The organism is Rhodococcus phenolicus (genome assembly GCF_001646785.1).
GTDB classification, from domain to species: domain Bacteria; phylum Actinomycetota; class Actinomycetes; order Mycobacteriales; family Mycobacteriaceae; genus Rhodococcus; species Rhodococcus phenolicus.
Map to the genome: position 1 here is coordinate 113,504 of NZ_LRRH01000005.1, position 57,671 is coordinate 171,174.

At 69.1% G+C, this 57,671-nt stretch carries 50 protein-coding genes, 2 pseudogenes and 1 riboswitch (2 of these 53 running past the window's edge); of the genes and pseudogenes, 14 read left to right on the forward strand and 38 right to left on the reverse strand.

The window, feature by feature from the left end; all coding sequences use genetic code 11:
* The 16 genes and pseudogenes from A8G15_RS02180 to A8G15_RS02250 form a co-directional block, all read right to left on the reverse strand.
* Nucleotides 1-860, reverse strand: the 5' portion of a protein-coding gene (locus A8G15_RS02180) for an acetate kinase (RefSeq protein ID WP_068154903.1). The gene continues 355 nt to the left of window position 1, outside the view; the window shows 860 of its 1,215 coding nt (coding positions 1-860); its start codon is at nucleotides 858-860; its stop codon lies beyond the left edge, outside the window.
* Nucleotides 857-2,941 (reverse strand): phosphate acetyltransferase, encoded by a 2,085-nt coding sequence (gene pta, locus A8G15_RS02185; RefSeq protein WP_068154905.1) that lies wholly within the window; start codon nucleotides 2,939-2,941, stop codon nucleotides 857-859. Before pta ends, A8G15_RS02180 begins: the two co-directional genes overlap by 4 nt.
* A 96-nt stretch (nucleotides 2,942-3,037) precedes the next feature.
* The gene (fgd, locus tag A8G15_RS02190) at nucleotides 3,038-4,051 is read right to left on the reverse strand and encodes a glucose-6-phosphate dehydrogenase (coenzyme-F420) (protein WP_068154906.1); all 1,014 of its coding nucleotides are present in this window, start codon (nucleotides 4,049-4,051) and stop codon (nucleotides 3,038-3,040) included.
* Nucleotides 4,052-4,119: 68 nt separating this feature from the next.
* On the reverse strand, nucleotides 4,120-4,578 hold the full coding sequence (locus tag A8G15_RS02195) for an RDD family protein (protein WP_068154907.1): 459 nt from the start codon (nucleotides 4,576-4,578) through the stop codon (nucleotides 4,120-4,122).
* Nucleotides 4,575-5,294, reverse strand: coding sequence for a hypothetical protein (locus tag A8G15_RS02200; RefSeq protein WP_068154908.1), 720 nt, complete (start codon nucleotides 5,292-5,294; stop codon nucleotides 4,575-4,577). Before A8G15_RS02200 ends, A8G15_RS02195 begins: the two co-directional genes overlap by 4 nt.
* 44 nt (nucleotides 5,295-5,338) lie before the next feature.
* A complete protein-coding gene (locus A8G15_RS02205; protein WP_068154910.1) occupies nucleotides 5,339-5,803 on the reverse strand; it encodes a cupin domain-containing protein in 465 nt (154 codons plus the stop codon).
* A gap of 47 nt (nucleotides 5,804-5,850) precedes the next feature.
* Nucleotides 5,851-7,020 carry an LLM class flavin-dependent oxidoreductase gene (locus tag A8G15_RS02210; protein WP_156665230.1) on the reverse strand — a complete coding sequence of 390 codons (1,170 nt, stop codon included), beginning with the start codon at nucleotides 7,018-7,020 and terminating at the stop codon, nucleotides 5,851-5,853.
* 2 nt (nucleotides 7,021-7,022) lie between these two features.
* Nucleotides 7,023-7,793 (reverse strand): DUF1684 domain-containing protein, encoded by a 771-nt coding sequence (locus tag A8G15_RS02215; protein ID WP_068154912.1) that lies wholly within the window; start codon nucleotides 7,791-7,793, stop codon nucleotides 7,023-7,025.
* The gene (locus A8G15_RS02220; RefSeq protein ID WP_068154914.1) at nucleotides 7,790-9,160 is read right to left on the reverse strand and encodes an NtaA/DmoA family FMN-dependent monooxygenase; all 1,371 of its coding nucleotides are present in this window, start codon (nucleotides 9,158-9,160) and stop codon (nucleotides 7,790-7,792) included. Before A8G15_RS02220 ends, A8G15_RS02215 begins: the two co-directional genes overlap by 4 nt.
* A gap of 13 nt (nucleotides 9,161-9,173) precedes the next feature.
* Nucleotides 9,174-10,280: an LLM class flavin-dependent oxidoreductase gene (locus tag A8G15_RS02225; RefSeq protein WP_068154915.1), complete on the reverse strand. Its 1,107-nt coding sequence runs from the start codon at nucleotides 10,278-10,280 to the stop codon at nucleotides 9,174-9,176.
* Nucleotides 10,270-11,865: a dipeptide ABC transporter ATP-binding protein gene (locus tag A8G15_RS02230; RefSeq protein WP_068154917.1), complete on the reverse strand. Its 1,596-nt coding sequence runs from the start codon at nucleotides 11,863-11,865 to the stop codon at nucleotides 10,270-10,272. The genes A8G15_RS02225 and A8G15_RS02230 overlap by 11 nt, the downstream gene beginning before the upstream one ends.
* Nucleotides 11,862-12,758 carry an ABC transporter permease gene (locus A8G15_RS02235; RefSeq protein ID WP_068154919.1) on the reverse strand — a complete coding sequence of 299 codons (897 nt, stop codon included), beginning with the start codon at nucleotides 12,756-12,758 and terminating at the stop codon, nucleotides 11,862-11,864. The genes A8G15_RS02230 and A8G15_RS02235 overlap by 4 nt, the downstream gene beginning before the upstream one ends.
* Complete coding sequence (locus A8G15_RS02240; protein ID WP_068154921.1) at nucleotides 12,751-13,761, reverse strand: ABC transporter permease; 1,011 nt, start codon at nucleotides 13,759-13,761, stop codon at nucleotides 12,751-12,753. Before A8G15_RS02240 ends, A8G15_RS02235 begins: the two co-directional genes overlap by 8 nt.
* Nucleotides 13,762-13,764: 3 nt before the next feature.
* On the reverse strand, nucleotides 13,765-15,393 hold the full coding sequence (locus A8G15_RS02245; protein ID WP_068154922.1) for an ABC transporter substrate-binding protein: 1,629 nt from the start codon (nucleotides 15,391-15,393) through the stop codon (nucleotides 13,765-13,767).
* Between the two features lie 179 nt (nucleotides 15,394-15,572).
* A riboswitch (SAM riboswitch) is annotated at nucleotides 15,573-15,667 on the reverse strand.
* A 295-nt stretch (nucleotides 15,668-15,962) separates the two neighbouring features.
* Nucleotides 15,963-16,227, reverse strand: a pseudogene (locus tag A8G15_RS31640) (hypothetical protein); the annotation flags it as partial.
* Nucleotides 16,228-16,265: 38 nt separating this feature from the next.
* Nucleotides 16,266-16,631, reverse strand: coding sequence for a SpoIIAA family protein (locus A8G15_RS02250; protein ID WP_068154924.1), 366 nt, complete (start codon nucleotides 16,629-16,631; stop codon nucleotides 16,266-16,268).
* A 323-nt stretch (nucleotides 16,632-16,954) separates the two neighbouring features.
* Between A8G15_RS02250 and A8G15_RS02255 the strand changes: the two genes are divergently transcribed.
* Both A8G15_RS02255 and A8G15_RS02260 read left to right on the forward strand, forming a co-directional pair.
* Nucleotides 16,955-17,728 (forward strand): sulfite exporter TauE/SafE family protein, encoded by a 774-nt coding sequence (locus A8G15_RS02255; protein ID WP_068155093.1) that lies wholly within the window; start codon nucleotides 16,955-16,957, stop codon nucleotides 17,726-17,728.
* 65 nt (nucleotides 17,729-17,793) lie between these two features.
* Nucleotides 17,794-18,552, forward strand: a complete 759-nt coding sequence (locus tag A8G15_RS02260; protein ID WP_068155095.1) for an HAD-IIA family hydrolase — start codon at nucleotides 17,794-17,796, stop codon at nucleotides 18,550-18,552.
* Between the two features lie 101 nt (nucleotides 18,553-18,653).
* Here A8G15_RS02260 and A8G15_RS02265 read toward each other — a convergent pair whose 3' ends face one another.
* The 9 genes from A8G15_RS02265 to A8G15_RS02305 form a co-directional block, all read right to left on the reverse strand.
* Complete coding sequence (locus A8G15_RS02265) at nucleotides 18,654-19,406, reverse strand: MspA family porin (protein ID WP_068154926.1); 753 nt, start codon at nucleotides 19,404-19,406, stop codon at nucleotides 18,654-18,656.
* Between the two features lie 62 nt (nucleotides 19,407-19,468).
* Nucleotides 19,469-20,233, reverse strand: a complete 765-nt coding sequence (locus A8G15_RS02270) for an MspA family porin (RefSeq protein ID WP_068154928.1) — start codon at nucleotides 20,231-20,233, stop codon at nucleotides 19,469-19,471.
* Nucleotides 20,234-20,706: 473 nt separating this feature from the next.
* The gene (gene cobU / locus A8G15_RS02275) at nucleotides 20,707-22,050 is read right to left on the reverse strand and encodes a bifunctional adenosylcobinamide kinase/adenosylcobinamide-phosphate guanylyltransferase (RefSeq protein ID WP_068154930.1); all 1,344 of its coding nucleotides are present in this window, start codon (nucleotides 22,048-22,050) and stop codon (nucleotides 20,707-20,709) included.
* On the reverse strand, nucleotides 22,050-22,832 hold the full coding sequence (locus tag A8G15_RS02280) for an ABC transporter ATP-binding protein (RefSeq protein WP_068154931.1): 783 nt from the start codon (nucleotides 22,830-22,832) through the stop codon (nucleotides 22,050-22,052). Before A8G15_RS02280 ends, cobU begins: the two co-directional genes overlap by 1 nt.
* Complete coding sequence (locus A8G15_RS02285; RefSeq protein WP_068154934.1) at nucleotides 22,829-23,857, reverse strand: FecCD family ABC transporter permease; 1,029 nt, start codon at nucleotides 23,855-23,857, stop codon at nucleotides 22,829-22,831. The genes A8G15_RS02280 and A8G15_RS02285 overlap by 4 nt, the downstream gene beginning before the upstream one ends.
* Nucleotides 23,854-24,783 (reverse strand): ABC transporter substrate-binding protein, encoded by a 930-nt coding sequence (locus A8G15_RS02290; protein WP_425415058.1) that lies wholly within the window; start codon nucleotides 24,781-24,783, stop codon nucleotides 23,854-23,856. The genes A8G15_RS02285 and A8G15_RS02290 overlap by 4 nt, the downstream gene beginning before the upstream one ends.
* Before the next feature lie 318 nt (nucleotides 24,784-25,101).
* On the reverse strand, nucleotides 25,102-26,325 hold the full coding sequence (locus tag A8G15_RS02295) for an O-succinylhomoserine sulfhydrylase (protein ID WP_068155099.1): 1,224 nt from the start codon (nucleotides 26,323-26,325) through the stop codon (nucleotides 25,102-25,104).
* Nucleotides 26,322-26,732, reverse strand: a complete 411-nt coding sequence (locus tag A8G15_RS02300; protein ID WP_068155097.1) for a rhodanese-like domain-containing protein — start codon at nucleotides 26,730-26,732, stop codon at nucleotides 26,322-26,324. The genes A8G15_RS02295 and A8G15_RS02300 overlap by 4 nt, the downstream gene beginning before the upstream one ends.
* Nucleotides 26,733-26,778: 46 nt before the next feature.
* Nucleotides 26,779-27,210, reverse strand: a complete 432-nt coding sequence (locus tag A8G15_RS02305) for an Rv0361 family membrane protein (RefSeq protein WP_068154938.1) — start codon at nucleotides 27,208-27,210, stop codon at nucleotides 26,779-26,781.
* A 292-nt stretch (nucleotides 27,211-27,502) separates the two neighbouring features.
* Between A8G15_RS02305 and A8G15_RS02310 the strand changes: the two genes are divergently transcribed.
* Nucleotides 27,503-28,900 carry an FAD-dependent oxidoreductase gene (locus A8G15_RS02310; protein ID WP_068154940.1) on the forward strand — a complete coding sequence of 466 codons (1,398 nt, stop codon included), beginning with the start codon at nucleotides 27,503-27,505 and terminating at the stop codon, nucleotides 28,898-28,900.
* Between the two features lie 107 nt (nucleotides 28,901-29,007).
* On the opposite strand, the gene A8G15_RS02315 is transcribed toward A8G15_RS02310, so the two are convergent.
* Nucleotides 29,008-29,493: a DUF456 domain-containing protein gene (locus A8G15_RS02315; protein ID WP_068154942.1), complete on the reverse strand. Its 486-nt coding sequence runs from the start codon at nucleotides 29,491-29,493 to the stop codon at nucleotides 29,008-29,010.
* A complete protein-coding gene (gene purT / locus A8G15_RS02320; protein WP_068154944.1) occupies nucleotides 29,490-30,695 on the reverse strand; it encodes a formate-dependent phosphoribosylglycinamide formyltransferase in 1,206 nt (401 codons plus the stop codon). Before purT ends, A8G15_RS02315 begins: the two co-directional genes overlap by 4 nt.
* A 44-nt stretch (nucleotides 30,696-30,739) precedes the next feature.
* On the opposite strand from purT, the gene A8G15_RS02325 reads away from it, so the two are divergent.
* Both A8G15_RS02325 and A8G15_RS02330 read left to right on the forward strand, forming a co-directional pair.
* Complete coding sequence (locus tag A8G15_RS02325; protein ID WP_068155101.1) at nucleotides 30,740-33,457, forward strand: vitamin B12-dependent ribonucleotide reductase; 2,718 nt, start codon at nucleotides 30,740-30,742, stop codon at nucleotides 33,455-33,457.
* Nucleotides 33,441-33,659 (forward strand): annotated as a pseudogene (locus A8G15_RS02330) (hypothetical protein); the annotation flags it as partial. The gene A8G15_RS02325 and the pseudogene A8G15_RS02330, both read left to right, overlap by 17 nt.
* Before the next feature lie 21 nt (nucleotides 33,660-33,680).
* Here A8G15_RS02330 and A8G15_RS02335 read toward each other — a convergent pair.
* Nucleotides 33,681-34,061 carry a VOC family protein gene (locus tag A8G15_RS02335; RefSeq protein WP_068155103.1) on the reverse strand — a complete coding sequence of 127 codons (381 nt, stop codon included), beginning with the start codon at nucleotides 34,059-34,061 and terminating at the stop codon, nucleotides 33,681-33,683.
* 89 nt (nucleotides 34,062-34,150) lie between these two features.
* Here A8G15_RS02335 and A8G15_RS02340 point away from each other — a divergent pair, with 89 nt between their 5' ends.
* The gene (locus A8G15_RS02340; protein ID WP_068154945.1) at nucleotides 34,151-34,531 is read left to right on the forward strand and encodes a nuclear transport factor 2 family protein; all 381 of its coding nucleotides are present in this window, start codon (nucleotides 34,151-34,153) and stop codon (nucleotides 34,529-34,531) included.
* Between the two features lie 75 nt (nucleotides 34,532-34,606).
* Nucleotides 34,607-35,704 (forward strand): CaiB/BaiF CoA transferase family protein, encoded by a 1,098-nt coding sequence (locus tag A8G15_RS02345; RefSeq protein ID WP_068154947.1) that lies wholly within the window; start codon nucleotides 34,607-34,609, stop codon nucleotides 35,702-35,704.
* A 6-nt stretch (nucleotides 35,705-35,710) separates the two neighbouring features.
* Here A8G15_RS02345 and A8G15_RS02350 read toward each other — a convergent pair whose 3' ends face one another.
* Together A8G15_RS02350 and yczR are read right to left on the reverse strand one after the other, a co-directional pair.
* On the reverse strand, nucleotides 35,711-39,166 hold the full coding sequence (locus tag A8G15_RS02350; RefSeq protein ID WP_068154950.1) for a serine/threonine-protein kinase: 3,456 nt from the start codon (nucleotides 39,164-39,166) through the stop codon (nucleotides 35,711-35,713).
* A 112-nt stretch (nucleotides 39,167-39,278) separates the two neighbouring features.
* The gene (gene yczR / locus A8G15_RS02355; protein ID WP_068154951.1) at nucleotides 39,279-40,751 is read right to left on the reverse strand and encodes a MocR-like transcription factor YczR; all 1,473 of its coding nucleotides are present in this window, start codon (nucleotides 40,749-40,751) and stop codon (nucleotides 39,279-39,281) included.
* 133 nt (nucleotides 40,752-40,884) lie between these two features.
* On the opposite strand from yczR, the gene A8G15_RS02360 reads away from it, so the two are divergent.
* The gene (locus tag A8G15_RS02360; RefSeq protein WP_068155105.1) at nucleotides 40,885-41,421 is read left to right on the forward strand and encodes a methylated-DNA--[protein]-cysteine S-methyltransferase; all 537 of its coding nucleotides are present in this window, start codon (nucleotides 40,885-40,887) and stop codon (nucleotides 41,419-41,421) included.
* 48 nt (nucleotides 41,422-41,469) lie between these two features.
* Here A8G15_RS02360 and A8G15_RS02365 read toward each other — a convergent pair whose 3' ends face one another.
* On the reverse strand, nucleotides 41,470-44,088 hold the full coding sequence (locus tag A8G15_RS02365) for a helix-turn-helix transcriptional regulator (RefSeq protein ID WP_068154953.1): 2,619 nt from the start codon (nucleotides 44,086-44,088) through the stop codon (nucleotides 41,470-41,472).
* Nucleotides 44,089-44,163: 75 nt separating this feature from the next.
* Nucleotides 44,164-45,453, reverse strand: coding sequence for an adenylosuccinate synthase (locus A8G15_RS02370; RefSeq protein ID WP_068154955.1), 1,290 nt, complete (start codon nucleotides 45,451-45,453; stop codon nucleotides 44,164-44,166).
* A 227-nt stretch (nucleotides 45,454-45,680) separates the two neighbouring features.
* On the opposite strand from A8G15_RS02370, the gene A8G15_RS02375 reads away from it, so the two are divergent.
* Together A8G15_RS02375 and A8G15_RS31385 are read left to right on the forward strand one after the other, a co-directional pair.
* Nucleotides 45,681-46,331, forward strand: a complete 651-nt coding sequence (locus tag A8G15_RS02375) for a hypothetical protein (protein WP_068154957.1) — start codon at nucleotides 45,681-45,683, stop codon at nucleotides 46,329-46,331.
* A gap of 20 nt (nucleotides 46,332-46,351) precedes the next feature.
* Nucleotides 46,352-46,630 (forward strand): hypothetical protein, encoded by a 279-nt coding sequence (locus tag A8G15_RS31385; RefSeq protein WP_068154958.1) that lies wholly within the window; start codon nucleotides 46,352-46,354, stop codon nucleotides 46,628-46,630.
* 209 nt (nucleotides 46,631-46,839) lie between these two features.
* On the opposite strand, the gene A8G15_RS02385 is transcribed toward A8G15_RS31385, so the two are convergent.
* From A8G15_RS02385 to A8G15_RS02395, 3 genes are all read right to left on the reverse strand, one after another.
* Nucleotides 46,840-47,793, reverse strand: a complete 954-nt coding sequence (locus A8G15_RS02385) for a helix-turn-helix transcriptional regulator (RefSeq protein ID WP_068154960.1) — start codon at nucleotides 47,791-47,793, stop codon at nucleotides 46,840-46,842.
* 50 nt (nucleotides 47,794-47,843) lie between these two features.
* Nucleotides 47,844-49,355 (reverse strand): HNH endonuclease signature motif containing protein, encoded by a 1,512-nt coding sequence (locus A8G15_RS02390; RefSeq protein WP_068154962.1) that lies wholly within the window; start codon nucleotides 49,353-49,355, stop codon nucleotides 47,844-47,846.
* Nucleotides 49,356-49,471: 116 nt separating this feature from the next.
* Nucleotides 49,472-50,713, reverse strand: a complete 1,242-nt coding sequence (locus tag A8G15_RS02395) for a UPF0158 family protein (RefSeq protein ID WP_068154963.1) — start codon at nucleotides 50,711-50,713, stop codon at nucleotides 49,472-49,474.
* Nucleotides 50,714-50,906: 193 nt separating this feature from the next.
* Here A8G15_RS02395 and A8G15_RS02400 point away from each other — a divergent pair, with 193 nt between their 5' ends.
* The 4 genes from A8G15_RS02400 to A8G15_RS02415 all read left to right on the forward strand — a co-directional run bounded on the left by A8G15_RS02400 (nucleotide 50,907) and on the right by A8G15_RS02415 (nucleotide 55,263).
* Nucleotides 50,907-51,371, forward strand: coding sequence for a pyridoxamine 5'-phosphate oxidase family protein (locus tag A8G15_RS02400; protein ID WP_068154964.1), 465 nt, complete (start codon nucleotides 50,907-50,909; stop codon nucleotides 51,369-51,371).
* A gap of 136 nt (nucleotides 51,372-51,507) precedes the next feature.
* Nucleotides 51,508-52,569, forward strand: coding sequence for an iron ABC transporter substrate-binding protein (locus tag A8G15_RS02405; protein ID WP_068154965.1), 1,062 nt, complete (start codon nucleotides 51,508-51,510; stop codon nucleotides 52,567-52,569).
* 10 nt (nucleotides 52,570-52,579) lie between these two features.
* Nucleotides 52,580-54,148 (forward strand): ABC transporter permease, encoded by a 1,569-nt coding sequence (locus A8G15_RS02410; RefSeq protein ID WP_068154966.1) that lies wholly within the window; start codon nucleotides 52,580-52,582, stop codon nucleotides 54,146-54,148.
* Nucleotides 54,145-55,263 carry an ABC transporter ATP-binding protein gene (locus A8G15_RS02415; protein ID WP_068154967.1) on the forward strand — a complete coding sequence of 373 codons (1,119 nt, stop codon included), beginning with the start codon at nucleotides 54,145-54,147 and terminating at the stop codon, nucleotides 55,261-55,263. Before A8G15_RS02410 ends, A8G15_RS02415 begins: the two co-directional genes overlap by 4 nt.
* On the opposite strand, the gene A8G15_RS02420 is transcribed toward A8G15_RS02415, so the two are convergent.
* The 3 genes in view from A8G15_RS02420 to A8G15_RS02430 are tightly spaced (at most 28 nt apart) and all read right to left on the reverse strand, a layout consistent with a single transcriptional unit that may run on beyond the window.
* Nucleotides 55,227-56,036: an ABC transporter ATP-binding protein gene (locus A8G15_RS02420; RefSeq protein WP_068154968.1), complete on the reverse strand. Its 810-nt coding sequence runs from the start codon at nucleotides 56,034-56,036 to the stop codon at nucleotides 55,227-55,229. The two genes, A8G15_RS02415 and A8G15_RS02420, sit on opposite strands and share 37 nt — an antisense overlap.
* 28 nt (nucleotides 56,037-56,064) lie before the next feature.
* Nucleotides 56,065-57,135, reverse strand: coding sequence for a FecCD family ABC transporter permease (locus A8G15_RS02425; RefSeq protein ID WP_425415057.1), 1,071 nt, complete (start codon nucleotides 57,133-57,135; stop codon nucleotides 56,065-56,067).
* A protein-coding gene (locus A8G15_RS02430) for an ABC transporter substrate-binding protein (protein ID WP_068155108.1) crosses the window boundary here: on the reverse strand, nucleotides 57,117-57,671 show its 3' portion. The gene runs 528 nt beyond the window's last position; 555 of the gene's 1,083 nt are visible here — the last part of the coding sequence; its start codon lies beyond the right edge, outside the window — the gene reads right to left on this strand; it ends in the stop codon at nucleotides 57,117-57,119. Before A8G15_RS02430 ends, A8G15_RS02425 begins: the two co-directional genes overlap by 19 nt.

Here is a 57,671-nt window from a genome sequence, read left to right on the forward strand (position 1 = left end):
CGGAAGTCGTTGACCCCCGACATCCCCTTCAGTCCCGAACGGCGGTTGAGCAGGTCGTCGATCGCGTCGACGCGCAGACCCGCGCTGCGATTGAGGTGCATCACCACACCCGGATCGATGTCGCCGCAGCGGGTTCCCATCACCAGTCCCTCGAGCGGCGTCAGCCCCATCGACGTGTCGATGGGCCGTCCCCCGGCGATCGCGGAGGCCGATGCACCGTTGCCCAGGTGGAACACGATGATGTTCAGGTCGGCGCGGTCGCGTCCGAGGAACGCCGCGGCCCGCTGCGACACGTAGTCGTGCGAGGTGCCGTGGAAACCGTAACGCCGGATACCGTGCTCGCGGGCGATGTCCCGGTCGATCGCGTAGGTGGTCGCGGCGGCGGGCATGTCGTGGAAGAACGCGGTGTCGAACACCCCGACGTGCGGAATGTCGGGTAGCTCCTCGCGCGCGACCTCCATGCCGATGACATTGGCCGGATTGTGCAGGGGCGCAAGGACCGACAGATCCGCGACCGCCTGCACGACGGCGTCGTCGATCAACGTGGGCTCGTGGAACACCTCGCCACCGTGCACCAGACGGTGGCCGACCGCGACGATCCCCGCCTCGCGCAGCGGACGGCCGAGCCCTTCGATCATGTCGAGCACCATCCGCAGACCGGAGCGGTGATCGGTGATCGCCCCGAGGTGCTCCTCGAACCCGGTGGTGTGATGGAAGACGATGCGCCCCTCCGGTTCCCCGATCCGCTCGATGAGCCCGTGCGCCACCGATTCCGCCGTTTCGGGATGGACCAGCTGGAACTTGATCGACGACGAACCCGAGTTCAGAACCAGGACGGTACCGGCGATCGCTGCGGTCACGGTCGGGCCTCCTGCGCCTGGATCGCGGTGATCGCCACCGTGTTGACGATGTCCTGCACCAGGGCGCCGCGGGAGAGGTCGTTGACCGGCTTGTTCAGGCCCTGCAGCACCGGCCCGACGGCGACGGCCCCGGCGCTGCGCTGCACCGCCTTGTAGGTGTTGTTCCCGGTGTTCAGATCGGGGAAGACGAACACCGTTGCGCGACCGGCCACTTCGGAATCGGGCAGTTTCGCGCTCGCCACGGTCGGTTCGACCGCGGCGTCGTACTGGATCGGCCCCTCGACGGGGAGGTCGGGTCGCCGCTGCCGCACCAGCGTGGTCGCGGCGCGCACCTTGTCGACATCGGCGCCGGCACCGGAATTTCCCGTCGAATAGGACAGCATCGCGATCCGCGGTTCGATACCGAAACGGGCCGCGGTCGCGGCGGACGAGATCGCGATGTCGGCGAGCTGCTCGGCGGTCGGGTCCGGTACGACCGCGCAGTCTCCGTAGGCGAGAACACGGTCGGCCAGGCACATCAGGAAGATGCTCGACACGGTGGAGACCCCGGGTTCGGTCTTGATGATCTCCAACGACGGACGGATGGTGTGCGCGGTCGTGTGCGCGGCGCCCGACACCATGCCGTCGGCGATCCCCAGATGCACCATCATGGTGCCGAAATACGAGATGTCGCCCATGATCTCACGGGCCCGATCGATGTTCATGCCCTTGTGGGCACGCAACTGCGTGTACTCGACGGCGAACCGCTCCAGAAGACTCGAGGTGAGCGGGTCGAGGAGCTGCGCACCGGCCAGGTCGATACCGAGTTCGGCGGCGCGGCGGCGGATCTGCGCCGCGTCGCCGAGAATCGTCAGATCCGCGACCTGCCGCTGCAGCACCCGGCCGGCCGCGCGGAGGATGCGGTCGTCCTCGCCCTCGGGCAGCACGATGTGCCGTCGCTGTTCCCGCGCCCGGTCGATGAGCTGATATTCGAACATCTGGGGCGTCGTCACGGACGGTCGCGGCAGCTGCATCCTGCCCAGCAGCACCGCCCCGTCGACGTGCTGCTCCATCAACGCGACCGCGGTGTCGATCTTGCTGTGCGCCCCGAGCACCATGCGTCCGCGGGTGCGGTCCGCGGCGGACGCCGTGTCGAACGTCCCCAGCTTCGTGGTGAGGATCGGCAGGCTCGGTCTGAGGCCGGCGACGAGTTGGGCGATCGCCGGGTGCGGCAGCAGACCACCGTTCATGATGATGCCCGCCAGCGACGGAAACCCTTCCGCGGCATTGGCGTTGACGAGGGCGAGCAGGACGTCGGAACGGTCCGCCGGGACGATCACCACCATCGCCTCGGTGAGCCGTTCGAGGATGTGCTCGGCGGTCATCCCCCCGACCATGACGCGCAGCGCCTCGCGTTGCAGCAGTTCTTCGTCGCCGCTGTAGAGTTCGCCCTCGATCGCGGTCTGCAGCTCCCCCATCGTCGGCGCGACGAGGACCGGGACCTCCGGCAGCGTCCACACCGGGTACGGGCGGTCGGCGAACCGGGCCGCGATCGCGTCGAGTTCTCCCGGGGCACAGCGGTTGACGACGATTCCCGTCAGGTGAGCGTGATGGGCGGCCAGCTCGGCCGCCGACAGAGCGGCGAGCTGCGCGATCTCCTCGGGGGTGCGCCGCGAGCCCCGCAGCGCGAGCAGCACCGGCGCATCGAGATTGGCGGCGATCCGCGCGTTGAAGGACAGTTCGCTCGGGTTGGCGATCTCGGTGTGGTCACTGCCCACGACGACGACGGCGTCGCAGCGGTCGGCGACGGCGTGGTACTTGGCGACGATGTCGCTGAGTGCGGTGTCGGGATCGGCGTGCACCTCGTCGTAGGTGACACCGATGCAGTCGGTGTAGTCGAGGTCGACGGTGATCCTCTCGAGCAGCAGCTCGAGGATGTAGTCCCGATCGGAATCGGAGCGGGCGATGGGGCGGAACACCCCGACCCGCGCGGTCGAGGCGCACAGCATCCGCAACACGCCCAGTGCGACCGTCGATTTGCCGGTGTCGCCTTCCGGTGAAGCGATGTAGATGCTCGACACGGTTCCGGAAGCGGCGCTCATGAGAGCAACCATAGTGCGGCACGGCGCGGTGCGCCCCGGGTGTCACGGCGCGGGGCGCCTCGAGTGTGAGGCGCCCCGCACCGAACGATCGCCGGCTCAGGCCAGCGCGCGAAGGCGCGGTGCCAGATCGCGTTCGAACAGCTCGAGGAATCGCTTCTGGTCGTGTCCGGGAGCGTGGAACACCAGATGGTTCAGACCCGCGTCGATGTACGCCTTGACCTGCTCGACCGCCGCATCGGGATCCGATGCCACGATCCACCGCTTGGCGACCTGCTCGATGGGCAGGGCGTCGGCGGCCGCTTCCATCTCGATCGGGTCCTCGATCGAGTGCTTCTGCTCCGGGGTCAGCGACAGCGGCGCCCAGAACCGGGTGTTCTCGAGGGCGAGCTCCGGATCGGTGTCGTAGGAGATCTTGATCTCGATCATCTTGTCGATCCCCGCGACGTCCCGCTCGGCCTTCTCGGCGCCCTCCGCGACGGCAGGCAGCAACTTCTCGGTGTACAGCTCCATGCCTTTGCCGGAAGTGCAGATGAATCCGTCACCGGCACGGCCCGCGTACCGGGCGACGACGGGTCCGCCCGCGGCGATGTACACCGGGATCCCACCTTCGGGCACGTCGTAGATCGAGGCGCCCTTCGTCGTGTAGTACTCCCCCTCGAAGTCGACGCGGTCGCCGGTCCACAGCGCGCGCATCAGGCGCACCGACTCGCGCAGCCGCGCGAACCGTTCCTTGAACTCCGGCCACTCGCCCTGGTACCCCGTGGCGATCTCGTTGAGTGCCTCACCGGTGCCGACGCCGAGCATGACGCGCCCCGGGTACAGGCAGCCCATCGTCGCGAATGCCTGCGCGATCACCGCCGGGTTGTACCGGAAGGTGGGGGTCAGAACCGAGGTGCCGAGCTGCAGGCGCTGCGTACGCTCCCCGACCGCCGTCATCCACGACAGTGAGAACGGCGCGTGCCCGCCGTTGTGCCGCCACGGCTGGAAATGATCCGACACCGTCGCCGAATCCATGCCGTGTTCCTCGGCCAGCACCGCCAGCTCCACCAGTTCCCGCGGCCCGAACTGCTCCGCGGACGCCTTGTATCCCAACTTCAAGCCCTGTGCCACCGCGTTCTCCTAAATATTCGAACTCAATCCGCTTCGAGTATGACCGGAAAGGTGTGCCGGCGGAGAGTTCACCTGCCGGCGTGCGGTTCGGCCAGATGCGGATCGGGCTGCCAGTCGTAGACGACCACCGTCCGCAGCACGATGTCCTGCAGCGACCGTCGGCGCGGGCCGGCGACGACGATCAGCCCGACCGGGAACACCACACAGAACCCGGCCCGCACCACCGCCCGGATCCAGCCCATCAGCCGCCCGTCGCGGCCCACCACACGCAGACCCATCACGACCGCGCCGATCGTGCGGCCGGTCGTGGCCCAGCACGCCGCCAGGTACAGCACCGACAGCGCGCTGCAGGTCGTCACCGACATGACGACCTCCACGTCGGGAAACGAGAACTGCTGCGGCGAGAACAGCAACCGCATCAACGCCCACGACAGGTACAGGCCGCCCATGCCCGCCAGGACGACGCCGAGATCCAGCAGCGCCGCCAGACCACGAGTGACGATGCCGGCGGGCCGGTGCTCGCTCACGCCTGCCCCTCCGGCTCACGGTTCTCGGGCTGCCGGCCGAACATCCGGCCGACGAACCCGGACACCGCGTCGTCGGCGCGCATGCCCTGGCTGCGCACCCCCTGCACGGCTTCGGTCGACATCGTCCCGGTCGACTCCCGGATGATCGCGGGCAGGTCGACGCCCTCGATCACGGTGCCGGCCAGGCCGATCAGGTCGACGCGGCCGATCACCGCGTCGACATCGACGCGTGCCGCGACCGCGTCGACGTCCACGCGGTCCAGGATCGGTGCCAGGTCCAGGCGTGCGGCGATCCCGTCGATGTCGACGCGGTCCAGAATCCGGTCGATGTCGACCCGCTCGGCGATCCGGTCGACATCCACGCGCCCGGCTATGCCGTCGATGTCGACACGGTCGACGATCCTGCCCACGTCGATGCCATCGGCGACCGCGTCGAGATCGACGTGGTCACGGACCACGGCCGTGAGGTCCACCTCCAGCAGGGCCGCCTGCACGACCTTCCGCACGATCACGCGCAGGAGACCGTCGACGGCGGCGTCAGCGGCGCGCAGGGCATCGTCGCCGCGCGCCTCGAGCCCGTCCAGGACCGGCGCGATCCCCGGCAGGCGCCGGGCCAGGCCCACGCCCAGACCCACCGCACTCCCGACCGCGCCGGCCAGTACCGCCGCGGCGCCCGCGGCCAGGCGTACCGGATCCGCACTCCTGTCGACACTCATAACTCACATCAAAGACCCGAATCCGGCGAAATGCACGTGTCTGTTCAACGGTCCGCGAGAGCGAAGTCGTCGAAGTCGAATCCGGGCACGACGACGCATCCGACCAGGCTCGGTTCGTCCCCGGCAGGCCGGGCCCGCTGCCAGTGGCCCGGCGGCACCACGACCTGCGGCCGGTCGCCGCCGCCGAAGTCCGGTCCGACGCGGTGCACCGTGGCGTCGCCGGGTGCCGGTCCGGGTTCCGCCGTCTCGAGCAGCACCGGGCTTCCCCGGTGGTACAGCCACAGTTCGGCGCCGCGCACCGTGTGCCAGGCGGACTGCTGCCCCGGCATGAGCAGGAACAGGATCGCTGTGCCGGCGCTGCGCGACCCGGGATATCCGGGCAGCGCCGCGGCGGGCAGGGTGAGGTCGCTGCGCCAGGTCTCCCGATACCAGCCGCCTTCGGGGTGCGGTGCGAGCCCGAGACTGCGCGCCCACTCCGGGAGGTCCCGGTCGTCTTCGCCGAATGTCACAGCGATTCAGCCTATCCGACCCGCCGCGACCTGCGGCCCGACCGCGGTCAGGCGGCGCGCAGCCCCGCAAGCCCCCATTCCCGCGCGAGCAGTTCGTACGACCGCAACCGGTCCTCGTGCCGGTGCGTCACCGACGTGACGACCAGTTCATCGGCGCCGGTGACGCGTCGCAACGTGTCGAGCCGATCCGCGACCGTACTCGGCGCCCCCACGAACTGGGTGACGAGCCGGTCGTCGACGAGGGCACGCTCGTCGTCGGTGAGCGGCGGCGTCGTCGCGGGGTCCGGGTAGGGTGCGGCGCCGCGACCGGACCGGATGCTGTGTGCCCAGTGCCCGAACGTCGACGCCAGGTCGCGGGCGGATGCGTCGTCGTCGGCGACCACCGCATCCGCCGACACCACCACGTACGGTGCGTCGAGGAACCGGGACGGCGTGAACGCCGCACGGTACGCCTCGACGGCATCGACGGTGCTGGACGGGCTGACGTGGTAGTTCGCCCCGAACGGCAGACCGAGCCGTCCGGCGAGCGACGCGGACGGTCCGGCGCTCGACCCGAACACCCACACCTCGACGTCCGCGTTCTCGCCGGGATGGGCGTGCAGTTCGATGCCGTCGCCGTCGCGGTAGGTGCCGTCCAGGTACGCGAGGATGTCGCCGACCTGCCGATCGAAGTCCGGGGACTGCGCGCCCGGTTGCTGCAACGCCGCGAACGCCGCTCCGAGGCGTGGTGAGGCGAGCAGTTTCGACGTGGGGAACGGCGCCGGAATCACCAGTCCGTCACGGATCTCGGTCGCACGCGGCGCGGGGTCCTCGGCGCCGAAGGCGGGGTCTTGGACGCCGGAGGCGGTGGCCTGCAACGCTTCGGCGCGACGTTGCCCGGACCGGCCCAGCCCCAGATCGATCCGCCCTGGGTGGAGCGCGTCGAGGGTGCCGAACGCCTCGACGACCCCGGCGGCGGTGTTGTGTCCGAGTTGGACGGCCGCGGCCCCGACCCGGATGGTCGTGGTGGCCGCCGCGATGGCACCGATGAGCACCGCCGGGGACGACGACGCGACCGCGACGAAGTGGTGTTCGGCCACCCAGTAGCGCCGGTAACCCCATTCCTCCGCGCGCCGGGCCAGATCGACGGTGTTGCGCAGGGCCTGCGCCGCGGTGGACCCTTCGCTCACCGGCGACAGGTCCAGGACGGACAGCGGGACCGGATTCGTCACTGCCACGGTCACTGTTGATTTCGCGGGTTGCGTTCGCCGGCCTCGACGGCGAACGGGAGACGGTTCTCGGCCGGCGCGACCGGGCAGGTCGCGGCATCGGTGAACGCGCACGGCAGGTTCTCCGATCGCGTGAAATCGAGTGTGACGGAACCGTTCTCGCCGGGCACGCCGATGTCGAGTCTCCGGGCCGCCCGATAGGTGGTGACCCCGCTGGTGGCGTCGGTGAACAGCACCCGCAGCGGCCCGCCTGTCTCGCCGAACGCGACGAGCGTGTGCTCACGGCCGTCGTGATCGAACCGGATGAGCCCGGCCGCGCGGTGATGATGTTCGAGACCGTCGACGACGGCACCGGTCGTGACGGTCCGGGCTTCGCCGAACGCCTCGAAGCGACCCGCCAGAAGCCACTTCGCGTCCGGTTCGTACACCGGCACTCCCGCGAACGCGGCGAGCGCGGGTGCGTTCCGGTCGTGGATGCGGATCGCGAAACGACCGGTGCGGCGGATGATCTCGACGTAGCCGGCCTCGAACTCCACCTCGACTCCAGGGGCGCCCTCGACCGGGGTGTGGATCTCCGGCGCTTCGCCCCGGACGTGCACGACGGTGTCGCCGTCGGTGTTCCAAGTGCCCGGCGCCCCGTCGTATTCGGCGGGGGTCTCGTCGAGCCAGTGCAGGGCGGTGAGGCTGAGCCAGCCCAGCGGCTGCCGCAACGCGTCGTTGCGCGCCGCGTGCCACCGTCGCCAGTCGTCGACGAATCGGGTGCGGTCGAGTGTTGCGGTCACGATGCTCGGACTCCTTCGGTCGTGGCGTGCGGGTGGCGCAGCCCGAGGTGGCTGCGGAGGGTGGTGCCGTCGTACTCGGTGCGGAAGCTGCCGCGTTCCTGCAGCAGCGGGACGACGGTGTCGACGAACTCGTCGAGGCCACCGGGGGTCAGGTGCGGAACCAGGATGAAACCGTCGCTCGCGTCGGTCTGCACGTAGTGGTCGATCTCCGCGGCGACCTGCTCGGGGGTGCCGACGAACTGCTGCCGGGCCGTCACTTCGATGATGAGTTCGCGGATGCTGAGGTTCTCGGCCTCGGCCTTCTCACGCCATGCGTGCGCGACCGCCCGCGGGTTCTTCGCGTGCCGTACCCGTCCGCGCGTGATGTTCACGTCGTCCTCGGGGTCGACGTCCGGCAGCGGCCCGTCCGGGTCGTAGCCGGACAGGTCCCGGCCCCAGACCTGTTCGAGGAACGCGATCGCGGTCTGCGGTCCGACCTGCTGCAGCCGGATGTGCCGGGCGCGTTCCTCCGCGTCGTCGGCACTGTCGCCGAGGACGAACGCCGCGGCAGGCAGGATCTTCAGGTCGTCGTGACTGCGCCCGTATTTCGCGAGCCGGCTCTTGACGTCGGTGTAGAACGCCCGGCCTTCCTCGAGGGTGCCGTGGCGGCTGAAGATCGCGTCGGCCTCGGCGGCACCGAACTCGCGGCCCTCGTCGGAGTCACCGGCCTGCAGCAGTACCGGGTGCCCCTGCGGACTGCGCGGCACTTCGAACCGCCCGGTGATGTCGAACTGGGTGGTGTGCAGGTCGAACGAGGCGAGGTCGGTGTCGGCCGCGAAGATCCCGGTCGCGCGGTCGACGACTGGAGCACCGGGCCGCCAGCCGTCCCACAGGGTCCGCACGACGTCGACGACCTCCCCGGCGCGCACGTACCGCTGCGAATGGTCGAGGTACCCGCCGCGGCGGAAGTTCTCGCCGGTGAATGCATCCGACGACGTGACCAGGTTCCACGCGGCGCGGCCGTCGGACAGGTGGTCGAGGGTCGCGAACTGTTTCGCCAGCTCGTACGGCTCGTTGAACGTGGTGTTGATGGTGCCGGCCAGCCCGAGGCGGGTGGTCGTTCCCGCGAGCGCCTCGAGCACGGTGAGCGTGTCGGGGCGGCCGACGACGTCGAGGTCGTGGATGCGGCCGCGGTGTTCGCGCAGCCGCAGTCCCTCGGCGAGGAAGAAGAAGTCGAACAGACCGCGTTCGGCGGTGCGCGCCAGATGCACGAACGACTCGAAGTCGATCTGGCTCTTCGCATCCGGATCGGCCCACACGGTGGTGTTGTTGACCCCGGGAAAGTGCGCGGCGAGATGAACCTGCTTACGAACAGTGTTGCGTGACAAGGTGATCGATCCTTCAGTGAGCGGAAGCGAAGCGATTGGCGGGGCGGGGCAGGCCGAGCCGGTCGCGGAGGGTTCCGGTTGCGGACACGACCGCGGGACGGACGACGGGCAGGACGTTCTCGACGAGGCGGGGCAGGGTGGACGGAAGAGCGAGGGGTCGCAGTGTCACTCCGTCGACGCCTCGTATGTCCTGCAGGAGTTCGACGGTTCCGGCGGCAGTGCCGACGTGGACGATCGTGTCGGAGACGTACTGCGTTCCGGTCCACGCGTCGAGTTGCGCGAGGGCGGCGACCGCGTCGGTATCGGTGGCGCCGAGCAGCAGGTCGACGTCGAGCAGAACGAAGACCGGGCGATCCCCTGCGGCGGTCCGGATGCGGGTGGCGAGATCGGCTGCCACCTCGGCATCGGTTGCCCGAATGCGCACGAGGTCTGCTCGTCGTGCGGCGAAGTCGAAGGATTCTTCGCCGGTGACCGTCACCGCGACCAGCGGTTGCCCCTGCGGGGACCTCGGCACGATGGACGACCCCTTGACGGAGAAGTACTCGCCGGTGAAATCGATGTAGTGGACCTTGTCCCGATCGATGAAGCGGCCGGTGGCGACGTCGCGGATCTCGGCGTCGTCCTCCCAGCTGTCCCACAATCGCGCCGCGACCTCGGCGGCTTCGCCGGCTTCGGCCCACAGTGAGACGACGTCCTGCTCGCCCTTGCGGCCGAACAACGCGACCGGCCCGGCGCCCGGCGTCACCGCGACCTCCCAGCCCGCGCGGCCGAGGGTGGTGTGGTCGAGGGTCTGGATCGCCTTGGCGACGTGGAACGGTTCGGTGTGGGTGACGGTCGCAGTGGGCACGAGTCCGATGCGGGTGGTGGCCGCGGTGAGACGGGCGGCGAGCCCCACGGCTTCGAGGCGGCCGCGCACGGTGGACGTCTCCGAGGCGATACCGAAGGTGTCCGGGAAGAACGCGAAGTCCACGCCGGCGCGGTCGGCGGAACCGACGAGGCCGGTCCAGTAGCGGGACGTGAACAACTCCTCGGCGCGCGAATCGTCGCGACGCCACGACGCGGGGTGGACGCCGGTCCCGGCGAATTCGACGGCGAGCAACAACTCTGAACTAACCGACATGATGGACCTTCCCTGGGATGGCCTCGAGCAACGTCTGGGTGTACTCGTGTTGGGGGTTGTCGAAAATCTCTGCGGTGGAGCCATATTCGACGACCCGGCCGGCGCGCATCACGGCGACGGTGTCGCTGATCTGCCGGACGACGGCGAGGTCGTGTGAGATGAACACGTAGCTGAGCCCGAGTTCGGTCTGCAGCGCGGCGAGCAGGTCGAGGATCTGGGCCTGGACCGACACGTCGAGCGCCGAGACCGGTTCGTCGAGCACGAGCAGATCGGGTCGCAGTGCGAGCGCCCGGGCGATGGCGACTCGCTGCCGTTGCCCACCCGACAGTTCCGCGGGCTTGCGGTCCAGGTGCGCCGTCGACAGCGCCACCTGATCGAGGAGGCGTCCGACGTGTTCGGTGCGCTCGGCTCGTGTGCCGATGCCGAAGGCATCGAGCGGTTCGGCGACGATGTCGCGGATCCGCAGTTTCGGATCGAGCGACGCGTACGGGTTCTGATGCACGATCTGCACCCGGCGGCGCAACGCCCGCAGTGCGCGTCCGCGGAGGCCGGTGATGTCGTCACCGTCGAACCGCACCTCTCCCGTGGTGGGACGCTCGAGCCGGATCGCGATCCGCGAGACGGTGGACTTGCCGGATCCGGACTCTCCGACCAGCGACAGGGTGCCGCCGCGCGGAACCTCGAACGAGACGTCGCGCACGGCATGCAGCGACGACCCCCGGGCGATGCGGAACGTCTTCGACACGTTCGAGACCGTGAGGATCGGGGCCGCCTTGCGCAGGGCGGGGCGTTCCGGTGCCTCCGCAAGACTCGGTGCCGCCGCGACGAGCGAGCGCGTGTACTCGTGTTGCGGGTCGGCGAGTACCCGCGCGGCCGTTCCTGTTTCGACGACCCGTCCGGCCTTCATCACCACGATGCGGTCGGCGCGGTCCGCAGCGACCCCCAGGTCGTGGGTGATGAGCAGCACTGCCGCGCCGGTCTCGGCGATTCGCGCGTCGAGGTGGTCGAGGATGCGGCGCTGCACCGTCACGTCGAGCGCGCTGGTCGGTTCGTCCGCGATGACGAGGTCCGGGCGGCACGCGAGGGCGATACCGATGAGCACGCGCTGACGCTGCCCGCCCGACAGTTCCTGCGGGTACTGCCCGGCGCGCAGTTCCGGATCGTCGAGGCCGGCGTCCTCGAGGATGCGCAGTGTTTCGATCCTGGCCGTGCGCCGGTCGGCGAGACCGTGGATCCGGAGCACCTCGGCGACCTGATCTCCCACGCGGAGGACGGGATTGAGCGAGGTCGTCGGATCCTGGGGAACGAACCCGATGCGTGCGCCGCGGAGGCGCTCGAAGGCACGCTCGGGCAGGTCGTTCAGCCGGGTGCCTTCGAAGGTCACCGATCCCGCGGTGACCCGTCCGGTGCCGGCGAGCAGACCGATGATCGCCTGGGCGGTCGTGGACTTGCCCGACCCCGATTCGCCGACCAGCGCCAGCACCTCGCCACGTGCCACGGTGAGATCGACGCCGTCCACCGCGACCACCGGTTCGCGTGCCGATCCGTAGGCGACCTGCAGGTCGCGGATCTCGAGCAGTGTCATCGCGCGCTCCTGTCCTCGACGGCGTGACCGACGCGGTGGGCGGAGAGCACGACGGCCACGATGACCAGGCCCGGCAGCGTCGTCATCCACCACGCCGTGGCCAGGTAGTTGCGTCCCTCCGAGATGAGCGACCCCCACTCGGGAGTGGGCGGGACGGCTCCGAAACCGAGGAAGCTCAGCGACGACACGGCGAGCACTGCCATCCCGAATTCCACGGCTGCAAGGGCCGTGACGGGTGCGTACGAGTTGCGCAACACGTGACGGCGGAGCACGGTGTGCCACCGGACGCCGCATGCGAATGCCGCTTCGACGTACAGGGCCCTGCGTACTCGCAGTACTTCCGAGCGCATGACGCGCGCGAAGTTCGCCACGAGGCTCACACCGACCGCGATCGCGACGTTCATCGTGCCGAAGCCGAGTGCGGTGACCAGCGCGAGCGAGAGCAGCAGCGAGGGGATGGACAGCAGAACGTCGACGATGCGCATGAGTGCCGCGTCGAGGGCACCTCCGACCGCACCGGACAGGAGCCCGAAGAGCGAACCGACGAGCAGTGCGATCCCGACAGCGACGAGTGTCGCCGTGAGTGAGAGCCCGGCGCCGTGCACGACGCGCGTGTAGACGTCGCGGCCGAGATTGTCGGTGCCGAACCAGTGTGCGGTGCTCGGTCCCTGCAGTTTCTCGGCGGGCACGCCCTGCAGCGGGTCACCGGAGGCGAACACCGACGGAAACAACGCGAATCCCACTGCGAGAAGCAGGACGACCGAGGAGACCGAGAGCACGGTATTCCGTCGCAGCGCCGCCGCGACGGACGCGACACGGAACGTTCTGTGCGAGGCCGGTTCCGGCGGCGGCGAGGCCGCCGGTGCCGTCACGCGGATCAAGGTGTCAGACACGTGCTTCGACCTCCGGGAGAGTGTCGTCGTGAGCCGGGCGCTCCTCGGCCGATGCCGCGGCGTTGCGTTCGATGCCGTGCGTGATCCGCGGGTCGAGGAGGGGATAGAGCAGGTCGACGGCGAGGTTGACGAGCACGAAGACGGTGGCCGAGGACACGACTATTCCCTGCACCACGGGAATGTCCTGCGCCATCACCGACATCTGGGCGAGCCGTCCGATACCGGTGCGGGAGAACACGGTTTCGACGACCACGGATCCCGCGAGCAGGTTGCCGACGATGACGCCGGCGATCGTGAACGCCGGGATGCTCGACAGCTTCAGGGCGTGTCGCGCCTGGATGCGCAGCCGTGATGCGCCTTTCGCGCGCGCGGCCTCGATGAACGGCTGCCGCCAGGTCGTCTGCAGGCTCGTCGCGAGCACCTGCGCGATCACCGCGCCGGTGGGCAGTGCGAGCGTGATCGCCGGAAGGATCACGGTTTCGATGCCCTGATCTCCGAAGGCAGGGAACAGTTTCAGTCGGAACGAGAAGAGTTGCAACAGGATCAGGCCCACCCAGAAGGTCGGCACGGCCACCCCGAGAGGGGGAAGCGAGAACAGCAGGTTCCGCAACCATCCGGCACGTGTGTAGGTCGCGAGGAATGCGACCGCCGTGCCGAACACCAGGGCGAGCACCAGTGCTGTGCCCGCCAGTACGAGAGTGCTCGGCAGGGCAGCCGCGATCGCGTCGGTCACCTGCTGACCGGTGGAGATGGAGATGCCGAAGTCACCCTGGACCGCGTGGCTCAGCGCATTCCAGTACTGCACCGGGACCGGCTGATCCAGGCCGTAGCGCGCCTGGAGCTGTTCGATCGCAGCGGCATCGACGGGGGTGCCGGCGTCGGCACCGGCCGCGATGCTCACCGGATCGGACGGCAGCAGATAGAGCACCGCGAACGACACCGTGAATGCCGCCCACAGCACACCGACGGCCTGGAACAGGCGGAACCCGAGGTAGCGCACCATGTTCTACTCGCTCAGCCAGGTGTCGAAGAACTGCAGCCGAGCCGACGCCTCGAACTTCAGGTCCGCCACGTTCGGTCCGGCACCGATCGCCTGCGACAGTTCGACGGTGGGGATCCACAGGCCGTTGTCGAGAACGAGCTGCTGTGCCTGCTCGATGAGGGCGGCACGAGCATCCGGATCCGTCGTGGACAGTTGGCGGTTCAGCACGTTGTCGAGCTCGGGGATCGGGCCACGCCGGTTGAGGTTGCGACCGTCCAGGCCGAACGCGGTGCGCAGGATGTCACCGTCGGCGCGGGTGCTGTTGTAGTAGGTCGACTCGTAGTCACCGGCATTCTGCCGGGCGGTGCTCTCGGGAGTGGAGACGAGGTCGAGCTGCAGGTCGATGCCGACCGCACGCAACTGCTGCTGCACCAGTTCGAGAATCGCCTGGTTGCCGGCGAACACGGAGCTGAAGAGCACCGGGAAGCTCAGGCGCTGCCCGTCCTTGACGCGGATTCCGTCGGGGCCGGGCACCCAGCCCGCGTCGCCGAGGATCTTCTCCGCTTTCTGTGGGTCGTGGGTGACGTCGGCGAGTTCGAGATATCCGGGAGTCGCGGACGCGAGGGTGCCGGCGGCGGGGCGGAAGTCGGGACCGAGGACGGTGTCGACGAGTTCCTGCCGGTCGATCGCCGGAATCAGTGCGCTCCGGACGGCCGGATCGGCGAGTACGCCGCGGCTGACGTTGGGCTGGAATCCGAACGGAATGCCCGGGTTCGGCGTGGTGAGGATGCGGCCGCCGGCACCTTCGATCTGCGGGGCGTCCTGCGGTAGCGCATCCGAGATCCCGTCGAGCTGCCCGGACGCGAGCGAGCCGGTGCGGACTCCGGATTCGGGAACGATGGTGAATTCGATCCGGTCGAGGTACGCCTCACCGTCGTGTCCGAACGCCTCGGACCCCCACGCATATCCAGCACGCTTGACGAGCGTCGCGGACCTGTCCTGCTGGTAATCCTCGTAGACGAACGGCCCGGTGCCGGAAAGCTCTCCCGCGCAGCGCTCCTCGGCACTCTTCGCGGTGTCCGCAGCCGAGAGCAGACCGAGTTGGTGGCTGGCGGTGGCCTGCAGGAAAGGCGCGTTCGGAGCCGAGAAGTTCACCTGAGCGGTGCGGTCGTCGACGACAGTGGTTCCGGTGTACCCCGCGAGGAAACCGACGGCCTGGGGTGCCTTCACTCCGCCGAGGGTGTTCACGATCGCGTCGAAGTTCTTCTTCACGGAGTCCGCGGTGAACGGGGTGCCGTCGCTGAAGGTCACCCCGTCCTTCAGGCGGAAGGTGAACTGCGTGCCCTCGGCGTTCGATTCCCAGCTCTCCGCCAGCCACGGCACGATCGCACCGGTCTCGGGATCCTGGTCGGTGAGCGAGTCGACGACCTGCCGGGCAACGTAGATGGTCTGGTTGCTGCCGGCCTGAGCCGGATCCGCGCAGGTCGGTGCCTGCGACAGCCCGTACCGCAGAGTGCCGCCGGGCTGTGGATCCCCGCTGGGCTCCGAGGTCGCCGCAGTGCCGGACCCGCACGCGGTCAGTGCTGCGCCCAGCACAGCCGCTGCAGCCGCCGTGACGACGAGCCGGGACACAGAAGAGGACAAGATGGACAACGACGGGCTCCATGATCTGGACAGTGCACCGGCGGCGTGACGCGAGCGGCGCCGGCGGGCGGAAGGAAGGTGGATTCGACGCGGATCTCAGCGACCGCGACACCTGGCCCCGCAGTGGCGGCACAGGTCGACGTGGATGCGTTCCCACGCATCCACCAGGCCGTCGCTCGTCATCTTCTCCTCCATCGTTCCCGGCGGTAGCACCCTCACCTGCCGGAGCAGGGGGTTGCTGCGACGTCGTCGAGCCAGGTCTCTCGGTCGCTCTGGATGGTCGTTGCAGACGGTAGCGACCTCCCGGTCCACGGAATACCTTTTCCGTCATCGCGATCGAAACCTGTCCGGCGATACCGGCGGTCACCGGCGGCAGCGCGAATGTGGTCATTCGCCTCGCAAGGGCACCGACGACACCGCGTGTTCGCGATGCCACGGGGAAAAACGGGCGGGGAGAAAACGTATGTGTGGGGGTCTCCAGGTCGCTCCGGTTGGTTCGTTCCGAATCCAGGCGTCCGGGCGCAACCGGATCACCTTTCCCTCGACGCGATTCGAATTCTGCCTCGGCCGGGGATATTCGCCGAATCGATCTGAGCCGACATGTTGAGCAGGCCGTGGACCTGGGTGGCGGCGTTACCCGGTATCCGGTTGTTCAGTCCCTTCGGTGCCTGCGTGGTGAAGACGAGACCCAGACCGGTAATTGCGGGCCTGGGAGGCGAGGGCCAGCGTGCTCAGCGTGCACGCGCTGGTCTGGCCGGACGGCGCGAACGTCTGCGCTTCGTCCATCACGAACAGACCTCCCAGCGGTCGTTCACCGGCAGGGTTCTTCTCGATCCAGGCGAACGGTTGACGAACCCTACAGCCGGCAGGGCCCGCGGAGTTCAGCCGGTTTCGGCCGCCCACGCGATCGCGGCGGTGCGCTCGGCCAGCGGGAAGCGCTTGAATTCCCCGGGCGTCATCCACCCGAACAGGGAAGTCACGGTGACCATCCAGTCCAGGTCGGTGACGAGCGCGATCCGCTCCCAGCGGGTGAGGTGCTCGACGCCGAGTTTCATGTCGTCCCATGCCGCGCCCGCGGAGACCCCGTCGAACCGCTCGAACACCAGCACTATCCGGATTCCGCCGCCTCGATCGCAGATTTCGCGCACGGCGGGCATCAGCACGTTCTCGTAGTCGGAGGCTTCGAGCCGGCCCACCGCCTCGAAGCCGAGGACACCGTCGGGTAGGTCTCGGATCGGTTCGAGCATGGCGACAACGGTACCGCGGCGGGCTGCCGGACAGAGCCGATTGCGGCAATCGGGCCGGGTACTTCTCGAACGGGTGCGGCCCGATCGCCTCGGCGGGGCGCCCGGATTGGACAGGGCGGAGTCCCGGCCGCGAGATACAACGCGACCGCTTCGGGCTGCCGCCAGCCGGTGGTCAGGTAGATTCGAACGTTCTTCTCGCGCACCCCTCCCGCGCGCGGGTGATGGGAACCGATATTCGGTCTGTCCGGGTGAAGGTTCCCCCCACCGGGCAGCGCGAGGTGGACGGTGAGGGACGACGGCGGCCGGTCCGTAGACTCCTCGCGGTGACTGCGTTCGAACTGTTTCTCGTCGCCCTCGCCGGCCTGGGTGCCGGCGCGATCAACGCCCTCGTCGGCTCCGGCACCCTCATCACGTTCCCGACTCTCGTGGCGTTCGGTTTGCCGCCGGTGACTGCGACGATGTCGAATGCGGTGGGGCTCGTCGCCGGTGGCGTGTCGAGCACGTGGGGATACCGGCGCGAACTGCGCGGTCAGTGGCCGCGTCTGCGCTGGCAGATTCCGGCATCGCTGACCGGCGCGGTCCTCGGGTCGTGGCTGCTGTTGCACCTGCCGGAGTCGGCGTTCGAGACGATCGTGCCGGTCCTCATGGTGCTCGCACTGATTCTCGTTGTGCTGCAACCCAAACTGCAGAAGTGGGTGCTGGCGCGGGCCGGCGGGAACCGTGACGACCACATCGGACCGGTGCGCATGACGATTCTCGTCGCCGGCACCTTCGCCATCGGTGTGTACGGGGGCTATTTCACCGCAGCGCAAGGAATTCTGCTGATGGGCCTGTTCGGTGCGCTGCTGCACGACAACATCCAGCGGCAGAACGCGGCGAAGAACCTGCTCTCGCTCCTGGTGAACATCGTCGCGGCCACCGCGTACACCCTCGTTGCGTTCGACCGGATCGACTGGACGGTCGCCGGGCTCATCGCGGTCGGTTCGCTGATCGGCGGCGCGCTGGGTTCGCGCTACGGCCGGCGGCTGTCGCCCGCGGCGCTGCGCGGCGTCATCGTCGTCGTCGGCCTGATCGGCCTCTACCGCCTGCTGGCGTGAGCGGATGAGAAAATGAAGCGGTGAGTACACCCGAGGACAACACCGCCACCGCCTGGACCTATCTGATGGACATGGACGGCGTGCTCGTCCACGAGGACGCACTGATCCCCGGCGCGGACGCCTTCCTCGGCGAACTGCGTTCCAACGGAACACCGTTCATGGTCCTGACCAACAACTCGATTCGCACTCCGCGTGATCTGCGCGCCCGGCTGCTGCGCACCGGCCTCGACATCCCGGAGGAATCGATCTGGACGTCGGCGCTCGCGACCGCGACATTCCTCGCGAACCAGCGACCGGAAGGGACCGCCTACGTCGTCGGCGAATCGGGGCTGACGACAGCACTGCACGACATCGGATACGTGCTCACCGACCGCGACCCCGACTACGTGGTGCTCGGCGAGACCCGAACCTACTCGTTCGAGGCGATCACCACGGCTATCCGGCTCGTGGAGCGCGGCGCCCGGTTCATCGCGACGAATCCCGACCCGACGGGCCCGTCACTCGAGGGGTCGCTGCCGGCGACCGGTGCCGTCGCCGCGTTGATCACGCGAGCGACCGGCCGCGAACCGTACTTCGTGGGCAAACCGAACGCGCTCATGATGCGGTCCGCCCTGCGCGCGATCGGTGCGCATTCGGCGTCGACGGTGATGATCGGCGACCGCATGGACACCGACATCGTCGCCGGTCTCGAAGCGGGACTTCAGACGCTGCTGGTCCTCACCGGCATCTCGACGCGCACCTCGGTGGAGCTGTATCCCTACCGGCCGACGCGGATCGTCGAGTCGGTCGCGGATCTGGTCGGCCGCACCACGAATCCGTTTTGACGTCGCCTCCCGGCCCCCACCGGGCCGGAAGGCGACGACGCCCCGCCGCCGAGAGGATGAGGCTCTCGGTGGCGGGGCCGGCTACCTGTCGGAGTTGCCTGTCAGCCGATGCTGAAGGGCTGTCCCCACAGGGTGACCTGCTGGGTCGCCGTCGCGGTGTCGACGGTGACCTTCACGAAGCTGCGGGCCTGGGCGTAGCCGGCGCAGCCGGAGATACCCACGGTCGAATCGGCCCACGTGACGCTACCTTCGGTGGCCTTCGTGACCATCGAGAAGGGGCGGAACACCCGCTCGCCGAAGGAGTTCTCCTGCTCCACGGAGAGCACGTAGAACTGGCTGGTCTTACCCGGGGACAGCGTGATTCCCACGTTGGCGCTCAGCCCGCCGGAGCCGTTGGAGGTGTTGGAACCGGCAGCCACCACTGCCTCGCCCTCGGGCGTGTCCACGATCGTGGTCGTCGAGGATGCGCCCGCAGACCCATTCGCGCCGCCACCTGCACTACCGGTGATGTCCACCTGGCAGCCCACAACGTAGCCCGGCATGATGCGGAAGTAGTTGACGTTCTTGGCGCCGGCGCCCGACAGCTTGACCTGAGCCGAACCGGACACCCACACGTTGCGGTGGACCGGGGTCGAGCCCATCGACGGGTTGATGTTGGCAGACTCGCCCGTGGTCGAGACCGTGACAACAACGTCGCCCGGGAGGGTCTGGGTGATCGAACCGTCCTGCAGGGGAACGAAGGTGTCGGCGTTGGCCGCACCGACGGAGGTGAAGCCGATGGCGACGGCGACAGCGGCGCCGATACCGGCGGCGCGGAAACCGCGGCGCAGGCCCTTGGTGATGCTGGTCTTCATGTCATCTCTCTCGAGTTCGTGGCTCGCGTGAGCGAGAAATCAGTCAGGGACTGGTGCGGCGGTCAGCCGATGCTGAACGGCTGGCCGTACAGAGTGGTCTTGACGTAGTCCTTACCCACGACCTCGAGGACGGTGTAGGAACGAGCCTGTGCGTAGCCGCCGCAGCCCATGGTGCTGAGCTCGGAATCCTGGTACTGGACCGTGTAATCCGTGTCCTTCTTCGTGATGTCCTTACCCTCCAGGTGCACGAAGACCACCTGGCCCGGCTGCAGCGGGACGTTGAGGGACGCCGAAGGGCTGATTCCGCCGGACGAGGTCCCTGTGCTGATCGCGGTCCCGGCCGGGCCTGCAGTCGTACCGACCAGAAGGTCCGTCAGGGAAGAGACCACGTTGGTGTTGAAGTTGATACCGAGGTTGCCCTTCAGGCCCGAGATGTCGACCTGGCAGCCCACGATGTAGCCGGTGTTGATACGCGAGACGCCGTGCGTCGAGGAGTTGTTGGTCCCGTTCAAGGGCGAGGTGCTGCCGTCGGTCTTACCCGGGGTGGACGGGATGTCGACGTTGACTCGTGCAGTCACCGTGCCGGACACCCAGGCGACGCGGTTGGCCGGGTTCGCGGCCATGGAGGGCGAGACGAGCGCGCTCTCCGCGGTCCGGGTCACCGTCGCCTTGTCACCCGGAGCAGTGATTTGCCCGTCGGGCAGGGGAACGAAGGTGTCGGCGTTCGCTGCGCCGGCGGACAGGAATCCCAAGGCGATGGCCGCGGCGGCGGCCACGCTTCCGATCCGGGCGCCACGGCGCAGACCGGACGTGTGCTTCTTGCTCAATTGGTACCCCTACTCAGGTGTGTGCGGTGCCCGTCCTCGGGGGAGGGGCACGGTCGAGCGCGCCGATCTCCGGGCAGCGAAGATCGACTGTGGTGTGTGACAGTGTTGGGCGTCGCTCGAAAGTCCTCTTGCGCAAAGGACCTCGACGCGCGTTCGACTGTTCGCCCTAAGGGCACTGTGGCCGTCCCGCAACCCTCCGGCCTCAGTTCGTGACGAACGATAACACGCTCTGTGAGTAGTACCACTAACGATTTCACAGCTATGATTCAGATCACTTTTTCGACTCGAATTCCTAAAGAAAACCCAAAGAGGCACCGATCGCCGGAACGCGACAGGCCAGGGTAATTGGACCGAATATTACTGTCCAGTAGTCACTTTCGACATCGATGAGAGCGCTCGCTATCGGAGAGCCCTACATCGTGACACATCACAAGGCGATAAACCAGGACGAGTCCCAGTGGACCCTCGATCCGTCAGCGGAGGCGCATCGGGATGCCCGCGACGACGAGGGACACCGAGTCCGAGATCTCCGCGACCCTCGCGTTCAGCCGGCCGAGCTGGTCCCGGAACAGCCGGCCCGACGCACTCGCCGGAACCACCCCGCTGCCGACCTCGTTGCTCACCGCGACCACCGGCACGGCACAGGCCGCCCACGCGGCCAGCAATTCCTCGACGTCTCGTTCGACGGCGGCGATATCCCCGCCCGTCCACACCTCGTGCACGTCCAGCCTCGCGGTGAGCCAGGTACCGAGACAGTCGACGAGCAGCGGTCGGGTCGCCGCCCGCAACACCTCTGCGACATCCGATGTCTCCACGGTGCACCAGGATTCGGGCCGGCGTTCGCGATGCAACGCGACCCGGGCCGCCCACTCCGCATCCCCCTCGCGGGTCCCGCCGGTCGCCACGTACGTCACCGCCGGATGGGCCTCGAGCAACTGCTCGGCGTATCGGGACTTCCCGGATCGGACGCCGCCGAGAATCAGTGTCCGCTGCACTGCACCGTCTTCGAACACGGAAGGACCCACCCGAACCACTTCCCCGTCGTTGCCGACCCTCGCACCGCACCGGTTCAATCGGCTGCGAACCTGCGCGATCGGCGGATTGTGATGCCCGAGGTGCACCGCCACCACATCGGTGGCGTCGACGACCGCGTCGCACATTCGCAACGTCGCCACGGTCTCCTCGAATGCCGCCAGCGTGTGGTGACCCGCGCCGAGATCCGCACGGTCACCGAATGTTTCCTCGAGGAACACGGCGTCGAACTCCGCACCGCGCACGCCCTCGAACCACTCTCCGGGCAACGGTCCGGTGTCGCACGCCCAGAGAATACGGGCGTCGGGGCCGGCGACGTCGTAGAGCACGGCGTCACCGTCCTCGAACACCTGGTGCGTGGCGGCGAGCACCCGGACCCGGTAATCGCCGACGGTCACCACATCCCCCGCCGTCACCGGCACGAAACGCACCGGATCGTCCGGCCCCGTCCAATCCCGGCACGCATCGACCGCGGCGGCCGGCCCGATCACGTCGACGGTGAACCCGGCCTCGGCCCACGACCGGAACAGCAGTGCCTGCGGTCCGAGATGATCGGTGTGTGCGTGGGTGAGCAGAATGTGCCGGACCCGCGCCAGACTCCTACCGTGACGCAGCGCCGCGCGCGGAACTTCCGGCCCGCAGTCGAGCATCAGCACATCGTCGATCAGTGCCGCGGTCTGCCCCCGGATCTCACCGTGTCGTGCCGCGTCGTGGCACGAGGCGCACGTGCAGAACGGGTTGGGCCATCCGTCCGCGGCTCCGGTGCCGAGCAGCACGATATCCATCATGTCTCCTTCGGAGGGTGACGCAGGGGAAGGACCGCGAATCCACCTGGGCGATCGAGAATTTCGACCCTCGCCCCGTAGACCTCGCCGATCCGCTCCGGGGTGAGAACTTGCTCGGGCGGTCCGTCCGCGACCACGCGGCCGGAGTCGAGCAGCACCAGCCGTTCGCCGTACTGCGCGGCGGAAGTGAGATCGTGCATGGCGGCGAGCACCGTGAGATCGCCGTCGCGGCGCAGCGAATCGATCAGGTCGAGAACCTGCTGCTGGTGACCGATGTCGAGGGCGCTGGTCGGTTCGTCGAGCAGCAGGACCCGGGGCTGCTGGGCGAGGGCACGCCCCAGCACCACCCGTTGCAACTCACCGCCGGACAGTTCGGTCGCCGGCCGTGACGCGAGCGCGTTCAGATCGAGCCGGTCGATCACCGAGTCGACGACACCGCGATCGTCCGGGCCGCCGGTCGCGAATCTCGGGACGTGCGGGGTGCGGCCGAGCCGGATCAGCTCGCGGACCGTGACCCCTTCGGGGACCACGGGCCGCTGCGGCATCAACGCGACCACCCGGGCGATCGCGCGGCGGCCCGCGCCGGGCGTCAGTCCCGCGATGCGCACGTCACCGGAGGACGGCACCAGTCCGGCCAGGGCATGCAGCAAGGTCGTCTTCCCCGCGCCGTTCGGCCCGAGGATCGACACCCACTCCCCCTGGCGAACAACGAGATCCACCGAGTCGACGACGGTGACTCCGGCGCGTTCGACGGTGACGGACCGGCACTGGACAGCGGTCACGAGACCCCCCTGCTGCGGCGGAGGACGAGCAGGAAGAACGGTGCTCCGATCGCCGCGGTCACGACACCGATGGGCAGTTCCGCCGGAGACATCACGGTGCGGGCCGCGACGTCGGCGAGCACCAGGAACGCCGCGCCGGTCATCAGCGACAGCGGCAGCAGCAACCGGTGCCCGGGTCCGACGAGCAGCCGGACCGCGTGCGGCACCACGATCCCGACGAACCCGATGAGTCCGCTGACACTGACGACCGCAGCGGTGCCGAGCGTCGCCACACACACCAGCACCAGGCGGACCCGCGCCGGGTGCACACCGAGGCTGGCCGCTTCGACGTCGCCGACGGCCATCACGTCGAGGGTGCGGCGGTACAGCAGGATCGCGGCGGTCGCGACCACGACGTACGGCAGCACGACCACCACATCGGACCAGCCGTCCGTGCCGAGCCGGCCCAGCAGCCACGTGTAGACCTGGCGGAGGCTGTCGTCGGACAGTTGCTGCGCGAACGTCTGCGCCGCGTTGGTGAACGCCGCGACCGCGACGCCGGCGAGGATGATCACCACCTCGGACCGGGCGCCGCCGACGGTGCTTCCCAGCAGATAGGTGGCGGCGACGGCGAGCAGTCCGCCGACGAACGCCGCGACGGGAACACCCACCATGCCCAGGACCCCGCCGAATGCGATCGCGAGGGTCGCGCCGAGTCCCGCGCCGCTCGAGACACCGAGCAGATAGGGGTCGGCGAGCGGATTGCGGAACACCCCCTGGTACGCGGCGCCGGCGACGGCGAGCATCGCACCGACGAGCGCCCCCAGCACGACCCGCGGCATGCGGATGTTCCACAGGATGGCCTGCTGCCTCGCCGACAGACCACTGTCGATGTCGACGAAGGGCAGGGCGTCGAGCAGTTCGAGCAGGACGCCGCGCACGGTCAGGCCCGCGGGACCGACGAGGATGCCGACGAGCAGCGCCGCGACCAGCACCAGCGCCGCCCCGGTCAGCACCAGCGCCCGGCGCCGCGGCGCCACGGTCACGACGTGGGCTGCGCGGCCGGCACCGCAGCGGCTGTCGCGGCGAGATCGCGGAGCAGATCCACCACTCGCGGTCCCCAGCGGCTCGCGATGTCCTCGTCCAGCACGTGGATGCGGCCTTCACGGACGGCGGTCAGCTCACCCCAGCCGGCGCGCGCGGCGACCGTCTCCGGGGTGACCCCGCAGCACTGGCCGTCCGCCAGGAAGATGGCGTCGGGATCGGATTCGAGGATGTATTCGGCGGACAGCTGCGGGTAGGCGTCGGGGCCGGTCGCGATCGACCGGAAACCGACGAGCCCGTACAGGTAACCGAGGAAGGTGTCGTCGGCGATGCTGTAGTAGGTGTCGTCGAGCTCGTGGTAGTAGGTCAGCGGCTCGTCCCGCTGCGGCACCCCGGCGAGGATCTGCTCGATGTCGGTGCGCATCGAGGTTGCCAGTTCCACGGAGTCACCGATGTGCCCGGTGGCGGCACCGACCTGCTCGATCTGGGTGTAGATGTCGTCGAGGGTTTCGGGGGCGGGCAGCAGCAGCGTGGGCACGCCGGCCTTCGCCAGGCCTGCGACGACGTCGCCGTTGTCGTCGGTGGCGACGACCAGGTCCGGTTCGTATCCGAGGATCGCCTCGACGTTGGGCGTGTAACCGGACAGGTCCGTGACGGGGGCCTGCGGCGGATGGTCGGACTGGTCGTCGACAGCGACGACCTGGTCCCCCGCGCCGACGGCGAAGAGCATCTCGGTGGTCGTCGGGGCGAGCGACACGATCGCGTCCGGGCGCTCCTCGACGGTGACGGCCCGGTCGCCGGATCCGACGGTGACGGGAAACGTTCCGTCTACCGTGGGCGTGGAACCGCCCGCGTCGCTTCCGGCGTCGTCCGCACTGCTGCACGCCGTCACGATCACGGCGAGCGCCGCGACCGACGCGCCGAGCATCCGGCGCACGCGAAACCTGGTGGTGGGCACAGCCATCCTCCGTTCGGAGGACGAAAACAGTACGGCTGCAACGGGTGTCCGTCGCGGCACGTCACCGTCCTTCGTCCGAGGACCAGTACGTGACCGCAGCGACAGCCGATCTGACTCGTCCGGCACGCGGCCGGCTTCACAGTTGCGGGACAGTGCCGGGTTCACACCGGACTTCGCCGTGACGCTGCGGGACCCCGGCCGAAGCGGTCGGGGTCACCCGCAGCGTATCGCAGGGCACGTGTGCACCCGCCGGTGCAGTACCTGCACGTGCAGCGGCGGGAGCAACGCCTAGCTCAGTGCCTGCTGGAGATCCTCGAGGAGGTCCTGGGGATCCTCCAGGCCGACGGACAGTCGCACCACGCCGTCGGCCAGGCCGATCGCGGCTCGTCCCTCGGGGCCCATCGCGCGGTGCGTCGTCGTCGCCGGGTGTGTGATGAGCGACTTCGCATCACCGAGATTGTTGGAGATGTCGACGATCCGCAGCTTGTTGAGCAACTCGAACGCCTTCTTCTTGCCTTCGCCGTCGGCGGCGGCAAGTTCGAAGGTGATGACGCTGCCGCCACCGCTCATCTGGGACCGGGCGAGCTCGTGCTGCGGATGCGACTCGAGGTAGGGGTACTTGACCCAGTTCACCGCGTCCTGGCTTTCGAGGAAGCGGGCCAGTTCGAGTGCCGTGTCCACCGAGCGCTGCACGCGCAGCGGCATCGTCTCGAGACCCTTGAGCAGCGTCCACGCGTTGAACGGGCTCAGCGACGGACCGGTGTGGCGGATGAGCTGCTGCACGGGTCCGTCGATGTAGTCCTTCGGGCCGAGGATCGCACCACCGAGCACCCGGCCCTGGCCGTCGATGTGCTTGGTCCCCGAGTAGACGACGATGTCGGCGCCGAGGTCGAGGCTGCGCTGCAACAGCGGAGTGGCGAAGACATTGTCCAGCACCACTTTCGCGCCGGCAGCGTGTGCCATCTCGGAGACCTTGCGGACATCGACGAGGGTCTGCATCGGATTCGACGGCGTCTCGAAGAACACCGCGGTGGTCGGCACCGACAGTGCCTTCTCCCACTGGTCGAGGTCCTCACCGTCGACGAACACGGTCTCCACGCCCCAGCGGGGCAGGATCTCGTTGCACACCACGAAGCACGAGCCGAACAGGCTGCGAGCGGCGACCAGCCGGTCGCCCTTGCCGAGCAGCGCGCCGAGCGCGGTGAACACCGCGGACATGCCGCTGGCGGTCGCGTAGGCGCCTTCGGCGCCGTCGAGCAACCGGAGCCGTTCCTCGAACATCTTCACGGTCGGGTTGCCGTACCGCGAGTAGACGAAGTGGTCGACCTCGCCGGTGAAGGCCTGCTCGGCGGCCTCGGCGGATTCGTACACGAATCCGGAGTTCAGGTAGAGCGCCTCGGAGGTCTCCTCGAACCCGGAGCGCAGCAGGCCGCCGCGGACACCGAGAGTGGCCGGGCGCACCGAATCGGGCAGTGGCCGCTCGAACGCGCCACCCTGGGGAATTGCACTCACGACTGCCTCCACGGCAGGCCCGCGGCCCGCCAGCCCTCGGCGCCCCGATGCCCTTCGGGGTCGAGGGCGCCTTCGAATCCTTCGAGAACGTTGTAGGACGGGGTCAGGCCCGCAGCGGTCGCCGTGACGGCGGCACCGATGGAACGCTGCCCCGAGCGACACAGGAAGATCACCGGTCCGCCGTCGATGCCGGCCGCGCGCAGTTCGTCCACGAACCGCTCGTTCGGCGCACCGGTCGGGTAACCGACCCATTCGACGAACACCGTGCGGCGACCGATGGACGAGGTCTCGGGAACCCCGACGTACTTCCATTCGGCGTCGGTTCGCACATCGACGAGCACGGCATCCGGGTTTTCCTGCAGCAGCTCCCAGGCTTGCTGCGGCGTTATATCACCTGCGTAGCTCACCACACCAGCTTTTCACAGGCGTGGCGCCGACGACGAGGCGGGCGGATCACGCGGTGCAGATCCGCCAGTTGCCGTCCACCCGGGTCAGCGACCAGACGCTCGCCTCCTGTTTGCCGTCGGCCGTGGCGCGGACCTCGACGCGGCCGCGGTCCCCGTCGATGTCGACGGTGCCGAATTCGTCGACGCGGACCTCGCCGTCGACGTCGGCGAGCGGCGCCTGCTCCGCGGGCAGCTCGGCACAACGCAGCCGGGTCATGGTGTCACCGTCGTCGGCGTTGTGGGCCCGGACATAGTCGTCGACGGTCCTGGACACCAGGTCGGAGTCGCTCACGGATTCCTCGGACGGTCCGAATACCTGCCCGGCGACGACGGCGATGATGAGCACGACCACGACGGCCAGCGCACCGAGGAACGGGCCGGCGCTGCCGCGTTCCGGCTCGTCGGGGTCCGGTTCGGGTGCGGGTCGTGTGTCTGCCATGCCCCCGATCCTAGGTGGGCGTCGATCGCCGCCGGTCGGGGCATATTTGCCTGAATAAACCCTCTCGAGGTAGGAATTGCCCATGGCCTCTGCACACCTCGTTCGACGTCTCGCCGTCGACCTCTGTCGTGTGTCTGCCCATATGTGTTGTCGCTGAAGCGATTCCCTGCCCAGCTGCGTTCCCTGCGCACTCGCCGCCCGTCTGCCGCGGCATTGTGTCGGCCCATCAGAGGGCATCCTAATTTAAGCTGAACCACGTCCGTCCGTTCTCCGAAGAGGTAGTTGACCCCTGATGACCGATCAGACTCGTCCCCTTCGCGTCGCGATCGTCGGTGCCGGTCCCGCCGGTATCTACGCCGCCGATGCGCTCATGAAGTCCGACACTGCGCAGGATCCCGGGGTCAGCATCGACCTGTTCGAACGCATGCCGGCGCCGTTCGGCCTGATCCGCTACGGCGTGGCACCGGACCACCCGCGCATCAAGGGCATCATCACCGCCCTGCACAAGGTGCTCGACAAGCCGCAGGTCCGCCTGCTCGGCAACCTCGACTACGGCACCGACTTCACCCTCGAGGACCTGCAGCGGTTCTACGACGCGGTGATCTTCTCCACCGGCGCCAACGCCGACCGCGCCCTGAACATCCCCGGCATCGACCTCGACGGCAGCTACGGCGCCGCCGACTTCGTGTCCTGGTACGACGGCCACCCGGACGTGCCCCGCGAGTGGCCGCTCGAGGCCGAGAAGGTCGCGGTGCTCGGTGTCGGCAACGTCGCCCTCGACATCGCCCGCGTGCTCGCCAAGACCGGCGACGAGCTGCTGCCGACCGAGATCCCGCCGAACGTCTACGAGGGTCTGAAGCAGAACAAGGCGCTCGAGGTGCACGTCTTCGGCCGCCGCGGTCCGGCTCAGGCCAAGTTCACCCCGCTCGAGCTGCGCGAACTCGATCACTCCCCCACCATCGAGGTCATCGTCGATCCGGAGGACATCGAGTACGACGAGGGCTCGGAGGCGGCACGCCGCAACTCCAAGCAGGTCGACATGGTCGCCAACACCCTCCAGGACTGGGCGATCCGCGACGTGGGCGACCGCCCGCACAAGCTGTTCCTGCACTTCTTCGAGTCTCCGTCGGAGGTGCTCGGTGAGGACGGCAAGGTCGTCGGGCTGCGCACCGAACGCACCGAGCTCGACGGCACCGGCAACGTCCGCGGCACCGGCAAGTTCAACGACTGGGAGGTCCAGGCCGTCTACCGTGCCGTCGGCTACCTGTCGCAGAACATCGCTCGGCTACCGTTCGACGAGCAGGCGGGCACCGTGCCCAACGAGGCCGGCCGCGTCGTCGCGGACGAGACCGCCGAGGGCCAGGATCGCTTCCTGCCGCACACCTACGTCACCGGCTGGATCAAGCGCGGCCCGGTCGGCCTGATCGGCCACACCAAGGGCGACGCGAACGAAACCGTCGCGAACCTGCTCGAGGACCACGCCAAGGGCCGCCTGAACACCCCGGCCGAGCCCGAGGTCGATGCCGTCGTCGCATTCCTCGAAGGCAAGCAGCTGCCGTACACGACGTGGCAGGGCTGGTACCGCCTCGACGCCCACGAGCGCAGCCTCGGCGAGGCCGAGGGCCGCGAGCGGGTGAAGGTCGTCGAGCGCGACGACATGTTCCGCGCGTCGGAGCCCCACAAGTCCTGACCCGCGGCCCGACCGCCGGTTTCCCGAGCGAACGGTACATCCGGTCCGATCGACCGGATGTACCGTTCGCTCCGTTTCGGAGGCGGGCGGGGCGGCCGGGGGGACGCTCAGAGCACGAACAGCACGGCCCACAGCCAGGCGCCGGCCGCGACGAGGCCGCCGAGCAGCTCCACCAGCATCGACAGCCCTACGGCCTTGGTCGCCTCGATCGTCGAATCCCACGCACCGCGGTGGGTGCGGTGCCGCTGCGCTTCCGACAGGTACATCCCGAGCAGGAACCCCAGCACCAGGCCGATCACCGGCACCACGAAGAATCCGACGATGCCGACGAGACCGCCGACTACGAGCGAGCGGGTCGGCACCCCGGCCTGCCGGATCCGTTTTCCGGGCCACGTGTACTTCACGATTCCGGTGACGACCAGCGCGACCGTCGCGATCGCGAACACGACCCAGGCGGTGGTGCCGCCGGTGAGCATCGCCCAGAGCAGGATCGCGCCGAAGATCAGGATCGTGCCCGGCAGGATCGGCACGACGATCCCGAACAGGCCGACGAGGATCGCCAGCCCGACGAGGACCTCCGCGCCCGCGCTCACGGAGCCACCGGCCGCACGAGCGCGGCAGCTTCGCCGGCCCGGGCGCGGGCGGTGTCGACGTCGGGGCCGGTGGCCACGGCCACCCCCATCCGGCGGCGCGCGTACGACTCCGGTTTGCCGAACAGCCGCAGGTCGGACTCCGGTACCCGCAGCGCGTCGGCGACCCCTTCGAAGGCGATGCCGGTGGCGTCGACGCCGCCGTAGATCACGGCGGACGCCCCCGGGGCGAGCAGCGCCGTGTCGACCGGCAGGCCCAGGATCGCGCGGGCGTGCAGCTCGAACTCCGACAGGCGCTGGCTGCGCAGGGTCACCAGGCCGGTGTCGTGCGGGCGGGGGCTGACCTCCGAGAAGTACACGTCGTCACCCTTGACGAACAGTTCGACACCGAACACGCCGCGACCGCCGAGCGCCCCGGTGACCGCCGCCGCGACCTCCCGCGACCGCGTGAGCGCCGCGTCGCTCATCGGCTGCGGCTGCCACGATTCGATGTAGTCGCCGCGGCTCTGCAGATGCCCGATCGGCTCGCAGAAGAACGTCTCGACGTCCCCGGAGTCGCCGACTGCGCGGACGGTGAGCTGGGTGATCTCGTAGTCGAAGTCCACGAAGCCCTCGACGATGACCCGGCCGTGGTTGATGCGCCCACCGGCCAGCGCGTAGTCCCACGCGGCGGGCATCTCGTCGGCGGACCGCACCGTCGACTGGCCCTTGCCCGAGGACGACATGACCGGTTTGACGACGCACGGATAGCCGACGGCCTCGGCTGCGGCGAGCACCTCCGCCAGCGATTCCGCGAAGCGGTAAGGCGAGGTGGGCAGGCCCAGTTCCTCGGCGGCCAGACGCCGGATCCCTTCCCGGTTCATGGTCAGCCGGGTGGCGCGTGCGGTGGGGATGACCTCGGCGAGCCCACGTTCCTCGACGACGGCGAGCGCATCGGTGGCGATGGCCTCGATCTCCGGGACGACCAGATCCGGCTGTTCGGCCTCGATGATCGCGAGCAGAGCCTGCGGGTCACCCATGTCGACGGTGTGGGCGCGATGCGCGACCTGCTGTGCGGGCGCGTTCGAGTACCGGTCGACGGCGACCACCTCAACACCCAGCCGTTGCAGCGCGATGGTGACCTCCTTCCCCAGTTCCCCGGCACCGAGCATCAGGACACGGGTGGCATTCGGCGACAGCGGAGTGCCGAGACGCGGTGAGATCATGGTGGGACTATATGTGGCACCGGCGGTCGTCCCGGGAGGACGCGATGAGCAGTAGCCAGGCGGACAGCGCGACACGCAGGCACGATGGTGCCGCGCCCGACATCTTCCGTGCCGATGTGCGGCATTTCACCACCGCGGGTGGTGATCCCGCGGACGAGGTGGACTGGCAGCGCCGCGACGCCCGCATCGTGCACCACGGCACCGGCGCCGTCGTGTTCGAGCAGACCGACGTCGAGTTCCCGGCCGGATGGTCGCAGAACGCCACGGACATCGTCACCCAGAAGTACTTCCGCGGGGAACTCGGCTCCCCGGCCCGCGAGAATTCGCTGCGCGACGTCGTGGCCCGCATCGTCGACACCGTCACCGCGTGGGGCACCGCGGACGGGCACCTCGACGACCCCGAGGCGTTCGCAGCGGAACTGACGCATCTGCTCGTGCACCAGAAGGCGTCGTTCAACAGCCCGGTGTGGTTCAACATCGGGGTCTCTGGCGTTCCGCAGCAGGCCAGCGCGTGTTTCATCCTGTCGGTCGACGACAGCATCGACTCGATCCTCGAGTGGTACCGGCAGGAAGCGGTGATCTTCAAGGGCGGTTCCGGGGCCGGGGTCAACCTGTCGAGGATCCGCTCGTCCGCCGAACCGCTGGGCGGGGGCGGCACCGCGTCGGGTCCGGTCAGTTTCATGCGCGGAGCGGACGCGTCCGCCGGCACCATCAAGTCCGGCGGCAAGACGCGACGGGCCGCGAAAATGGTGATCCTCGACGTGGGTCATCCCGACATCGAGGAGTTCGTGGACTGCAAGGCGATCGAGGAACGCAAGGCCCGCGTGCTCGACGCCGCCGGATTCGACATGGGACTCGACGGCCGCGACAGCCATTCGGTGCAGTACCAGAACGCCAACAACTCGGTGCGGGTCACCGACGAGTTCATGCAGGCGGTCGTCGACGACGCTCCGTGGCCGCTGCGTTCGGTCACCTCCGGTTCGACGGTGCGGACGGTTCCCGCGCGAGAGTTGTTCGGCCGCATCGCCTCCGCGGCATGGGAGTGCGCCGATCCGGGTATCCAGTTCGACACCACCGTCAATCGCTGGCACACCGCGGCGGTGACGGGCCGGATCAACGCGTCGAACCCGTGCTCGGAGTACATGCATCTCGACGATTCCGCGTGCAATCTGGCGAGCCTGAACCTGCTGACGTTCCTGCTCGAGGACGGCACGTTCGACGTGACCGGATTCCGGCACGCGGTGGCGGTGCTCCTCACCGCTCAGGAGATTCTCGTGGGCCGTGCCGACTATCCGACCGAGCGGATCGGCGACACCTCGCGCCGGTTCCGGCAGCTCGGACTCGGGTACGCGAATCTCGGTGCGCTGCTGATGGCCTCGGGCCTGCCGTATGACAGCGACGCCGGTCGCGCATACGCCGCGGCGGTGACCGCCCTGATGACCGGTCACGCCTATGCGGTGTCGGCGCGCCTGGCCGAACGCCTCGGACCGTTCGACGGATTCACCGACAATCGGCAGCCGACCCTCACCGTGCTCGCGCGGCATCGCGGCGCACTCGACGACATCGACTCCGGCCTCGCGCCGGCCGCGGTGCTCGCCGCTGCCCGGGAGAGCTGGGACGCGGCGGTCGCCGGCGCGTCCGAGCACGGGGTGCGCAACTCGCAGGTGACGGTACTGGCCCCGACCGGCACGATCGGTCTGGCAATGGACTGCGACACAACGGGTATCGAACCGGATCTGGCGCTGGTCAAGTCGAAGAAACTGGTGGGCGGCGGCACCCTGTCGATCGTCAACCGCACGGTGCCGCGCGCGCTGTCACGGCTCGGCTACACCCCGGCGCAGGTCGCGGACGTGGTGACCCACCTGGATACGCGCCGCACCCTGACCGGTGCTCCGCACGTGCGCGACGAGCATCGTGCAGTGTTCGCGACGTCGATGGGCGACAACGTGATCGAGCCGCGCGGCCACGTGCTGATGATGGCGGCGGTGCAGCCGTTCCTGTCGGGAGCGATCTCGAAGACCGTGAATCTGCCCGAGTCCGCGACCGTCCGCGACATCGAGGAACTCTATCTCGACAGTTGGCGGCTCGGCCTCAAAGCGGTCGCGGTGTACCGGGACAACTGCAAGCTCGGACAACCGCTGTCGAGTGCTCCGGCGGCAGGCCCGGCGGTTCCGGGCACGGTGGTGGCGGCACCGCGGCGCGAACGCCTTCCGCGGACACGCAATTCGCGCACGTTCGAGTTCCGGGTCGCGGACTGCAAGGGCTTCTTCACGATCGGTGAGTACGACGACGGCAGGCCGGGCGAGATGTTCCTGCGCGTGTCGAAGCAGGGGTCGACCCTGGCCGGGATCATGGATGCGTTCTCGATGTCGGTGAGTTACGGACTGCAGTACGGGGTTCCGTTGAGCACCTTCGTGCGGGCGTTCACCAGTACCCGGTTCGAGCCCGCCGGGATCACGGACGATCCGGATCTGCGGTTGGCCACGTCCATTCTCGACTACATCTTCCGGCGTCTCGCGATCGACTACCTGGAACCGGACGAGCGTATGGAAATGGGGATCCGCACGGGTTCGGAGCGGTCGGTACAGCTGTCCGGCGCGACCGGGACCGACGAGACGGTCACCGACACCCGGCAGGGGCATGCGGGCATCTCCGCCCCGGCGTCGGACGCGCCGTACTGCATGCAGTGCGGAGTACGGATGCAGCGTGCGGGTTCCTGCCACGCGTGCCCCTCGTGCGGAAACACCAGCGGCTGTAGCTGAATCCGCAGCGGTGTTCGTGGCGTTCTTCGTCATTGCGATCGGCAGCTACATCACGCACGGCATGCTGCGCGACACCACGAATCAGTTCGAGCACACGGACCGCAGCACGACGGTCGCGATGACCGCTCTCATCGTCGGTGAAATGGGCGGATTCTTCGTCCTGCTGGCCGGATTCGTGTGGGGTGGTTTCCTCGGCGGGTGACCCGCCGCCAGGGGACTCCCGTCAGGCCGGCGGCTGGGTCAGCGAGAGCACGTTGCCGTGCGGGTCGCGGAACCACGCGACCCGAAGACCGTCGGGGGCCGTCCACACGTCGTGGTCGTCCTGGTCCATACCGTTGTATCGAACGAGGTCGACGCCCTTGGCCCGCAACGCCTCGACGGTGCCGTTGAGGTCGGCGACCTGCCAGCCCAGCACGGTGTAGCCGGTGTCGGCGCGGGACTGCACCAGCGTCACCCGCACCGGGGTGCCACCGCCACCGTCGAGCACCAGCGCGAAATGGTCGCGGGCGATCTTCCCGAATCCGAGCGTGTCGACATAGAACATTTCCGAGACATCGAGATCGGTGCTCGGCACGAAACCCACGAGTTGGCCGCTGATCGTCATGGTGTCCACTGTGCTCCGCGGCTCCGGGACCGGCAACCGAACGGCCACATTCACCCACCGTCTCCCGGCACTGACTAGCATCTGCGGATATGAGCACTTCGGAGATCGCCACCGTCCTCGCCTGGCACGACGCCGTGAACGACAACGACGTCGAGACCCTGCTGGAGTTGTCCAGCGACGACATCGTCCTGCCGACGGACGACGACGACGAGGACCAAGGCCTGGACGAGCTCCGGGAATGGGCGACGACAGCCGGGGTGACGCTGACGCCGGGCCGGATGTTCGTGCACAGCGGCATCGTCGTCGTCGAGGAGACCGCGACGTGGGCGTCCGAACCGGACAAGGCGGAACCGGAGGCGCTGGCGTTCCGGGTGGTCGACGACCAGGTCGTGTCCGTCTACCGGCACCCGACGCTCGAGCATGCACTCGAAGCGACCCGCCTGAGCGAGGACGACCTGTACGAGGGGTGACCGCCAGCACATCTAACGATCGCTAAAGGTAGCCTCACGAGGACAGGTCCCAACGTCCGGAGTGAGGTTCGCCGAGTGTCCGCAGAAGCAGTTGAGAAGAAGGGTCCGCTCGCGGGTATCCGCGTCGTCGAGTTCGCCGGTCTCGGCCCGGGGCCGCACGCCGCGACCCTCCTCGCCGATCTCGGTGCCGACGTCGTGTGCGTCCAGCGTCCCGGGCTGATCCCGCCCGCCGGTCAGCGCGACCAGATCCAGCGCGGCCGCACGGTCGTCGAGGCCAACCTCAAGGATCCCGAGCAGGTCGAGAAGGTGCTCGGACTCATCGAGCGTGCCGACGTGCTCATCGAGGGGTTCCGTCCCGGTGTCACCGAGCGCATGGGCCTCGGTCCCGATGCCGCCCTGGCCCGCAACCCGCGCCTGGTCTACGGCCGCATGACCGGCTGGGGCCAGGAGGGCCCGCTGGCCAACGCCGCAGGCCACGACATCAACTACATCTCGCTCACCGGTGTGCTGCACGCCATCGGGCGCAAGGGTGAACGCCCGGTGCCGCCGCTGAACATGGTCGGCGACTTCGGCGGCGGTTCGATGTTCCTGATCTTCGGCATCCTCTCCGCGCTCGTCGAGCGGCAGACGTCAGGCAAGGGCCAGGTCGTCGACGCCGCGATGGTCGACGGTGCCCTCGCGCTCTCGCACATGATGTGGGCGTTCCGAGGTCGCGGTGTGTGGTCGGACGAGCGCGGCACGAACCTGCTCGACACCGGCGCGCCGTACTACGACGTCTACGAGACCTCCGACGGCAAGTACATGGCGGTCGGTGCGATCGAGCCGCAGTTCTACGCCCTGCTGCTCGAGGGCCTCGGCCTGGATGCGGCCGAGCTGCCCGGTCAGACCGACATCACGGCGTGGCCCGAGCTGCGGAAGGTGTTCACCGAGAAGTTCCTGTCGAAGACCCGCGACGAGTGGTCGCGGATCTTCCTCGGCACCGATGCGTGCGTGTCCCCCGTCCTGACGTTCGGTGAGGCGTCGGACAACGAGCACATCGCCGCCCGCGGCTCGCTCATCGAACTCGACGGGGTCACCCAGCACGCGCCGGCACCGCGCTTCTCGCGCACGCCCGCGGGTGCCCCCACCCCGCCGGCCGGTGAGGCGACCGATATCGACACCGTCTGGACGTAGCGCCCGCTACAGCCGGTGCACCGTCCCCGCCGTGACCGCCGCTTCGAGGAACGCGAGCGGCACGGCGGGGCGTCCGTCGTCGAGGACGCGCCGCACCACCGCGAGCACGTGGGGCCCGCCGTCGGGCAGGAACCGGGCCAGTCCCGCACGGTCCGCGACGGCCGAGATCGAGGCGAGCAGGCTCGCGGCCTCGTCGTCGCGCCCGGCCGCGTCGAGGCACGCCACCAGCAGCCGCTCGGCGAGCAGCGTGCGCCGCGGCCATCTGCCGTCCCGCCACTTCTGCACCCATTCCGACGCCCAGCGGCACGCGAGGTCGGCGTGTTCGGCTGTGGGGTCGGCCAGCAGCAACCGGATCGCGGTCGCCTCGTCGATCTGCGCCGTCAGCAGCGCGGTACCCGATTCGGGTCGCTCGGCCGCACCGTACCCCGCGATCGGCCGCCGTCGGCGGACCGGCGGCAGATCCAGACGGACGCGTTCGTTCTCGACGGCCGCGGCCAGACGCTCGAGTTGCAGGTTCGCGGCGGCGTCGGCACCGTCGCGCAATCGTTCGGCCGCGGTGCCGCGGTCGTCGCGTACCGCCGCGACGCGCGCCCCGACGACGAATCTGGCGATCTTGAAATCGACGACGCCGCCTTCGGCGCCCAGCACGTAACCGTCGTCGAGCAGGCGCGCCGCCTCGTCGAGTTCGCCTCTCTCGTAGAGGAACTCGCCACGCACCGATCCTGCGAGCAGCGCCGCCGACGAGTGCCGGCCGCCCGCGCGCCGCGACAGGGCCAGGGCTTCCCGGAAATGTTCGGCGGCGGTGTCGACATCGAGTTCCTCGAACGCGGCGAGCCCCAGGAGGGAATGCCCGTGCATGAGGTTGTACGGCCCGGCGTTGAGTTCGTGATACGGCCACGCGAGTTCCTGCAGCCGCCGCGCCTCCGCGAAATCACCGAGATACACCGCATCGAACGTGGCCGTGTTGAGCCCGGACGACACCACCACGGACGGCAGGGTCGCGGCCCGGGCCAGGCAGTGTTCGACCAGTTGGTCCGCGCGTCCGACACGATCGGCGCGGACGTCGACGAAACTGTGGATCACCTGCACCTCGACGGCCGTGTCGGCGGCTTCGTCGCCTTCGAGAGCACCGGCCGCCATCCCACTCTCGACCAGGCCGAGTGCCCGCAGTCCGGGACGGATGCGGTGGGTGACGACGTTCGCCCACGCGACGGCCAGTTGCAGACGCGGTCGGCGCGCCACCTCCGCCGCGGGCAGCTTCTCGACGAGGCCGAGCAGCACCGATCCCCTGCCGTGTTCGAGGAGGCGCCGTCCGTCCCGCTCGACGAGATCGACGGCACGCTCGTCGTCCCCTGTCGCGAGCGCATGGTCGACTGCCTCGGTGAGCATGGCATGGTTCTCGAACCACCGTGATGCGGTGCGGTGCAACTGGATCGACCGATCGGGACGGTCCCGTTCGAGACGCTGGCGCAGGAACTCGGCGAACAGCGGCTGGAACCGGAACCACCGCCCCTCCTGATCCACCCGGTGGAGGAAGAGGTCGCGTTCCTCGATCTCCTCGAGCATCGCCTGCGCCCGCTCGTGTCCGCTGAGTGTCGCTGCGAGACTCCCGCAGGTGCGGTCGGTGACCGCCGCGGTGAGGAGGAAGTCGACCAGTTCCGGTTCGAGCGACGCGAGGACGTTCTCGGCGAGAAATTCGCCGATGTCGCGGTGCCGGCCGGACAGGTGGGCGATGAAGTCGTCCGCGTCCTCGTGCCCGCGCAGCGACATCGACGCCAGCTGCAGGGCGGCCGGCCAGCCGTCCGTCGCTGCCGTCAGCGCCGCGACACGGTCGTCGTCGAGGGCGAGGCCGCAGTGCCCCACGAGGAATTCGCGGGCTTCCTGCGTACTGAAACGCAGTTCGTGGAAATCGATCTCGATCAGGTCGTCGCGTACCCGCATCCGGCTCATCGGAAGCCCGGCGCGTGTCCGCCCGACCACCATCACCTGCAGATGACGGCAGCAGTTGTCCAGCAGGAACCCCATCGCCGCGAAGGTGCGGCGGTCGGTGACGCGGTGCCAGTCGTCGAGAATGACGACGACACGTTCGCCGGCTGCGTGGATCTCGTCGATCAACGAGGTGAGCACATACCTCTCGGCCTCGTCGCCGCGCTCGGCGAGGGCCTGACCCAGCTCGTCGACGAGCGCCGGGCGGACCTGCCGGACCGCTTCGAGGAGGTGCGTGAGGAACCACACGACATTGTTGTCGTCGCCGTCGACGTTCAGCCACGCGACCGGGACCGCGTCACGATCGAGCACGTACCGCCACTGCAACGCGAGCATCGTCTTGCCGAACCCGGGCGGCGCGTGCACGGCGATCAGCCGGCGACGCCGCTCACCGGCGAGCAGGGCGAGCAACTTGCGGCGCGCCACGAGCCTTCGTGTCGGCACGGGCGGGCGGAACCGGGTGGCCGGAGCCGGCGGCGTGGTGATCCGTGTGCCGCCGCCGGTGCGCCGGGCACTGCGCCCGCTCGTCCCCGTCGCGCCCCCGAGAAGTACCGGCTCGTGCGTGGGGTCCGGCGGACCGGCGATGAACATCTCGTCGACGACGAGGCCCTGTCGTGCCTGGACGTCGCGCAGTTGCTCCCCGAATTCGGCGGCGGTCGCGGGCCGATCCCGTGGATCGGCCGACATGGCCTGCTCGATGACCGCGGACAGCGCGTCGGGCACGCCCTCCTCACGCAGATCCGGAACCGGTTCGGTGCTCATACGCACGAACTGGGTGACGATCTTCTCACCGCTGCGGCGTTCGAAGGCGGCGTGCCCGGTGAGCGCGCAGAACAGTGTCGCGGCGAGGCTGTACACATCGGATGCCGGGGTCGGGGTGTGCCCGGACAGCACCTCGGGTGCGGTGAACGCCGGTGATCCGGTGACCTCCCCGGTCACCGTCTCGAATCCGCCGCGGATCCGCGCGATCCCGAAGTCGGTGAGCTGGGGTTCGCCGAACTCGGTGAGCATGATGTTCGCGGGCTTGACGTCGCGGTGCAGGATGCCGAGCCGGTGGGCGGTCTCGAGTGCCCCGGCCAGCGCCACCCCCAGGTGCACGGTTTCCTCCCAGCCGACGGGGCCGGTGCGGCGGATCCGCACGTCCAGCGAATCCCGGCGGTGGTACTGCATCACCAGATAGGGCCTGCCGGACACGGTGGTTCCGACCTGCATGACGTTGACGATGTGCGGGTGCCCGGACAGCCGGCCCATGGCGCGCTGCTCGCGGAGGAACCGTTCGAGGTTGTCCTCGTCCAGGTGCGAGGTCAGTACCTTGACCGCCACCGTCCGGTCGAGAGCGACCTCGTGACAGCGGTAGACGATTCCGAATCCGCCACGGCCGATCTCGTGTGCGTCCGTGAATCCGGCAAGGGCGAGTTCCGTTGCGACGTCGGGTCCGACGTCGCGCTGTGTGGACAGCGGATCCTGCCCGGCCACGGTCGCCCTCGCATCTCGTTCGCAGTGCCGATGCTTGCTTCTTCCCGCTTCCATCGAGGATAACGTTCGCCACCGACATGCGGACCCGGTCGGCGCAAAGGCCCCGAAGCGGTCAGACCACCAGCCGGGATTCGGTGAGGTCACGGCCGATCGCGAGCGCGCGGTACGCCTCGGCGACCGCGGTGACTCCGCGACGGAGGTCGTCGGGTTCCCGCGTGTACGGCAGGCGCACGAAACGCTCGAACGCGCCCTGCACCCCGAATCGGGGGCCGGCGGCGAGCAGCACCCCGTGGTTGGGGGCGATCGCGGCGAGGGCGGTCGACACCGGTTCGGGCATCCGCACCCACAGCGACATGCCGCCGCGCCCCACCGGACACTCCCATCCCGGCAGGTGTGCATCGAGTTCCTCGAGCATCACCGTCCGCTGCTTCCGTAGCTGCGCGCGCCGCCCGGCGAGCAGTTCGTCGACGTCGGCGAGCAGGTGCGCCGCGGCGAGCTGTTCCATGACGGGAGTACCGAGATCCACCGCGGACCTCGCGCCGGTGAGCCGGGTGATCAGGTCGCGGTCGGCGCGGATCCAGCCGACACGAAGCCCACCCCACAGGGACTTGCCGGTCGAACCGATGGTCACGACCGACTCGCCGTGGCCGAGGGCCTGCGCGTAGGACGCGACCGACGGCGGCGGCGGCGCGTCGAGCCACAGATCCACCATCGTCTCGTCGACGACGACGGTCATGCGGGTCTCACGGGCGATGCGGGCGAGTTCGGCGCGACCGTCCTCCCCGAGGCACAGACCGGTCGGGTTGTGGAAGTCCGGGATCAGGTAGGCCATGCGCGCCGCCGTCTGGCGGGCGGCGCTGCGCAGCCCGTCCGGGTCCCAGCCGCCGTCGGCGCCGCCCTCCGGCCGCACCGGCACCGGGATCGGGCGGGCACCGTGCCGCCGGATCGCCTCGAGCGCGTTCGGGTAGGTCGGATGGTCGACGACGACGCGGTCGCCGGGATCCGTGAGCACCCCGAGCAGCAGCCTCAACGCGTGCTGGGCTCCGGTGGTGACCATGATCTGGTCGACGCTCGTGGGCAGGCCGCGCTCGGCGTAGCGCTGCGCGATCACTTCCCGCAGGCCCGGAATGCCGATGGGTTCGACTCCGTGGCCGGTGAGGTACGCGGGCATGGCTCGCAGCGCCGCCGCGTAGGCCGTTTCGATCTCCGGTCCCGGCGCAGGCATCGACGCGTCGCTCAGGTCGATCGCTTCCCCCACGGGCGCGGCGGACCGCTCCCGGTTCCCGGCCGGGCGCGGGGCGTCAACCGGTTTCGCGACGACGCTGCGGGCGCCCTGCCTGCTGTGGAGATATCCCTGTTCGCGCAGCACGGTGTACGCGGAGGTGATGGTGGTGCGGCTCAGCGACAGCGCGGTCGCGAGTTCGCGTTCGCTGGGCAGCGCGACTCCGAGCGGCACGCGGCCGTCGTGCACGAGCAGCCGGATGCCGTCGGCGAGCGCCCGGTAGGCGGGGCGCGCGTCGTCGGTGTCCTGCCAGTTGCCGAGGTCCCGTGCGAGGGAACAGGCGCCGATCGCGCGAGTCATCACCGGTCCAGTATGGCAGTCCAGTCTCGAACAGTGGCCACCTGTCGGCGGTCCAGTTCATACTGGGACGGTGACCGCACCCGGCACCGCCGCCACCCGAGAGCCACCCGCCGCAGCTCGGTCTGCGCGAAATCCGCTGCACACGGCGTTCGCGCTGTTCGACACCGCGATCGGCACGTGCGCGATCATCTGGTCGGCCACCGGCGTCGTCGGGCTGCAGCTGCCCGAGCCCGCCCCGGAACCGACCCGCGACGAGGTGCGGCGCCGGTTCCCCACCGCCGACGAGCACCCCGTACCGCCCGCGATCGCGCCGATCGTGGAAGCGGTGACGGCCCACCTGACCGGCGCCGCCGACGATCTGCGCTGGGTACCGGTGGACTACCGGGATGTATCCGAATTCGACTGTGCGGTCTACGAATTCACCCGTTCCCTCGATCCCGGCTCGACAGCGACCTACGGCGAGGTCGCCGCGGCGCTGGGACGGCCGGGCGGGGCGCAGGCGGTCGGTCAGGCCCTGGGCCGCAACCCGGTTCCGCTCGTCGTTCCCTGTCATCGGGTCCTCGCCGCCGGCGGGGCCATCGGCGGGTTCTCCGCCCCGGGCAGCATCGTCACCAAACGCGAACTGCTCGCCCTCGAACACACACCGGGATTCAACGACCCGACGCTGTTCTGATCGCGTCGCGGTTCCCCGGCGCCGTTCCCCGGCGTCGCGCGGGCAGCCTCAGAGCTGCTTGCGGTTCCGCTCGCGCAGCGCCTCGCCCAGTTGCGTGCGGTCCGTGACGCCGAGTTTCATGCAGGCCCGGTAGATGTGCCCCTCGACGGTGCGCACCGACAGCACCAGCCGGTCGGCGATCTCCTGATTGCTGAGCCCGGTCGCCACCATCGTCGCGATTTCCCGTTCCCGCTTGGTGAGCGGAAGCGGCTGTGCTGCTTCGAGAATCGCGGGGGTGGTCACGTGATCGCACTGCTCGGCGAGTGTGTTCGCCGCAGCGGCAGCGTTGAGTGCCTCGTTCCGGCGTCCCGCTGCCATCGCGGCCCGGGCGGCCTGCGCGTAGGCGTCCGCGGCGTCGATCGGGATCCCCATGGCCTCGTACTCGCGTGCGATGTCGACGAGCTTGCCGTGATCTGCTGCCTCTACCGCCGCCGCCTGCGCGGCGGCGAGCGGCACCAGGCGTCCGTCGCACACCTCGGCGAGTTCGGAGAGCCGCGCCGCGGTGGTGGTGTCCCCGAACCGCATCGCGGTGTACAGCGCGAGCGCCTCCACACCGAACTGCCCGCTCTCCGAGGCCGTTCCGATGACGGAGCGGGTGGTCGCGAGCGCCCGGGACAGCTCGCCCCGGGACGCGAACAACCAGGCCCGGGCAAGTTCGTGTTGCACCGCGTTGAGAAGCAGCGGGCTGTTGCGCGCAGCCGCGACCTCCAGGATCGCATCTGCGTCGGCGACGCGACCCAGCAGCGCATACGCCACGACGAGCGGCCCGTACGCGGGGAACACCCACGCGATCGCGTTCGTGGGCGGGCCGACGCTCAACGCCGCAATCGCCTGCTCGAGACGGCGCGCCGCATCGCAGACCCGCCCCCGGGCCAGTTCGACATCGGCGACGACGACGCTGGCCTGCCCCCACGCGAGATACTCGAGACTGCTTGCGCTGTCGAGGAAACGGCGCGCCCGGCGCTCGGCCGCGTCGAACTCGCCGGCGAGGAGCTGGGCGTGCACGGACGCGACCGCGGCCATGTAGCGGAACAGGCCGTCGACCTGATCGGCGACGGTGTCGTTGCGGGCCGCAGCCGCGCACGCAGCGGAAGTTCGCCCGGACACACCGTTCGCCCACAGTTGCGCGTAGGTGGCGAACTCGACGGCCCAGGGAAGCAGGTCCGGTGCGGCCATCACCGCGTCCGCCTCGGCGAGTCCCTCCTCGATCCGGTTCCGTGACACAGCACAGGTCGCCGCCAGCGCGCGCACGGCCAGTACCAGCGCGGGATGCTCCACGCGCTCCCGCAACAGCGCGAGAACCTGTTCGGCCGCCGCGACGTCGCCCTTCCCGAAGAACAGGTTGGACGCGCGGGTCATGCCCCACCGCAACAACTGTGCCGGATCGAGCTCGTCCGGATCGAACACGGCCAGCTGCGCCTCGGCCTCGTCGCAGCGCCCGAGCCACAGAAGCGTGCGGGCCAGGAGCTGTGCGGCGTCGAACCCGCCTCCCGCGCGCACTGCGGCCCGCGCGAACCGCTCGCCGAGTCCGAAGTCGGCGAGCCGGATGGCGCTGCGCGCCGCCGAGATCAGCAGCGCGATGTCGGGCGCGCGGTCGCTCTCGAGCGCGAGTTCGGTGAGCCGGATGTGCGCGGCCGGGGTCGACAGATCGGAGGACTGCAGCGCCTCGACGAGCGAGCCGCGCAGACGCCGTGCCGCGGCCCGTCCGACGCCGGCGCGGATGACCTCGCTGAACAGTGGGTGCGCGTAGTGGACCTCGAGTCCGGGTCCGTCCTCGTGGATTCTGATCAGGCCGCGGCTCTCCGCTTCCTCGACCGCGTCCTCCCCTGCAATGGAGGCCAGGGTGTCGAGGTCGATCGGTTCGCAGAACGCGAGGAGCTGCAGGCAGCACAGCACGTCGTCGGGCAGCTGTGCGATGCGGCCCTCGAGCAGCGCGGCGAGTTCGGACGTGATGGCCGCACGCCCCCGCAGCTGCCAGACACCGCTTTTCTCCCGGAGCGTGCCCGCTTCGAGCGCGCCCTCGACGAGATGCCGCAGGAACAGCGCGTTTCCACCCGACGCCTCCCACATGCGATCTGCACTGAGTTCCTCGAGGATTCCGCCGAGAACCGATTCGATGTACTGGGTGCTCTGCTCGCGGCTGAACGGCGTCAGTTCGAGGTGCTCGAGATAGCCGTCCTTCCACAGCGAGGTCACCGCATCGGGCACCGATTCGCCGGTGCGGACGGTCGCGACGATGTGCGCGACCCCGTCGATCGCGAGCTGGTGCAGGAACGTCGCCGACAACTGGTCGAGCAGATGCGCGTCGTCGACGCCGATGACGATGCCCGTGCCGTCCGCGAGCAGCGCTTCGCGGGCGGCGGCGAGGAAGTTGACGGGATCGCGCGACGTGGCCGACCCCACCAGGTGCGCGAACACACCGAGCGGGATGCTGCGAGCGGACTCGGTTCCGGCCACCCACCGCACCCCGCCGGGCAACGACGCGGTCGCGAACCGCGCGAGAGTGGTCTTCCCGACGCCGGCGGCGCCGGTGAGCACCACCCCGCACGTACCGGCGTCGGCAGTGAGTGCCCGAAGTATGACGTCGAACTCCCCCTGCCGCTGAATCAGCGGCCAAGTCTGACTCATGGCCAGGATTCTAGTCCCGGCAGGGGGCGCCTACGGCAACTCGGTGAAGACCACGAAACCGGGTGTTCACCGACGTCAGGCCAGCACGTCGTGCCGCACGATGGTTTCGTCGCGGCCCGGTCCGACACCGATGCACGAGATGCGTGCGCCGGACAGCTCTTCCAGGCGCAGCACGTAGTTCTGCGCGTTCTTCGGCAGCTCGTCGAAGGTCCGGCAGTGCGAGATGTCCTCCCACCAGCCCGGCATCTCCTCGTAGATCGGCTTCGCGTGGTGGATGTCGGTCTGCGTCATCGGCATGTCGTCCACGCGCACACCGTCCACGTCGTAGGCGACGCAGATCGGGATGGTGTCGAGGCTCGACAGCACGTCGAGCTTGGTGAGGAAGTAGTCCGTGATGCCGTTGACGCGGGTCGCGTAGCGGGCGATCACGGCGTCGAACCAGCCGGTGCGGCGGGCGCGGCCGGTGGTGACACCGACTTCGCCGCCCTGCTTGGCCAGGTAGGCGCCGTGGTCGTCGAACAGCTCGGTCGGGAACGGGCCGGAACCGACACGCGTCGTGTACGCCTTGAGGATGCCGAGCACCGTGGTGATGCGGGTCGGGCCGATACCCGATCCGACCGCAGCGCCACCGGAGGTGGGGTTCGACGAGGTCACGTACGGGTAGGTGCCGTGGTCGACGTCGAGCAGCGTGCCCTGCGAACCCTCGAGCAGGACCGTCTCGCCGCGTTCGAGCGCCCGGTTGAGCTCGAGCCGGGTGTCGGTGATGCGGTGCTTGAAACCTTCGGCCTGACCGAGAACCTCGTCGACGACCTGCTGCGGGTCCAGTGCCTTGCGGTTGTAGATCTTCGCGAGCACCTGGTTCTTGAACTCGAGTGCCGCCTCGACCTTCTGGGTGAAGATCTTCTCGTCCAGGACGTCGGCGACACGCACGCCGACACGGGCGATCTTGTCCTGGTAGCAGGGGCCGATACCGCGGCCCGTGGTGCCGATCTTCTTGGCGCCCAGGAACCGTTCGGTGACCTTGTCGATGGCCACGTGGTACGGCATGATCAGGTGCGCATCCGCGGAGAGCAGCAGACGCGAGGTGTCCACACCGCGCTCCTCCAGGCCGGCGAGCTCTGTGAGCAGCACACCCGGATCGACCACGACGCCGTTTCCGATCACGTTGGTGACACCCGGGGTGAGAATCCCCGACGGGATCAGGTGCAACGCAAACTTGTCGCCGTTCGGGAGGACAACGGTGTGGCCGGCGTTGTTGCCGCCCTGGTAGCGCACGACCCACTGCAGGCGTCCGCCCAGTAGATCGGTAGCTTTGCCCTTGCCCTCGTCGCCCCACTGGGCGCCGATCAGGACGATTGCCGGCATCTCGCTGTCTCCTAAGCAGGTGTCGATGTGCGGGCGGTCTCGCCTGCAGGTTCCTGCCGCCACCGGGCAGCAGCCGGGAGGTCAGTCTAGTCGACGGCCTGTCGTCCATCGTGCCCGGCGTCACCGAAAGGCCGCGCACACCCGGTTCGAGCCTTCACTACAGTGGACGACGACGCTGGACACCTGCCCGACCCGATCTGTTGCAAGGAGCCCTGTTGACCCCGGTAGTGCTCAAATGCGGTGAAACACCCGTACCGCTGGCGCTCACGTCGGTGACCGCGGTGTCCGCACCCGCCCTACCGGACAAGGACGACTTCGAGGATGCATTCGCCCACCTCGAAGCGGTCGAGGATCCTCGTCTGATCGTGGTCGGTGGCGACGCCGCGTTCGCGGCAACCCTGACCCGGCTGATGCGCACCGACCGCCTGAGTGTGGAGCTGGCGTACGTGCCGGAGAAGCGCACGCCCGCCACCGAAGCCTACGGATTGCGTACGGGTTCGAAGGCTGCCGCGGAGGCACTGCGGAGTGAGGCACGGTCCATCCCGCTGATCCGGGACGATGCGGGAATCGCACTGGTGGGCCGCGCCCTCGTGGAGGGTGACGGTCCCGATCTCGTCGGGGAGGCGTACGTCGACGACACACGGCTGTTCTCCGGCACTGTCCCCGGTCTGCGCATCGAACCGACTCCGACACTGCCCGGATTGCGGGCGGCCGTCGACCGTCCGCGCTGGTTCGGCGGGTACCGCTGGACCCAGGGCCGCGCCGTGCAACTCGGCTCACCGGGTGCGGTGCTGACCCGTGACGGGGTCGCGAACCCACGGGCGGTGAAGCGCTCGACGTTCTATCGGCACGACCAGAACTGGCTGCTGGTGCTCTGACGACGCTCGCCGGCGCCGGAGTGGGCCTGGCACTGCCGACCTTCCTGGCCACGGCGACCGCGGCGCTGCCTCCGGCGCGAGCGGCGACCGGCAGCGCGGTCGTCAATGCGGACCGGCAGATCGGCACCGTGCTCGGTGTGGCAGCGATCGTCACGGCCCTCGCGGCCGGCGGCGACACCGGATTCGACCGGGCATGGTGGATCGTCGTCGCGCTCGCGGCGGTCACTGTGATTGCCGCCCTTCGGATCACACCTCGCGCTGCGGTATCCACGACCGTCGGCCAGGAGCGGGTCCGATGACCGGTTCACCGACCCCCGGACTTCCGGACTCGTTCGACGCCACCTGGCGCGGGTTCTGCGGTCTGCCGGCCGGAGTGTTGCGGCATGCCACCGCCGCCGAACCGGACGCCGTGCCGACGGCCGTCACCGCGCGGACCCGGGTGTCGACGACACCGAACTTCGCACGGCCACCGGAGAACTCGCCGCCCAGGGCCGGCGGTTGCGGCGCATCACGGGGCGTTGAGGCGGGCGAGCCGGTCCGCCGCGGCCCACAACGACGCCCGCAGCGAAGCCGGGGCGAGCACTTCGACGTCGCCGCCGAGGGCGAGGAACTGATCGACGGCGACGTCCTCGCCTTCGAGCATCAGCTCGGCTCGCACCCAGCCTTCGGCGTCGGGTTCACCCGGGTCGATACCGGCCGCTCCGGCGCCGATGATCTTCGGGAGCCTGCGCCACGCCGACGGGGACAGCCGCACCGTACACGCGAAGGTCCTTATCGCACGGTCGAACTCACGAGCGGACGCGGACCACCATGCGGCGAGGTCGAAATCGTCCGGCCGGTGCGCCGCGTCGTCGAGAACGGCGGCTCCGGCGATGCGGCCGACGCGGTAGCTCAGAATCTGCCGGCCGCGGGCGGCGACGAGATACCAGACGCCGGCCTTGGCGACGAGACCGAGCGGGTCCAGGATGCGCGTCCCGTCCGTACCGCCACGGCGGTAGCGGACACGCAGCCGCCTGCCTTCGAGAACCCCCGTCGCAACGGCCGGAAGATGCTCGGTACCACCGGGTTCGGAGAACCACCCGGGTGCATCGACGTGCACGCGGTCGCGCCAGAGCTGGGCAGTGCTGCGAAGCGGCACCGGCATCGTTCCGAGCAGCTTCGAGCGGGCCGCGTCGACCTCGACACCGAGCTCGGCGGCGAGGGCCGGCACACCGAGCAGCATCAGCGCGGCGGTTTCGGGCCGGGTCAGCCCGCTGAGGCGCGACTGCCAGCCGTCGAGCAACCGAATGCCGCCGCCGGGTCCGCTCTCGGTCCACACGGGCACACCCGCCGCGGACAACGCGCCGACGTCGCGGTAGACGGTGCGCACCGAGACACCGAGTTCGTCGGCGAGGTTCTGTGCGGTGACGCCGGGGCTGCCCTGCAGGCGCAGCATCATCTCGAGCAGGCGAGCCGATCGCATGGCTCGACAGTAGACCGCCGACGGCGGTGATCGCCCGACTGTCGCGCCGTCTACGGACCGTCGCCGTCGCTCGCTTCCCTGCCCGGTTCCCGCAGCCATCGCCGCCGGTACTCGCGCAACTCGGTCTCGCGGCGGGCATGGTAGTGCGCCAACGCCGCCGACAACAGATCACCGAGATGATGCCGATGATTCACCCGAGGTTTCTGTTCGGGGTCGATGTGCGGCAGCGGGATCCACTCCGTGCGACCCGGACACTCCGAACCCGCCGGGGCGACCCGGGTTTCCCAGCCGCCGGGACCGTCGTGCACCAGCGCATGACACGCATCGCACGCCAGATCCTTGTTGGTGATGTCGGTGGGACCACCGTCGCGCCATTCGGTGATGTGATGCACCGCAGTGAGGGTGGCCGGGGTGTCGCACCCCGGGCGGGTACAGCCCCCGGACGCGGCGATCAACGCGAGCCGCTGATCCGCCGACGCCAACCGTTTCGCTCTGCCGAGGTGCAGGGGCCGGCCGTGGTGATCGAAGATCGCGAGCACCGGATGGGCCTTTTCGGCCATGCGCAGCGCATCCCGGATCGGCACCAGACCACCCGACGCGGTGCTCACGGCACCGGTCGCTTCTTCGACCTGCGTGACCGACATGGTCAGGATCGCGGTGACCGGGAGCCCGCGGTGACTACCGAGCACACCCGACGACAGCACCTGCCGCAACGCCACTTTCAGTGCGTCGTGATTGCGCTGCACCGCGGTGCGGGTGTCGCGGGCGGCGGCCTTCGCCAGGGCATCACGATCGAGATCCTCGGATTCGACGTCACCGCGCGGTGATTCCGGATCGTCGGGATTGTTCATACCCGGCCGGGCGAGCTTCGCGAGCACGGGTTCGAGCAACGTGCGGGTTTCCGGATCGAGCAATCCCGAAATCGGGGTCATCAGGTCCGTGCCCTGCTTCCCGATCCGCAGACCACGTCGCCGTCGCCGTTCCTTCTCGTCGGGGACGTCGCCGTCCGGGTTCAGATAGGCGAGCAGGTGCGCGCCGATCTTGGCGACTTCCTCGGGGGTCACCGAACACGCGGCATCGGCCAGGATCTTCTCGGCGACGGTGATCTCGTCGAAGCCGGTCCCGTGCGGAACCTTGCGCATGATCTTCGCGACCGCGGCGACATGATCTGCTCCGATCACCCCGGCGCGTTGCGCGGCGGCGGCGGCCGGCAACTCCACGGGCATGTCGCCGCCATCCGCGGCGTGCCAGCTGCCTGCTTTCTTCGCGCCCTTCACCCGCCGGGCCGCGTCGGCCGCGGAGATCCGCAGCGTCCCGATGAGGAAGTCGGTGATCGACCGGCAGCCGAGGTGTTCGGGGATCCTGCGTTCGGTGGTTTCGACGATCAGTCGGTGCCCGGCCGCGGAGGCCTTGCGCAGGGAGGTTTCCATCCGTTGCAGGACCTCGACGATGTCGTCGTTCGACAAGCCGGTGAGGTCGTCGTCGAGCAGGGCGGTGACGGCGGTGTCGAGTGCGGTCAGCCGCGCCTCGACGGTGTCGCCACCCACCCTGTTCGAATGCATGTTCGAACAATAGCGATGGGGTCCGACAGCAAACCAGCACTGTAGGTTTTTCGGCTCGTTCGTCGCTTCTCCGAGTTTCTGAGCTGCGAGTTCTCAATGTCGTGACGGTGTTCCCATCAACCCACGCGGATGCCTCTGTCGGCGAGGAACTCGCGGGCACGACCCAGTTGGCGGTCGGTGGAGAAGGCATACCACTGGCCGGCGAGGCTCTCCTGGTGGACGAGGTCGCGGAACCGGCCGAACGCGCCCTTGCCCTCGATCGCCCGCTCCAGCCGCTCCCGCAGCGCCGCATCCTGATGCCGCTCGGCGAAGGCCGCCATGTCATGCCAGCCGTCCCGTGAGTCTGTCCGGTCGAATCGGAGCAGGCGGTCGGGCTCGGCCTCCACGTCGACGGCGGCGTCATCTCCGACCATCATCGGATCAGTACTGCCGGCGTCGTACACCTGTCCGGTGCGCAGGTCGACGTAGCCGCCCGTCGACATGTCCGGATCCCCCTCCAATTCGGTACCGAGCATCTCGAGGTCGACCGGCACCACCTGCCCGGCCGGCGACTCGCCGCGCAGACACGCGAGCAGGTCCTCGGCCAGCACCCCGTCACCCGGACCGGCACGCCAGGTCAGCCGGTTGATGACCGACACCGCCACCGGTTCGGCCTGCTCCGGTCGCTGCTTCAGTGCCATCGGTATGCCGGCCCCCACCTGTTGCAGCGCGTCATCGACGTCATGTCCGCGCACCGCGGCGAGGAACCGGGTGGCATCTGCTGCAGAGATAGCGGCGCGCAGCTCGGACATATCGAGTGCGGGCACCTGGTCCTGGGCGGGCCACGCATGCAGCAGCATCGGATGCGGCCGGCTCGGTCTGCGCGGGGCTCGGCTCTGCCCGTCGTCGTCGGCCCACCGGCGCCCGTACTGGTCCGGGATGGTGCCCCAACCCCAATACGGCACAGGGACAGCGGGGCGGATACCCACCACCTCGATGGGGTCGACCTTGTCGCCGCCGATCACACAGCGGTGGGTCCAGTCATCGCCCAGGTCGAAGGTGAACTGGAACTCCGCCCCGAGCCCGAGCAGCCGAGCGACTTCGGCCGACTCGATGTCCACCGCCTCGGTGATCGGTCCGCCGAGCGATTCCACCATCTCGGCGCCGGTCTCGGTGTCGGTGACTACGCGTCCGTCGGCAAGGGTGAACATCGACAGGTGCGAGCGGTCCCACCGGGCGAAGGCGTCGTTGATCGCGTTCGCGAGGTCGTCGAAGGTGTGCGACGGTCCGACCGCGAAGACGCGGCCGGGCCATGGCCACAGCTCCTCGCCGCGCCCGCCGAGCAGTTCCACCGTCACCGACAACCACGTTCGTGCCATTCCCCGAGGATGGCATGCAGGCCGTGGCGCCGCCTGGTCTCCGGCCAAGTGACATGAGACCTGGAAGATGACTCGCCGGTGACACGAAATCCGGAAAACGACACCTCCCCGCAGAACCTACAAGCACCTGACGGATACGACCGCCGGAAATTCCTGACACAGGATGTCAGCGATCTCCGGGCACTGTGTCGATATGGCACCCTGGGAACAATTCCGCACCGAGGCCCCCGAACTGGCCGACGCGATCGCCGCGCGCTGGGCCGCACACAAACACCACGTCCTGGCGACACTGCGCCGCGACGGCTCCCCTCGGGTCAGCGGCACCGAGGTCGAGATCGCCGAGGGCAGGCTCGTGCTCGGATCGATGCCGGGCGCGCTCAAGGCCCGCGATCTGCAACGCGACGGACGGTATGCCCTGCACGCGAATCCCGGCCATCACGACATGGCCGGCGGCGACGCGAAGGTCTCCGGTCACGCGCGCGAACTGCTCGGCGACGAGAAGGACGGGATCCTGGCGGCGTACCCGTCCGACGTACCCGAGGGACCGGTGCACGTGTTCGAACTCGACATCGAGGAGGCCGTGCTCGTCACGGTGGACGAGAAGCTGCACGTGGACCTGTGGCGTCCGGGTGCCGGAGTTGTCCGATTCGACCGTTGAAAACGGTACCAATTTATCAATTCGCCCGAAACGCACCGGGTTTGGCGGTCAACCTTCGGTGAGTCTTACCTTGGTCGGCGCGTAGCATTCGGAACGATCGCCGGCCGATCGAACTGCGCTCGACACGGAGGAACACATGAGCACCACACCGTCGCGACACCGATGGACCCGAAGCGCCCTGGTAGCCGGAGCGCTCGGCGTCGCGGCCCTGCTCACGCTGTCGGCGTGCAGCAGCAACGACACGTCCGACGGCGAATCCGGCGGGGATCCGAACGCGATCACGGTCTACAACGCGCAGCACGAATCCCTGACGCAGGAATGGGTCGACGAGTTCACCGCGGAAACCGGCATCACCGTCAACCTCCGCAACGGAGGCGACACCGAGATGGCGAACCAGCTGATCGCGGAGGGCGAGCGCTCTCCGGCCGACGTGTTCCTCACCGAGAACTCACCGGCGATGGCCGCGGTCGAGGACGCCGGCCTGTTCACCGACGTCGCCCCCGAGACCCTCGCCCAGGTACCCGAGCAGTACCGCCCCTCCACCGGGAAGTGGACCGGCATCGCCGCGCGTTCCACGGTGTTCGTCTACAACACCGGCGCACTCACCCCGGACCGGCTGCCGCAGTCCCTCCTCGATCTGCAGAACCCGGAATGGAAGGGCCGGTGGGCGGCGTCGCCCTCCGGTGCCGACTTCCAGGCCATCGTGGCCGCGCTGCTCGACCTGCGTGGGGAGGACGCGACCCGCGCCTGGCTCGACGCGATGAAGGCCGGCGCCGTGCCCTACAAGGGCAACACCGCGGTCCTCAAGGCCGTGAACGCCGGGGAGATCGACGGCGGCGTCATCTATCACTACTACTGGTTCGGGGACCAGGCCAAGGGCGGCGAGAACAGCAACAACACCCAGCTCCACTACTTCCGCAACGAAGACCCGGGTGCCTTCGTGAGCGTGTCCGGCGGCGGCGTGCTGGCCTCGAGCAGCCACCAGCAGCAGGCGCAGGAGTTCCTGAAGTTCATCACCGGCAAGAAGGGGCAGGAGATTCTGCAGACCGGCACCTCGTTCGAGTACCCGGTGGGCAGCGACGTCGCCGCCAACCCCGCGCTCGTCCCGCTCGCCGAACTGCAGGCACCGGCCGTCGACCCTTCGACGCTCGACAGCGCGAAGGTCACGCAGCTGATGACCGACGCCGGCCTGATCTGACGCGTTCCGCATGACCGTCACGTCCACGCTCGTCCGGCGACCGGGACGCGGCTCCACCCGAACGCGTCCTCCGCTCGCCGTGACACTCGCCGCGGCGCTGATGGTCGCGGCCTCGCTGATCCCTCTCGGGTTCGTCGTCACCGGTGTCGTCGAATCCGGGTGGGACGACATCCGCACGCTGGTCTTCCGTCCACGCGTCGGGGAACTGCTCGTCGACACCGGCCTGCTGGTGCTGATCACCGTGCCGCTGTGTGCTGTGATCGGTGTCGCCGCTGCGTGGTTCGTCGCGCGCACGACCCTCGTCGGGGCCCGCTGGTGGGCGCCGGTCCTGGTGACGCCGCTCGCGATCCCCGCGTTCGTCGACAGCTACGCGTGGGTCACCGTCGTTCCGTCGCTGCACGGTCTGTTCGCCGGGGTCCTCATCACCACGTTGGCGTACTTTCCGCTCGTGTATCTGCCGGTGCTCGCCACGCTGCGCCGCCTCGACGCCGAGATCGAGGAGTCCGCGCGGGCGCTGGGCTGCGGACCGTGGGCGGTCTTCGGCCGGGTCGTGCTGCCCCAGCTGCGGCTCGCGATCCTCGGCGGCTCGCTGCTGGTGGCGTTGCACCTGCTCGCCGAGTTCGGCGCGTTCTCGATGATCCGGTTCGACACCTTCACCACCGCGATCTACCAGCAGTTCCAGGCGACCTTCAACGGCACGGCCGGCACGATGCTCGCCGGGGTCCTGGTGCTGTGCTGCCTGGCGGTGCTCCTGCTCGAAGCCCTCGCGCGTGGCCGTTCGCGCTACGCGCGCATCGGATCCGGCACCGGACGCAGCGCCACCCCCACCCCGCTGGGATGGGGACAGCTACCCGCTCTCGCATTCCTCACCGTGCTGCTCGCCGCCGCGGTCGGGGTACCGCTGTACGTGATCGTCCGCTGGCTCGCCCGCGGCGGAACGGCCGTGTGGGACGCGGCCGCGCTTCGTCCCGCCCTGCTGCAGACACTCGCCTACGGGGCGGTGGCGGCGGTCGCGACGGCCGTACTCGCGTTCCCGATCGCGTGGATCGCGGTGCGGTTCCCCGGCCGGTTCGCGAAGGTCGTGGAGGGCTGCAACTACATCACCAGTTCGCTGCCGGGCATCGTGGTGGCGCTCGCGCTGATCACCGTGGGCCTCACGTATCTGCCCGGGCTGTACCAGACGACGACGATGGTGATCGTCGCCTATGTGCTGATGTTCGTCCCCCGGGCTCTGGTGAACGTGCGGGCCGGGCTGGCGCAGGCGCCCGCCGGACTCGAGGAGGCCGCACAGTCCCTCGGCGTCCGGCCGGTCGTCGCGTTCGTGCGGGTCACCCTGCGGCTGACCGCCCCTGCCGTGGCCGCCGGCATGGCGCTGGTGTTCATCGCGGTCTCCACCGAACTGACCGCGACGCTGATGTTGTCCCCCACCGGGACCGCAACGCTGGCCACCCGATTCTGGTCTGCGAGCAGCGAACTCGACTACGCCGGCGCGGCACCCTACGCGGCGATCATGGTGCTCGTATCACTCCCGGTCACCTACCTGTTGTTCCGTCAATCACAGAAAGCTGCAGGGGCATGAGCGGTCTCGTCGTCGGCGCGGTGCGCAAGTCGTTCGGCGCGGTGGAGGTGCTGCACGGCGTCGACCTCACCGTCGCCGCGGGCAGCACCACGGCCGTCGTGGGATCGTCCGGGTGCGGGAAGACGACCCTGCTGCGCATCATCGCGGGATTCGAACGTCCCGCGGCAGGCAACGTCCGTCTGGGCACCGAGGTCGTCGTCGACGACGACCGGTTCGTACCGGCACACCGGCGCGACATCGGATATGTCGCCCAGGACGGCGCGTTGTTCCCGCACCTGACCGTGGGCCGCAACATCCTCTTCGGATTACCTTGGCGCGAACGGCGTTCGGCCGCGCGGATCCGGGAACTCATGGAGATCGTGTCGCTGGACCCGGACTTCGCGGACCGGCGACCCGACGAACTGTCCGGTGGTCAGCAGCAACGAGTCGCTCTCGCCCGGGCGCTGGCGCGGAAACCGAAACTGATGTTGCTCGACGAACCGTTCACCGCGCTGGACGCCTCGCTGCGCGCGGGCATGCGCCGTTCGGTCGCGAAACTGCTCCACGAGGCCGGGGTGACGACGGTTCTGGTCACCCACGACCAGGAGGAGGCGCTGTCGTTCGCCGACCAGGTCGCGGTGATGGAGAAGGGCCGGCTCACGCAGGTCGGGCCGCCGCAGGACGTCTACACCCGTCCCGCGGACCTGTTCACCGCGAACTTCCTCGGCGACGTGGTGATCCTGCCGGCCCGGATCACCACGCCGGGCATCGCGGACTGCCCGCTCGGTGCGGTACCGGTGCCCGCGGACGTCCCCGAGGGCGAAGTCCGGATCCTGTTGCGTCCCGAACAGATCGTGGCGACCCCATCGAACGGCACCGCCAACGCGGTCGTACTGGAACGCGAGTTCCTCGGACACGATTCGATGCTCCGGATCCGGCTGACTCCGACACCGGACATCCGGTCCCGCTACACCTCCGAGGCACCGCACGGCGTGCTCTCGGTACGTCAGACCAGTGTCATCGCTCCCGACATCGGTGCCCGGGTGAGCCTGCACGTGCTCGGTGAGGCGGTCGTGCTGGCGGATACGCAGACGACGCCTCAGGCGCCGGTGGTGCCCGCCGAACCGACAGCATAGGTCCGACCGGCCTCGCTGTTCGGGCGGTGATAACGGATCACCGGCGTCCCGTCGTTCTCCACGACGGACGCCCGCACCCCGTACACCCGTCCGATCAGGTCCGACGTCAGTGCCTCGGCCGGCGTGCCGTGCGCGACGATCCGTCCCCGGGCCAGCACGACGACCCGATCGCAGAACATCGCCGCGAGATTCAGATCGTGCAGCGCCACATAGCTGGTCACGGAAAGCGCGGCCACCCGCTCGAGAATGTCGAGCTGATGCTGGATGTCGAGGTGATTGGTCGGTTCGTCGAGCAGCAGTTCCTCGGGTTCCTGTGCCAGTGCCCTCGCGATCTGCGCGCGCTGCCGTTCCCCACCGGACATCGCCCGCCACATGCGGTCCGCGTGCTCGATCATGCCGGTGACGGCCAGCGCCCGCTCGATCGCCGCGTCACCGCCGTCGTCGCGCCCGAACACATCGGCGTGCGGCACGCGTCCGAGCCGCACGACGTCACGGACCCGGATGTCGACCTCGGTGTGCGCATGCTGACCCACCATCGCGACGCGCCGGGCCAGGGCGCGCCGGCCGAGCCTCCGGATGTCGGCACCGTCGAGCGTCACCGTCCCCGAGTCGGGGCCGTCGATGCCGGCGAGCAGACGGAGCAACGACGACTTGCCGGACCCGTTGGGCCCGAGCAGGCCGATCGTTTCACCCGGAACCGGGTCGATCGTCACGTCGTCGACGACGAGATTGCCGCCGCGGCTCCACCGCAGCGAGGTTGCCGCCAGGGTCATCGGCTGCTCCTCGTCATCGATCGCCTCGTCACTGCGTGCCCCTCATCCGGAACAGGATCAACGCGAAGGCAGGCACACCGATGAGGGCGGTGACCACACCGACCGGCACCTCCTGCGGCGCGAACACCGTGCGGGCCACCGCATCGACCCACACCATGAACACCGCGCCCACCACAGCGGCGACCGGCACGAGCCGGCTGTGCCGCGGACCGACCAGGAAGCGTGCCGCGTGCGGCAGGACCAGACCCACGAATCCGATGGCACCGGCTGCGCTCACCAGCACCGCGGTGATGAGAGCGGTCACCACCAGAAACATCAGCCGGGTGCGGCCGACCGCGATGCCGAGCGTCGCGGCCGTGGACGATCCGAACGTGAACGCGTCGAGCGCGGATGCCTTCAACAGGCATACCGCGACACCTGCCGCGCACACCACTCCGCACAGGATCACGTCGCTCCAGGTCGCTCCGGCCAGCGAACCGAGCAGCCAGAACAGCACGCCGCGCGTGCGTTCGGCGTCCGCCGACGAGATCACGATGAACGACGTGAGCGCCGAGAACAGCTGAGTTCCGGCGACACCCGCGAGCACCACGCGGGACGTGCCGCCACCCGCGCCGGTCGCGAGCAGCAGCACCAGGCCGAACGAGACGAGCGCGCCGAGAAACGCGCCGCCCGAAAGCGACACCGCACCACCACCGATTCCGAGTACCGCGATCATCACGGCACCCGTGGAGGCGCCGGAGGAGATGCCCAGCACGAAGGGGTCGGCAAGGGGGTTGCGCAGCAGGGACTGCATGATGACGCCGCAGACCGCCAGGCCGGCACCGCATATCGCTGCGAGCAGCGTCCGTGGGAGCCGCAACTCCCAGACGATTCCTTCGCGGATGGCACTGATCGTGGATTCGCCCACGCCCAGCTTGTCGAAGATCACCGAATACACGTCCGCGACCGACAGATCCGCCGGACCTATCGTCACCGTCACCGCGACCGACAGCGCGAGCACCACCAGACCCACTGCGGTGACGACGGCCGCGATCGGGACGCGCTCGTTCTCGACCGATCGAACCTCGGCGTCCGTCACGATCAGCTGCCGAGGTTCCATCGGCGCAGCGCGTCGGCGACCTTCTCGATGCCGTCGACGGTGCGGATCGACGGGTTCATGTCTGCGCCGTTGACGACGATGTAGCGCTTGTTCCGCACGGCGGACAACCGCTGCGTGACCGGATTCGACTCGAGGAAGGCGATCTTGCTGTCGAGGGCGTCACCTTCGATACTGCGGCGACTCAGGTCTCCGAGGACGAGGGCGGTCGGGTCGCGATCGAGGACGGATTCCCAGCTCACCTGCGGCCACTCGTTGGTGGTGTCGGCGAACACGTTCTCGGCACCGACCGAGGCGGCGATGATGCCGGAGGAACCGCAGCAACCCGCGACGTAGGGGGTGCTGGTGTCCGCGAACCAGAACGCCAGTGTCACGTCGGTTGCTTCGATCGCGCCCGCCGCCGTCTCGTAGCGGTCTTCGAGTTCGGCGACGAATGCTTCACCGCGCTCGCGGACGTCGAAGATCGCTGCCAGCTCGCGGATCTCCTTGTACACCGATTCCATGGTGAGCGGTTCGGTGCGGTTGCCGTCGGCGTTGAC

Coding starts and splice junctions, on each gene's coding strand:
- pta (WP_068154905.1), bottom strand. CDS start 2,941: ATGAGCGCCGCTTCCGGAACCGTGTCGAGCATCTACATCGCTTCACCG.
- A8G15_RS02200 (WP_068154908.1), bottom strand. CDS start 5,294: ATGAGTGTCGACAGGAGTGCGGATCCGGTACGCCTGGCCGCGGGCGCC.
- A8G15_RS02225 (WP_068154915.1), bottom strand. CDS start 10,280: ATGTCGGTTAGTTCAGAGTTGTTGCTCGCCGTCGAATTCGCCGGGACC.
- A8G15_RS02230 (WP_068154917.1), bottom strand. CDS start 11,865: ATGACACTGCTCGAGATCCGCGACCTGCAGGTCGCCTACGGATCGGCA.
- A8G15_RS02240 (WP_068154921.1), bottom strand. CDS start 13,761: ATGGTGCGCTACCTCGGGTTCCGCCTGTTCCAGGCCGTCGGTGTGCTG.
- A8G15_RS02250 (WP_068154924.1), bottom strand. CDS start 16,631: ATGCTCGAACCGATCCGAGACCTACCCGACGGTGTCCTCGGCTTCGAG.
- A8G15_RS02260 (WP_068155095.1), top strand. CDS start 17,794: ATGGACATGGACGGCGTGCTCGTCCACGAGGACGCACTGATCCCCGGC.
- A8G15_RS02265 (WP_068154926.1), bottom strand. CDS start 19,406: ATGAAGACCAGCATCACCAAGGGCCTGCGCCGCGGTTTCCGCGCCGCC.
- cobU (WP_068154930.1), bottom strand. CDS start 22,050: ATGGATATCGTGCTGCTCGGCACCGGAGCCGCGGACGGATGGCCCAAC.
- A8G15_RS02290 (WP_425415058.1), bottom strand. CDS start 24,783: ATGCTCGGCGCGTCGGTCGCGGCGCTCGCCGTGATCGTGACGGCGTGC.
- A8G15_RS02305 (WP_068154938.1), bottom strand. CDS start 27,210: ATGGCAGACACACGACCCGCACCCGAACCGGACCCCGACGAGCCGGAA.
- A8G15_RS02310 (WP_068154940.1), top strand. CDS start 27,503: ATGACCGATCAGACTCGTCCCCTTCGCGTCGCGATCGTCGGTGCCGGT.
- purT (WP_068154944.1), bottom strand. CDS start 30,695: ATGATCTCACCGCGTCTCGGCACTCCGCTGTCGCCGAATGCCACCCGT.
- A8G15_RS02325 (WP_068155101.1), top strand. CDS start 30,740: ATGAGCAGTAGCCAGGCGGACAGCGCGACACGCAGGCACGATGGTGCC.
- A8G15_RS02335 (WP_068155103.1), bottom strand. CDS start 34,061: ATGACGATCAGCGGCCAACTCGTGGGTTTCGTGCCGAGCACCGATCTC.
- A8G15_RS02340 (WP_068154945.1), top strand. CDS start 34,151: ATGAGCACTTCGGAGATCGCCACCGTCCTCGCCTGGCACGACGCCGTG.
- A8G15_RS02365 (WP_068154953.1), bottom strand. CDS start 44,088: ATGAGTCAGACTTGGCCGCTGATTCAGCGGCAGGGGGAGTTCGACGTC.
- A8G15_RS02370 (WP_068154955.1), bottom strand. CDS start 45,453: ATGCCGGCAATCGTCCTGATCGGCGCCCAGTGGGGCGACGAGGGCAAG.
- A8G15_RS02385 (WP_068154960.1), bottom strand. CDS start 47,793: ATGCGATCGGCTCGCCTGCTCGAGATGATGCTGCGCCTGCAGGGCAGC.
- A8G15_RS02390 (WP_068154962.1), bottom strand. CDS start 49,355: ATGCATTCGAACAGGGTGGGTGGCGACACCGTCGAGGCGCGGCTGACC.
- A8G15_RS02395 (WP_068154963.1), bottom strand. CDS start 50,713: ATGGCACGAACGTGGTTGTCGGTGACGGTGGAACTGCTCGGCGGGCGC.
- A8G15_RS02400 (WP_068154964.1), top strand. CDS start 50,907: ATGGCACCCTGGGAACAATTCCGCACCGAGGCCCCCGAACTGGCCGAC.
- A8G15_RS02405 (WP_068154965.1), top strand. CDS start 51,508: ATGAGCACCACACCGTCGCGACACCGATGGACCCGAAGCGCCCTGGTA.
- A8G15_RS02410 (WP_068154966.1), top strand. CDS start 52,580: ATGACCGTCACGTCCACGCTCGTCCGGCGACCGGGACGCGGCTCCACC.
- A8G15_RS02415 (WP_068154967.1), top strand. CDS start 54,145: ATGAGCGGTCTCGTCGTCGGCGCGGTGCGCAAGTCGTTCGGCGCGGTG.
- A8G15_RS02420 (WP_068154968.1), bottom strand. CDS start 56,036: ATGACCCTGGCGGCAACCTCGCTGCGGTGGAGCCGCGGCGGCAATCTC.
- A8G15_RS02425 (WP_425415057.1), bottom strand. CDS start 57,135: ATGGAACCTCGGCAGCTGATCGTGACGGACGCCGAGGTTCGATCGGTC.